At 60.3% G+C, this 57671-nt stretch carries 50 protein-coding genes and 1 riboswitch (1 of these 51 running past the window's edge); of the genes, 39 read left to right on the forward strand and 11 right to left on the reverse strand.

All coding sequences use genetic code 11. The features are described from left to right. Positions 1-42: 42 nt before the first annotated feature. From IDH44_RS11025 to IDH44_RS11050, 6 genes are all read left to right on the forward strand, one after another. Positions 43-1188: a sulfate ABC transporter substrate-binding protein gene (locus tag IDH44_RS11025; protein ID WP_190917570.1), complete on the forward strand. Its 1146-nt coding sequence runs from the start codon at positions 43-45 to the stop codon at positions 1186-1188. Between the two features lie 39 nt (positions 1189-1227). Next, on the forward strand, positions 1228-2061 hold the full coding sequence (gene cysT / locus IDH44_RS11030) for a sulfate ABC transporter permease subunit CysT (protein ID WP_190917572.1): 834 nt from the start codon (positions 1228-1230) through the stop codon (positions 2059-2061). Positions 2062-2073: 12 nt separating this feature from the next. Next, a complete protein-coding gene (gene cysW, locus IDH44_RS11035) occupies positions 2074-2997 on the forward strand; it encodes a sulfate ABC transporter permease subunit CysW (RefSeq protein WP_190917574.1) in 924 nt (307 codons plus the stop codon). Further along, the gene (locus IDH44_RS11040; protein ID WP_190917576.1) at positions 2987-4051 is read left to right on the forward strand and encodes an ABC transporter ATP-binding protein; all 1065 of its coding nucleotides are present in this window, start codon (positions 2987-2989) and stop codon (positions 4049-4051) included. The genes cysW and IDH44_RS11040 overlap by 11 nt, the downstream gene beginning before the upstream one ends. A gap of 75 nt (positions 4052-4126) precedes the next feature. Further along, the gene (locus IDH44_RS11045) at positions 4127-4303 is read left to right on the forward strand and encodes a YezD family protein (RefSeq protein WP_190917578.1); all 177 of its coding nucleotides are present in this window, start codon (positions 4127-4129) and stop codon (positions 4301-4303) included. 111 nt (positions 4304-4414) lie between these two features. Further along, entirely contained in the window at positions 4415-5281 is an 867-nt protein-coding gene (locus IDH44_RS11050) for a dienelactone hydrolase family protein (RefSeq protein WP_190917580.1), read from the forward strand. A gap of 82 nt (positions 5282-5363) precedes the next feature. Here IDH44_RS11050 and cysK read toward each other — a convergent pair whose 3' ends face one another. Further along, positions 5364-6308 carry a cysteine synthase A gene (gene cysK / locus IDH44_RS11055; RefSeq protein ID WP_190917583.1) on the reverse strand — a complete coding sequence of 315 codons (945 nt, stop codon included), beginning with the start codon at positions 6306-6308 and terminating at the stop codon, positions 5364-5366. A 123-nt stretch (positions 6309-6431) separates the two neighbouring features. Between cysK and IDH44_RS11060 the strand changes: the two genes are divergently transcribed. The 3 genes from IDH44_RS11060 (at position 6432) to IDH44_RS11070 (ending at position 10523) form a co-directional block, all read left to right on the forward strand. Further along, the gene (locus tag IDH44_RS11060) at positions 6432-7796 is read left to right on the forward strand and encodes a serpin family protein (protein ID WP_190917584.1); all 1365 of its coding nucleotides are present in this window, start codon (positions 6432-6434) and stop codon (positions 7794-7796) included. Positions 7797-7900: 104 nt separating this feature from the next. Continuing rightward, positions 7901-8677: a PadR family transcriptional regulator gene (locus tag IDH44_RS11065; protein ID WP_223869575.1), complete on the forward strand. Its 777-nt coding sequence runs from the start codon at positions 7901-7903 to the stop codon at positions 8675-8677. Between the two features lies 1 nt (position 8678). Then, the gene (locus IDH44_RS11070; RefSeq protein WP_223869576.1) at positions 8679-10523 is read left to right on the forward strand and encodes an ABC transporter ATP-binding protein; all 1845 of its coding nucleotides are present in this window, start codon (positions 8679-8681) and stop codon (positions 10521-10523) included. Between the two features lie 450 nt (positions 10524-10973). Here IDH44_RS11070 and IDH44_RS11075 read toward each other — a convergent pair whose 3' ends face one another. Together IDH44_RS11075 and IDH44_RS11080 are read right to left on the reverse strand one after the other, a co-directional pair. Continuing rightward, positions 10974-11417, reverse strand: a complete 444-nt coding sequence (locus IDH44_RS11075; RefSeq protein WP_190917588.1) for a hypothetical protein — start codon at positions 11415-11417, stop codon at positions 10974-10976. Between the two features lie 120 nt (positions 11418-11537). Continuing rightward, positions 11538-11684 carry a YqzM family protein gene (locus tag IDH44_RS11080; protein ID WP_190917590.1) on the reverse strand — a complete coding sequence of 49 codons (147 nt, stop codon included), beginning with the start codon at positions 11682-11684 and terminating at the stop codon, positions 11538-11540. Between the two features lie 239 nt (positions 11685-11923). On the opposite strand from IDH44_RS11080, the gene uvrC reads away from it, so the two are divergent. Further along, positions 11924-14128, forward strand: coding sequence for an excinuclease ABC subunit UvrC (uvrC, locus tag IDH44_RS11085; protein WP_190917592.1), 2205 nt, complete (start codon positions 11924-11926; stop codon positions 14126-14128). A 1260-nt stretch (positions 14129-15388) separates the two neighbouring features. On the opposite strand, the gene IDH44_RS11090 is transcribed toward uvrC, so the two are convergent. Both IDH44_RS11090 and IDH44_RS11095 read right to left on the reverse strand, forming a co-directional pair. Continuing rightward, the gene (locus IDH44_RS11090; protein ID WP_190917594.1) at positions 15389-17062 is read right to left on the reverse strand and encodes a CPBP family intramembrane glutamic endopeptidase; all 1674 of its coding nucleotides are present in this window, start codon (positions 17060-17062) and stop codon (positions 15389-15391) included. Further along, positions 17059-17991, reverse strand: a complete 933-nt coding sequence (locus tag IDH44_RS11095) for a LysR family transcriptional regulator (protein WP_190917596.1) — start codon at positions 17989-17991, stop codon at positions 17059-17061. Before IDH44_RS11095 ends, IDH44_RS11090 begins: the two co-directional genes overlap by 4 nt. 284 nt (positions 17992-18275) lie before the next feature. On the opposite strand from IDH44_RS11095, the gene IDH44_RS11100 reads away from it, so the two are divergent. From IDH44_RS11100 to sdhB, 3 genes are read left to right on the forward strand one after another with little or no spacing between them, the layout of a single operon-like run. Further along, positions 18276-18944: a succinate dehydrogenase cytochrome b558 subunit gene (locus IDH44_RS11100; protein WP_190917598.1), complete on the forward strand. Its 669-nt coding sequence runs from the start codon at positions 18276-18278 to the stop codon at positions 18942-18944. Between the two features lie 25 nt (positions 18945-18969). After that, positions 18970-20739, forward strand: a complete 1770-nt coding sequence (gene sdhA, locus IDH44_RS11105; RefSeq protein ID WP_190917599.1) for a succinate dehydrogenase flavoprotein subunit — start codon at positions 18970-18972, stop codon at positions 20737-20739. A gap of 15 nt (positions 20740-20754) precedes the next feature. Further along, positions 20755-21519: a succinate dehydrogenase iron-sulfur subunit gene (sdhB, locus tag IDH44_RS11110; protein ID WP_190917601.1), complete on the forward strand. Its 765-nt coding sequence runs from the start codon at positions 20755-20757 to the stop codon at positions 21517-21519. Between the two features lie 215 nt (positions 21520-21734). On the opposite strand, the gene IDH44_RS11115 is transcribed toward sdhB, so the two are convergent. After that, positions 21735-22043, reverse strand: coding sequence for a winged helix-turn-helix transcriptional regulator (locus tag IDH44_RS11115; RefSeq protein ID WP_317890161.1), 309 nt, complete (start codon positions 22041-22043; stop codon positions 21735-21737). A 205-nt stretch (positions 22044-22248) separates the two neighbouring features. Here IDH44_RS11115 and IDH44_RS11120 point away from each other — a divergent pair, with 205 nt between their 5' ends. After that, positions 22249-23085, forward strand: a complete 837-nt coding sequence (locus IDH44_RS11120; RefSeq protein ID WP_190917603.1) for a DUF695 domain-containing protein — start codon at positions 22249-22251, stop codon at positions 23083-23085. A gap of 175 nt (positions 23086-23260) precedes the next feature. Here the strand turns inward: IDH44_RS11120 and IDH44_RS11125 are convergent, their stop codons facing one another. The 3 genes from IDH44_RS11125 to corA all read right to left on the reverse strand — a co-directional run bounded on the left by IDH44_RS11125 (position 23261) and on the right by corA (position 26071). Next, entirely contained in the window at positions 23261-24088 is an 828-nt protein-coding gene (locus tag IDH44_RS11125; RefSeq protein WP_190917605.1) for a histidinol-phosphatase, read from the reverse strand. Positions 24089-24116: 28 nt separating this feature from the next. Next, positions 24117-25019, reverse strand: a complete 903-nt coding sequence (locus IDH44_RS11130; RefSeq protein WP_190917607.1) for a LysR family transcriptional regulator — start codon at positions 25017-25019, stop codon at positions 24117-24119. 110 nt (positions 25020-25129) lie between these two features. Continuing rightward, positions 25130-26071, reverse strand: coding sequence for a magnesium/cobalt transporter CorA (corA, locus tag IDH44_RS11135; protein ID WP_190917609.1), 942 nt, complete (start codon positions 26069-26071; stop codon positions 25130-25132). Between the two features lie 405 nt (positions 26072-26476). Beyond that, a riboswitch (SAM riboswitch) is annotated at positions 26477-26581 on the forward strand. A 100-nt stretch (positions 26582-26681) separates the two neighbouring features. Between corA and metA the strand changes: the two genes are divergently transcribed. The 18 genes from metA to serC all read left to right on the forward strand — a co-directional run bounded on the left by metA (position 26682) and on the right by serC (position 48407). Beyond that, entirely contained in the window at positions 26682-27599 is a 918-nt protein-coding gene (gene metA / locus IDH44_RS11140; protein ID WP_190917610.1) for a homoserine O-acetyltransferase MetA, read from the forward strand. A gap of 19 nt (positions 27600-27618) precedes the next feature. Further along, a complete protein-coding gene (locus tag IDH44_RS11145; protein WP_190917612.1) occupies positions 27619-28782 on the forward strand; it encodes a PLP-dependent transferase in 1164 nt (387 codons plus the stop codon). Between the two features lie 5 nt (positions 28783-28787). After that, positions 28788-29972, forward strand: a complete 1185-nt coding sequence (locus IDH44_RS11150) for a MalY/PatB family protein (RefSeq protein WP_190917614.1) — start codon at positions 28788-28790, stop codon at positions 29970-29972. Positions 29973-30115: 143 nt separating this feature from the next. Then, positions 30116-31252 (forward strand): cyclic dehypoxanthinyl futalosine synthase, encoded by a 1137-nt coding sequence (gene mqnC, locus IDH44_RS11155; RefSeq protein WP_190917616.1) that lies wholly within the window; start codon positions 30116-30118, stop codon positions 31250-31252. Between the two features lie 73 nt (positions 31253-31325). Beyond that, positions 31326-32279 (forward strand): putative sporulation protein YtxC, encoded by a 954-nt coding sequence (gene ytxC / locus IDH44_RS11160; RefSeq protein WP_190917617.1) that lies wholly within the window; start codon positions 31326-31328, stop codon positions 32277-32279. Positions 32280-32680: 401 nt separating this feature from the next. Beyond that, positions 32681-34618, forward strand: a complete 1938-nt coding sequence (gene thrS / locus IDH44_RS11165; RefSeq protein WP_190917619.1) for a threonine--tRNA ligase — start codon at positions 32681-32683, stop codon at positions 34616-34618. 128 nt (positions 34619-34746) lie between these two features. Beyond that, positions 34747-35280: an RNA polymerase sigma factor gene (locus IDH44_RS11170; RefSeq protein WP_190917621.1), complete on the forward strand. Its 534-nt coding sequence runs from the start codon at positions 34747-34749 to the stop codon at positions 35278-35280. Between the two features lie 238 nt (positions 35281-35518). Beyond that, complete coding sequence (liaF, locus tag IDH44_RS11175) at positions 35519-36514, forward strand: cell wall-active antibiotics response protein LiaF (protein ID WP_190917623.1); 996 nt, start codon at positions 35519-35521, stop codon at positions 36512-36514. Positions 36515-36521: 7 nt separating this feature from the next. Then, positions 36522-37595 (forward strand): sensor histidine kinase, encoded by a 1074-nt coding sequence (locus tag IDH44_RS11180; RefSeq protein ID WP_190917625.1) that lies wholly within the window; start codon positions 36522-36524, stop codon positions 37593-37595. After that, complete coding sequence (locus IDH44_RS11185; protein WP_190917627.1) at positions 37555-38211, forward strand: response regulator; 657 nt, start codon at positions 37555-37557, stop codon at positions 38209-38211. The genes IDH44_RS11180 and IDH44_RS11185 overlap by 41 nt, the downstream gene beginning before the upstream one ends. A gap of 51 nt (positions 38212-38262) precedes the next feature. Beyond that, entirely contained in the window at positions 38263-38685 is a 423-nt protein-coding gene (locus IDH44_RS11190; RefSeq protein ID WP_190917629.1) for a YugN family protein, read from the forward strand. 174 nt (positions 38686-38859) lie between these two features. Further along, the gene (locus tag IDH44_RS11195; RefSeq protein WP_190917631.1) at positions 38860-40500 is read left to right on the forward strand and encodes a S1C family serine protease; all 1641 of its coding nucleotides are present in this window, start codon (positions 38860-38862) and stop codon (positions 40498-40500) included. Between the two features lie 121 nt (positions 40501-40621). Further along, the gene (locus tag IDH44_RS11200; RefSeq protein WP_190917633.1) at positions 40622-41314 is read left to right on the forward strand and encodes a response regulator transcription factor; all 693 of its coding nucleotides are present in this window, start codon (positions 40622-40624) and stop codon (positions 41312-41314) included. Between the two features lie 2 nt (positions 41315-41316). Continuing rightward, entirely contained in the window at positions 41317-42816 is a 1500-nt protein-coding gene (locus IDH44_RS11205; protein WP_190917635.1) for a sensor histidine kinase, read from the forward strand. A 32-nt stretch (positions 42817-42848) separates the two neighbouring features. Continuing rightward, positions 42849-43799, forward strand: a complete 951-nt coding sequence (locus IDH44_RS11210) for a 4-hydroxy-3-methylbut-2-enyl diphosphate reductase (protein WP_190917637.1) — start codon at positions 42849-42851, stop codon at positions 43797-43799. A gap of 550 nt (positions 43800-44349) precedes the next feature. After that, positions 44350-45411: a 3-deoxy-7-phosphoheptulonate synthase gene (aroF, locus tag IDH44_RS11215; RefSeq protein WP_190917639.1), complete on the forward strand. Its 1062-nt coding sequence runs from the start codon at positions 44350-44352 to the stop codon at positions 45409-45411. Positions 45412-45742: 331 nt separating this feature from the next. Continuing rightward, positions 45743-47167, forward strand: coding sequence for a type I glutamate--ammonia ligase (gene glnA, locus IDH44_RS11220; protein ID WP_190917641.1), 1425 nt, complete (start codon positions 45743-45745; stop codon positions 47165-47167). Between the two features lie 148 nt (positions 47168-47315). Beyond that, a complete protein-coding gene (gene serC / locus IDH44_RS11225) occupies positions 47316-48407 on the forward strand; it encodes a 3-phosphoserine/phosphohydroxythreonine transaminase (RefSeq protein WP_190917643.1) in 1092 nt (363 codons plus the stop codon). A 145-nt stretch (positions 48408-48552) separates the two neighbouring features. On the opposite strand, the gene IDH44_RS11230 is transcribed toward serC, so the two are convergent. Continuing rightward, positions 48553-49269, reverse strand: coding sequence for a response regulator transcription factor (locus IDH44_RS11230; protein WP_190917645.1), 717 nt, complete (start codon positions 49267-49269; stop codon positions 48553-48555). A gap of 121 nt (positions 49270-49390) precedes the next feature. On the opposite strand from IDH44_RS11230, the gene trmL reads away from it, so the two are divergent. The 3 genes from trmL to IDH44_RS11245 all read left to right on the forward strand — a co-directional run bounded on the left by trmL (position 49391) and on the right by IDH44_RS11245 (position 52229). After that, on the forward strand, positions 49391-49855 hold the full coding sequence (gene trmL, locus IDH44_RS11235; protein WP_190917647.1) for a tRNA (uridine(34)/cytosine(34)/5-carboxymethylaminomethyluridine(34)-2'-O)-methyltransferase TrmL: 465 nt from the start codon (positions 49391-49393) through the stop codon (positions 49853-49855). Positions 49856-50008: 153 nt separating this feature from the next. Beyond that, entirely contained in the window at positions 50009-50257 is a 249-nt protein-coding gene (locus IDH44_RS11240; RefSeq protein ID WP_190917649.1) for an AbrB/MazE/SpoVT family DNA-binding domain-containing protein, read from the forward strand. A 775-nt stretch (positions 50258-51032) separates the two neighbouring features. Next, positions 51033-52229, forward strand: a complete 1197-nt coding sequence (locus tag IDH44_RS11245) for an aminotransferase-like domain-containing protein (protein WP_190917651.1) — start codon at positions 51033-51035, stop codon at positions 52227-52229. Here IDH44_RS11245 and IDH44_RS11250 read toward each other — a convergent pair. After that, complete coding sequence (locus IDH44_RS11250; protein WP_190917652.1) at positions 52226-52954, reverse strand: DUF2161 domain-containing phosphodiesterase; 729 nt, start codon at positions 52952-52954, stop codon at positions 52226-52228. The two genes, IDH44_RS11245 and IDH44_RS11250, sit on opposite strands and share 4 nt — an antisense overlap. Before the next feature lie 198 nt (positions 52955-53152). On the opposite strand from IDH44_RS11250, the gene IDH44_RS11255 reads away from it, so the two are divergent. The 4 genes from IDH44_RS11255 to IDH44_RS11270 all read left to right on the forward strand — a co-directional run. Then, positions 53153-55048: a PrkA family serine protein kinase gene (locus tag IDH44_RS11255; RefSeq protein ID WP_190917654.1), complete on the forward strand. Its 1896-nt coding sequence runs from the start codon at positions 53153-53155 to the stop codon at positions 55046-55048. A 45-nt stretch (positions 55049-55093) separates the two neighbouring features. After that, positions 55094-55510 carry a LytTR family transcriptional regulator DNA-binding domain-containing protein gene (locus IDH44_RS11260; RefSeq protein WP_190917656.1) on the forward strand — a complete coding sequence of 139 codons (417 nt, stop codon included), beginning with the start codon at positions 55094-55096 and terminating at the stop codon, positions 55508-55510. Between the two features lie 211 nt (positions 55511-55721). Beyond that, positions 55722-57179: a circularly permuted type 2 ATP-grasp protein gene (locus IDH44_RS11265; protein ID WP_190917658.1), complete on the forward strand. Its 1458-nt coding sequence runs from the start codon at positions 55722-55724 to the stop codon at positions 57177-57179. Between the two features lie 62 nt (positions 57180-57241). Continuing rightward, positions 57242-57671, forward strand: the 5' portion of a protein-coding gene (locus tag IDH44_RS11270) for an alpha-E domain-containing protein (RefSeq protein ID WP_190917660.1). 554 nt of this gene lie beyond the right edge of the window; 430 of the gene's 984 nt are visible here — the first part of the coding sequence; the start codon lies at positions 57242-57244; its stop codon lies off the right edge, out of view.

Here is a 57671-nt window from a genome sequence, read left to right on the forward strand (position 1 = left end):
GCGGCGAGATGAACCACCTAACACGCAAAGGGGTGCAGTTTCATGAAATCGTCCAATCGGGTTCGTCTGTTTGTCGTGCTTGTCACATTGTCGCTCATGCTGGCCGTCGCTGCCTGCGGATCAGGAAGCAACGGGAATTCCTCGTCATCAGGCAACACAGGGGGCGCGCCGGACAACGACGGCGTCGAGGCTGCAGGGTCAAATACGGGCGCACAAAACGAGGAGGTCGCCGACACCAAGGAGCCGAAGCCGCCGGTCCAATTGCTCAATGTCTCCTACGATCCGACGCGCGAGCTTTACGCCGAGTTCAATGTCGCCTTCGCCAAGCATTGGAAGGAAGAAACGGGTCAGGAGGTGACGATCGACCAGTCGCACGGCGGCTCCGGCTCGCAAGGCCGCTCCGTCATCGACGGCATCAAGGCCGATGTGGTCACCTTGGCGCTCGGCTACGATATCGAAGCGATCGCCGACGCAGGCATTATCGATAAGGGCTGGCAGGAGGAATTCGAACGCAACAGCGCGCCGTATACCTCGACCATTGTGTTCCTGGTGCGCGATGGCAACCCGAAAAACATTCAGGACTGGGACGATCTGATCAAGGAGGATGTCGAGGTCATCACGCCTAATCCGAAGACCTCTGGCGGTGCGCGCTGGAATTACCTCGCCGCCTGGGGCTACGCGCTCAAGCAAAACGGCAACGACGAGGAAAAGGCAAAGGAATTTGTCGGCAAGCTGTTCCAAAACGTGCCGGTGCTCGATTCCGGAGCGCGCGGGTCGACAACGACCTTCGTCGAGCGCGAAATCGGCGACGTCCTGCTCGCCTGGGAAAATGAGGCGCTGCTCTCGCTCGAGGAATTCGGCGAAGGCAAGTTCGAAATCGTGACGCCTTCGGTCAGCATCCTGGCGGAGCCGCCGGTCGCGATCGTCGACAAAAGCGTCGAGAGCCGCGGCACGCGCGAGGTGGCGGAGGCGTACCTGGAATACCTGTACTCGGAGGAAGGCCAGGATATTGCAGGCCGCAATTTTTACCGCCCGACGTTGCCGGAGGTAGCCGAAAAATACAAGGACCAGTATCAGGACATCGAGATGTTTGAAATCAACCGCGATTTTGGCGGCTGGGTCAAGGCGCAGGAAAAACACTTTAACGACGGCGGCATCTTTGATCAGATTTATGTGCCGGGGGCTTGAGGGGGCGCGGCAAATGAAGGGTAGGAGGACTGACCTCACATGAAAGGGTCCAAATCCAGACGCGTATTGCCCGGGTTCGGCTTGTCGATGGGCGTCGTCATTTTTTATCTCGGTCTTGTCGTCCTGCTTCCGATTGCAGGAGTCTTCATCAAAACGGCGGGCATGAGCTTGTCCGACTTCTGGGCGGCAGTCTCCAACCCGCGCGTGCTCGCGTCATACCGCATCAGCTTTTTGACCGCGTTCGTCGCGGCTGCGGTGAATCTGATCTTCGGTCCGCTCATTGCCTGGGTGCTGGTGCGCTACCGGTTCCCCGGCAAAAAGGTGATCGACAGTCTCGTCGACCTGCCGTTCGCGCTGCCGACGGCGGTCGCCGGCATCGCACTGACCTCGATCTACGCGCCATCGGGCTGGATCGGCCAGTGGCTGGCGCCGCTCGGGATCAAAGTCGCCTATACGCCGCTCGGCATTATGATTGCGCTGATCTTCATCGGACTTCCCTTCATCGTCCGCACGGTCCAACCGGTCATTCAGGAGCTGGAGCGGGAGACCGAGGAGGCTGCTGTCATGCTGGGCGCCTACCGGCTGCGGACGCTGCGCCGGGTCGTCGTGCCGGAGCTGGTGCCGGCGATGCTGACCGGGTTCGCCATGGCGTTCGCACGGGGAATCGGCGAATACGGCTCGGTCGTCTTTATTTCCGGCAATATGCCGATGCGGACCGAGATTGCGCCGCTGCTGATTCGTACCAAGCTGGAGCAATACGACTACGCCGGCGCGACGGCGATCGCCATGGTCATGCTGATCATTTCGTTCGCCATGCTGCTGGCGATCAATTACTTGCAGTGGCGGGCCAGTCGCCGCGTCGTGATGGAATAGGGGGAGGCACGTATGGCAGGCATGATTACCGCGCATTTGTCTCCCGAGGGCTCCGCGCGCCCGCGACATATTGACGAGTCGCCGCTGGCGCGACGGCTATTGATCGGGCTGGCGTTGCTGTTTCTGGCTCTGGTGGTCTTCATCCCACTCGTCTCGATTTTTATCGAAGCCTTTCGCAAAGGGCTCGCGCTCTACGGCGCCGCGATTACGGAACCTTACGCGCTGTCGGCCTTGCGGCTGACGCTGCTGACCGCGGCGATCGCCGTGCCGCTCAATACGCTGTTCGGCTTGGCGGCCGCATGGGCGATTACCAAGTTTCGCTTTCGCGGCAAGAATGTGCTAATTACGCTGATCGATTTGCCGTTCGCCGTGTCGCCGATCATCTCCGGTCTTATCTTCGTGCTGTTGTTTGGCGCACAGGGCTTTTTCGGGCCTTGGCTCGACGAACGCGGCATCCAGATTATATTTGCCCTGCCCGGCATCGTACTGGCGACCGTGTTCGTGACCTTCCCGTTCGTGGCGCGCGAGCTCATTCCGCTCATGCAGTCGCAGGGCAGTCAGGAGGAGGAAGCGGCGGCGACGCTCGGCGCGAGCGGCTGGCAGATGTTCCGCCGGGTGACGCTGCCCAACATCAAGTGGGGCCTGTTTTACGGCATGATCCTGTGCAACGCGCGGGCGACGGGCGAATTCGGCGCGGTGTCGGTCGTCTCCGGCCATATTCGCGGGCAGACGAATACGCTGCCGCTGCACATCGAAATTTTGTATAACGAATATCAATTCTCGGCTTCGTTCGCGGTCGCCTCGCTGCTGGTGCTGCTGGCGCTTGTCACGTTGCTGGCCAAGTCGGCGGTCGAGTGGCGCACGTCCAGAGCCATGGCCGCGACACAGCAGCCCGACCCGTTAGCACGAGAAGGGGGAGCGAACCATGCACATTGAAGTGAAGCGGCTGAACAAGACGTTCGGCGCGGGCACGCCGGCTGTCGACGACGTCAGCTTCGGCATCGCGCGCGGCCGGCTGATCGGACTGCTTGGACCGAGCGGCGGCGGCAAGTCGACGCTGCTGCGCATGCTGGCCGGACTGGAATACCCCGACAGCGGCGAGATCCGGATCAACGGGCAGCGGGTCAACGAGCTGGCGCCGCAGCAGCGCGGCATCGGCTTCGTCTTCCAGCATTACGCGCTGTTCCGACATATGAATGTGTACGATAACATCGCCTTCGGCCTGACCATCAAGAAGGAGAAGAAGACGGTCATTGCAGCGCGCGTGCGCGAGCTGCTGGCGCTGACGGGACTGAGCGGGCTGGAGAAGCGCTATCCGAATCAGCTCTCCGGCGGCCAGCGCCAACGCGTCGCCTTCGCCCGCGCGCTCGCCCCGCGGCCGGAGCTGCTGCTGCTCGACGAGCCGTTCGCGGCGATCGACGCCAAGGTGCGCAAGGAGCTGCGCACCTGGCTGAAGCAGCTCATCAGCCAGCTTGGCATCACCTCGATCTTCGTCACGCACGACCAGGACGAGGCGGTCGAGGTGGCGGACGAGATGCTCATTTTGCAGCGCGGGCGGCTGGAGCAGCAGGGCGCGCCGCAGACGGTCTACGAGCGTCCGCAGACGCCGTTTGTGGCGAGCTTCATCGGGCATTCCCGCACGCTGGAGGCGCCGCAGCGCTTGCGCGGCTTTGACGGCGCGGTGACAGCGGGCGGCAGCGCAATCGTTCGGCCGGAGTTCGTGGAGGCCGGGCTGGAGGGCGAGCTGTCCCATCCCTCGGCGAGCGAGCCGGGGACGGTCCGGCACTTGTTTTTTCGCGGCACGCATCTGGAGGTGGAGGTCGAGCTGGACGGCAATCGGTTGCTCGCCAATCGGCCGCTCGACCGCCCTCCCCTCCAGGTGGGCGACTGCGTGCAGGTGCTCGTCCACAGGCTGTATGTGGTAGAGGGCGAGACGGTGCGGCTGTTGGACAATCCGCTCAAGCACGATCCCTTTCCCGTGCATATCTAGACAGACGGGCGCGCGCTGCGGACGGCGAGATTACTTGAATACGACGAGATCACTTGAATATGGAGGAGAGAGCGTATGGCAAAGCCGCTGGTTGTCGACGATTTTTGGCGCAAGGCAATTCTGAAGCAAGTGGACGGCCTCGAGTACGGCTCGGTGCTGATCACGGTGCACGACGGTCGCATCGTACAGATTGACCGCACCGAGCGCAAGCGGTTCGATCCAGCCGCGGAGACCGGAGACACGGGCAAATAGCGGAGACACGGGCAAATAGCGGCCATGGCCGCCTCTTCGAACGAAGACCCGGCTTGTGACGATCCGGACGAAAGTGCTAAACTGAACCATACGCGCAGAGGAGGAATGGAAATGGGACTGCAAGCGGAATGGATTCAGTACGGACAAGGGCAAAGCGGCTATCTGGTCCGACCCGAGGGGGAGGAGCTGCAAGCGCCGGGCGTGGTCGTGCTGCAGGAAATCTGGGGCGTGGATGCGCATATTCGGGATGTGACCGCACGGCTCGCGGGTGCGGGCTATGTCGCGCTCGCGCCGGATCTGTATGCGGATGGCGGCGTGCGGCCGGCGGAGCTGGAGGAGCCGCGTCTGGAGGCGGCCAAGCGCTTCCTGAACGGCCTGCCCCAGTCCGCTTGGCGCGATGCGGCGGCGCGTACGGAGGCGCTGACCGCATTGCCGGAGCGGCAGCGCGCCGAGGTCGAGACGACGGTGGGTAGCCTGTTCGATCTTGGCGGCCTGCGCGCCGAATTCGCGGACAAGGCCGCGGCGGCAGCTGCCTATTTGCGAGAGGTCCAACCTCAGAGTAGCGGCTGCGGCGTAGCGGCGCTCGGCTTTTGCCTCGGCGGCGCCTTGTCCGCCGGATTGGCGGCGCGCGACTCCGCGCTCAAGGGGGCCGTTATCTTTTACGGCGCGCCGCCCGAAGCGGACGCGATTGCCTCGATCGAAGCGCCGCTGCTCGGCTTCTACGGCGCCCTCGATCCACGAATCACGGAGGCGGTGCCGGCTTTTGCGCAGCAGCTGGAGGAGGCGGGCAAGTCGTTCACCTACCATGTCTACGAGGACGCGCCGCATGCCTTCTTCAATGACACGCGCCCGTCCTATCGTATTGACGCCGCGCGCGATTCGTACGCGCATACGCTCGCTTTCCTGCAGCGGGTATTGGCGCCGGAAGCGGCTCCCAAGCGGTCGGGCGGCAGCGGTCCGGCGGCCGGACTGGCTTGACATCATCCAATCATCGACAACGTTGAATAGCACAAAGCGACTGCGCCGGAATAAACGGCGCAGTCGCTTTGTTGTGGTGCGTCTATCCTTGCTCGTCGACGACGTCATACAAGCCGGGCATGCTGAGGTAGCGCTCGCCAGTGTCCGGCGCGATGCACAGCACCCGCTTGCCGGGGCCGAGCCGCCGGGCGAGCTGCAGCGCCGCCCAGACCGAGGCGCCGGAGGACGGCCCGACGAGCAGGCCCTCGCGGCGGGCGAGCGCCCGCGCGGTGCGCAGCGCGTCGTCGTCGCGCACCTGCACGATCTCGTCGTACACCGTGGTATTGAGGATCGGCGGCACGAAGCCGGGGCTCGTCCCGACGAGCTTGTGCGGGCCAGGCTGACCCCCGGACAGCACGGGCGAGCCCTGCGGCTCGACGACGGCGATATGCAGGTCGGGCAGATGCGCGCGCAGCGTCTCTCCGGTGCCGGTGATCGTGCCGCCGGTGCCGGAGGTGGCGACGAAGGCGTCGAGTCGGCCGCCGGTCTGCTCGAGAATCTCCAGCGCCGTGCTCCCGCGGTGGGCGTCGGGGTTCGCAGCATTCTCGAATTGCTGCGGCACGAAGCTGCCCGGCATGTTGTGGTGCAGCTCCATCGCCTTGGCGATCGCGCCCGGCATGCGCGCGGCCGCCGGCGTGAGCACGACCTCGGCGCCGTACGCGCGCAGCAGCTTGATGCGTTCGGGGGTCATGTTGTCGGGCATGACGAGGATGGCGCGGTACCCCTTGGCGGCGGCGTTCATCGCCAGGCCGATGCCGGTGTTGCCGCTCGTCGGCTCGATGATCGTCGCGCCGGGGCGCAGCTTGCCCTGGCGCTCGGCCTCGGCGATCAGATTGGCGGCGGCGCGGTCCTTGACGCTTCCGCTCGGATTCATGCATTCCAGCTTGACCAGCACCTCGGCGCGCGGCCCCGGCTCGAGGCGGCGCAGCGCGACGGCCGGCGTATCGCCGATCAATGCAGCGACAGATCGTACTATGCGGGGAGGCAAGGTCGGTCAGCTCCTTTTCGAAAAATTCCAAGTATACAGCTCGATTATCCAGATTGTACTACAACTGCCCGCAACCTTTCCAGTTTGCGGGCCGTCCGTAGTGGCAGAGGGGGGGATTGGAGCATGCACAAAAAAATCGGATGGCGGATGCGTCAGCCGCTCATTGCAGGCCTGGTGCTGGCGATGCTGGTGACCGGCTGCGGCGGGCCGCAGGGCAATGCGCCGCTCAAGGACGAACAACCCGAGGAGGACCGATCTGTGGAACCGAAGCAGACATCATCCTATACGGCAGCCGATCTGGATCCGCGCATCGCCGAGGCGCATACGGCCTTTGGCTTGGCGCTGCTGCGCCAGCTCGAGGATGAACGTGTCGCGGCGGGCGAAGCAGAGGCAGATGGAGGAACGGGTAAAGCGGCGAACGAAGCGAGCGCTTCACCTGCCAATCGGCTGATCTCGCCGACCAGCATCGCGACGATTTTTGCGCTGGTGGCCAATGGAGCCCGAGGTGCGACCCGCGATCAGATGCTGGAGACGCTAGGGATGCACCAGCTGTCGCCGGAGGTCATCAACGAAGGGCATCTGGTGCTGGCCGATCTGCTGGAGCATATGAAGGGCGAGGTGGAGCTGAAGTTGGCCAACTCGATATGGGCCCGGGAGGGCGTCGCGCTCCGCGAGCCCTTTGCGGCGATCGGCCGGCAGAGCTATGGCGCGGAAGCCGTCGAAGTCGACTTCGAGGCGCCGGAGACGGCGCAGCGCATCAACGAATGGGTGAGCGCGCATACTGCGGCGCGCATCGATCGGATCGTCTCGCCCGAGCTGATCAAGGATCAGCAGCTGCTGCTGATCAATGCGCTCGCCTTCGAAGGCAACTGGAGTGCGCCGTTCGACGAGGCGCAGACGCGTCCTGCACCGTTCTATGCGGCTGACGGCACGAGCGTCCAGGCGGAGACGATGCACGCCAAGGGCTGGTACGGCTATCAAGAAGGCGAAGGCTACCAGGCGATTCGATTGCCGTATCGCGGCAGCGACGCGGCCCTGCATCTCGTGCTGCCCGCACCGGGCGCAGAGCTCGGCACGTGGGTGCAGGAGCTGACGCTGGAGTGCTGGTCCGAGCTGCTGGACGGCTATGCGTACAGACAAGTAGAGCTTGCCCTGCCCAAATTTGCGCTGGAAGATGAGATTTTGCTCAACGAAGCCCTCGAGTCGCTCGGCATGAACGAGCCATTCGACGCCGCCAAGGCCGACTTCGGCGCGCTGGCCGAGCAAGACTTGTATGTTGATGCAGTCAAGCACAAGACGCGGCTGGAAGTGGACGAGCAGGGCACCGTCGCCGCTGCGGTGACCTCCGTCGGCATGGCCGCCTCGGCGCCGCCGGAGCAAGCCCCGGCCGTTATGAGGGTGGATCGGCCGTTCTTTTTGGCGCTGGTCGCGGAGGAATACAGCGAGCTGTTGTTCGCTGGGACGGTCCGGCGGTTGGCTGAATCCTAGCGCAATCCGGGCGCGATTGCTCATTCGCGATTGGCCCATTGCGGTTTAACGATATATCGCTTATGCTGGAGATAAGCGATATATCGTTAACGGGAGGGGCTAAGATGAAAGCGCTACAGCCGCACGAACGATTGTTTTTGCATCACAAAGGACTGGACGCGGTCTCCGGCGAGGGGCGGCGTTTTTTTGGACGCGGCCGCCTCAAGCCGGCGCTGCTGGAGCTGCTGCGCATCGAACCGATGCATGGCTACCAGATGATCAAGGCGCTGGAGGCGCGCTTCGAGGGCTTGTACGCGCCCAGTCCGGGCTCGGTCTATCCGCAGCTGCAGCAGCTCGAGGACGACGGGTATGTGCAGGCGGAGGAGCGGGGCGGGCGCAAGGTGTACACCATGACCGAGGCGGGAGAAGCGCATCTGGCGGCCGAGCGCGAGCGGCGCGGTATAGAGCGCGATGCCGCCGGTAAGGACGGGACGGACGAATCGCCGGGTATGGATGCCGCCCGCTGCGGCACGGTCGGCTGCGCGTCTGGCGAAGTCGCGCAGCATTCCGAAGCAGGGGAGCGCGGCGTCGAGTCGGGCGCTTCGAATCCGGCCGAGGTGCCCGCGACCGAGACGCAGCGGCCGCGCCGCCTGACGCCAGCAGGCCGGGAGCTGCTGCTCTTGCTCAAGGCGGCGGAGCGCGCGGCGCTGGAGGAGCCGGCTAAGGCGCAGCAGCTACGGCGTGTGCTGGGCGGGCTGCGCGTCGAATTGCAGACGCTGATCGGTCCGGGCGAAGCGGAGCTGCAAGCGGGAGCGGGGCCCCATGCGCTGAACGAACTGCCAGCAGCGGCGCCGGAGCAGGCGCAGCGCGCAGCACCGGGGCGCTCCCGGGAGGAGGAATAGCATGGCACAATCTCGTCCGGGCGCAGGCGGCATGGGGCCCGGCTACGGCATGCGGCGCTTCGGCACCGGGGAGAAGGCGCCGCCCGGCAGCATCCGCAGCATGTTCCGCCGCGTGCTCCAGCATGCGCGCGGCCAGTGGCGCATCCTGGCCGTCGCCTTCGTCTGCGTCATCGCGATCTCGCTGCTCGAATTCATCGTGCCGCAGCTGACGCGCTACACGATCGATCACATCATCCCGGAGCGGCGCTTCGGCCTGCTGCTGCCGCTCGGCGGCGCGGTGCTCGGCGCAGCCGCGCTGCTGGGCGGCCTGCGCTACGTCAGCGCGGCCTCGATGGCGGCGGTCGGGCAGCGCGTCATCCACCGGCTGCGTGGCGATCTGTATCGCCACCTGCACCGGCTCGATGTCGGCTTTTACGACCGCCGCCGCACCGGCGATCTGATGTCGCGCGTGACGAGCGACGTCAGCATCCTGCAGCAGCTCATCTCCTCGAGCATGATGCAGCTGCTGACCGACGGGTTCACGTTCACGGCGATCGCCCTCTACATGCTGTGGATTGATTGGCAGCTCACCTTGCTGCTGCTGGCGACCTTTCCCTTCATGCTGCTCACGACGCGGCTGTTTGGCCGCCGCATGCGGGCCTCGTTCCGCACGGTGCAGGAGTCGGTGGCCGACGTCAGCGATCATCTGCACAATACGCTCACCGGCATCCGGCTCATCAAGTCGTTCACCGCCGAGGCGCACGAGATCGACCGCTTCGGCGCGCGCAGTCGCCGCAATATGGAGGCCAATGTCCGGGTCGTGCGCCTGCGCGCCGCCTATGAGCCGATCATCGACTGGCTCAATTACCTCGGCCTCGCCATCGTGCTCGTATTCGGGGCGTGGCTGGCGATGCGCGAGGCGCTGACGGTCGGCACGATCGTCGCCTTCATCGCCTACTTGCGCTTGCTGCAAAATCCGATCCGCCACTTCAGCCGGATCATCAACACGATCCAGCAGTCGGCCGCCGCCTACGAGCGGATCGCCGAAATTCTGAACACCGAGCCCCAGGTGGCGGACGCCCCCGGCGCGGCGGAGCTGCATCTGCGCGGCGGCGAGGTGGTGTTCGCGGGCGTCGGCTTCGCCTACAAGACGGGCGAGCCGGTGCTGCGCGACTTCGACCTGACGCTGCCGGCCGGGCAGGTGACCGCGCTCGTCGGCTCGTCGGGCTCGGGCAAGACGACGGTGGCGAATCTGATCAGCCGCTTCTACGACCCGCAGGCCGGACAGATCGTCATCGACGGGCAGCCGCTGCGGGAGGTGACGCTCGCCTCGCTGCGCGGGCAGATCGGCTTCGTGTCGCAGGAGGTCGTGCTGCTCGACGGCACGATCCGCGACAACCTGCTGTACGGCAAGCCGGACGCCGCCGATGCGGAGCTGGAGTCGGCGGCGCGCGCCGCGCATGCCGACGCCTTCATCGCCGCCTTCGCAGACGGCTACGACACGCAGATCGGCGAGCGCGGCATCAAGCTGTCCGGCGGGCAAAAGCAGCGGCTCTCGATCGCCAGGACGATCCTCAAGGATCCGCGAATCGTCATCCTCGACGAGGCGACAGCGGCGCTCGACACCGAGTCCGAGCAGCTCATCCAGGAGGCGCTGGCCCGTCTGCTGCGCGGCCGCACCTGCCTCGTCATCGCGCACCGGCTCTCCACGATCCGGCAGGCCGACCGCATTCACGTGCTGGAGCATGGCCGCATCGTCGAGAGCGGCAATCACGACGAGCTGCTGACGCGCGGCGGACGCTACCGGCAGCTCCATGACCTGCAATTTCCGCAGGAGGAGCCGGCAGAGGAACGGCCGATGTCCTGATCTGCCTTGAGCCTTCACGATCGCGCACATCGGCCCTGATTTCACTCAGGTCCCGGCCCGATCTAATTTGCGCACCCGCGATCGCACACGTCGATCCTGCCGTCCCGTCCCGCTCTTGGGCGACCTATGCGGCCTCTACGCAAATTTCCGCCTCTACGCAAATTGCGGCCTCTACGCAAATTGCGGCCTATACGCGGCCTGCGGCATCCAGCGCGCTTCTCTCTGCGGGAAGCCGCGGGGCGCCGCAAGCCGCTTCGTCATGCATCCGGATGACCTCCAGCAGCGATCTGGCTGGCCGGAGGTGTCGGCGTCGACCGAGCTGTTCTTCAATTCCGAGGCGATGACGCTCGCCCGCTACCCGAACACCGGCTACGTGACGATCGCCGACGTAATCGACGAAGGCTCGTATCCGCGCGGCGGAGACAACTCCAACCGCGGGCCGATCTTCGTCTACGACGGCACCCGTCCGGAGCGCTGGTCCGAGGCGGACGATATCTGGATGTATGGATTCTGGTGGTACGACTGGGCCGATTCCAACATGCAGATCGAGTCGATCGACACCGTTACGCGCTCGCCTTCGGCGTCGGTATAGGCGATGAAGATCGAGCCTTCGCCGCGCAGCGTCAGCTGGGGCCGCCAGACAGTGCGTTCGCCCGTCGCTATCGGCTCGTCATAAGCATCCTGCAGCCGGCTTCCCTGCAGCCCGCTCACTACGCCGGCCTGCAGGTCGGCGATCGACGCGCTCGTGTCGTTGTGCAGCATCACCGTGAACGGGCGGGTCATATTATAGAACGCACTGTCGCGCCAGGCCTCCAGGCCGAGCCAGAGCAGCGCGGCGAGCGCCGCCGTCGCGACCAACGTGGCCGCAATGCCGATCGCCACAGGTTTTCGCATCTCGTTCGGCGCCTCCTTAGGGATTTTTTTCTATTCATAATAGACGAAGGCCGCGGGACCGAGGTTAAAAAAAGAGACCGCCCCAAGGAGGACGGTCTCTGGCATGCATCGTCGAAAGCGCTAGCTGATCAAAAACTTGATGATGACCGCGACCGCGAAAATGACGGTCATAAATCCGGCCATCGCGGCAAAGCCCACGACGAGGTCGTTGAAATCGTGGCGCTTTTCTTCGTTGACGTGGTTGCGCGGATCCTGTACATTGTCCATCGTATCGGCGTCCTCCTCGAACTCGAACCCTTCGGCTCACGAATGCAATATGTCCTTAGTATACCCAATTAGCCGATTCCATGTAAAGGGCAAGCTCGTGACAATTGTGGGGCGAAGGCTGCGCTTGAGGTCTCGCCTCCTGGGGCCTCGAACGGGTTGCCGCAAGGAGATACGGGTATGGTACAATGGAGAGGAACATTCATTCGCGCCGGAGCGCGCAGGACAGGGAGGGGAGCGTCATGGAAGAGCAGCCTAAGCCGCGCACGCGCGCAGGCCGGACGGCAGGCGGCGTCTCGGAGCTCATCCGCGGCAAGCTGGCGCTGCTGCCCGATCAGCCGGGCTGTTATTTGATGAAAAACGAGACCGGCACGATCATCTACGTCGGCAAGGCCAAGGTGCTCAAAAATCGGGTGCGTTCGTATTTCAACGGCAGCCACGACGGCAAAACGCAGCGGCTCGTCTCGGAGATCCGGGACTTCGAATATATCGTCACCTCCAGCAACATGGAAGCGCTCATCCTGGAGTGTAATCTCATCAAGCAGCATCATCCGCGCTACAACGTGCTGCTCAAGGACGACAAGTCGTTCCCTTACATTAAAATTACGAGCGAGAAGCATCCCAAGCTCGAGGTTACGCGCCGCGTCGTCAAGGACAAGGGCAAATACTTCGGTCCTTATCCAAACGCCTACGCGGCGCAGCAGACCAAGAAGCTGCTGGACCGTCTTTATCCGCTGCGCAAGTGCAAGACGCTGCCGGACAAGGTGTGTCTCTACTATCATATGGGGCAGTGTGTCGCGCCGTGCGAATTTGAGGTCGAGCAGCAGACCTACGATCAGATGGTGCAGGACATTGCGCGCTTTTTGGGCGGCGGCCAGGCGGATGTGCGCAAGGAGCTGCAGCGCAAGATGGAGGAAGCGGCGGAGGCGCTCGAGTTCGAGCGTGCGCGCGAGTATCGCGATCAGGTGGCGGCGATCGACGCGGTCATGGAGAAGCAGAAGATCACGCTCCCCGATACGCTCGACCGCGACGTATTCGGCTACGCAGTGGACAAGGGCTGGATGTGCGTTCAGATCCTATATATGCGGCAAGGCAAGCTGATCGAACGTCATGCGACGACATTCCCGTTCTACGGCACGGCCTACGAGGACTTCATGTCTTTCGTCACGCAATATTACAGCGACAATCCGGCCCTCCCCAGGGAGGTGCTGCTGCCGCTCGAGCAGGACGCCGGCGAAGCGGCGGGAGCAGAGCCGGACGAATCGGATGCGCAGGGTACGGAGCCGACAGCCGAATCGGACGGCGTTCTGTACGCGGACGGTGCGGAGCTGGTGGGCGAGTCGGGCGGGCTGAATGCGAACGCCGGCGAAGCACTAGGATCGAAGACGGCTGACTCGGAGTCGGACGGCACGAATCCCGTGAGCGAATCGGGCGAAGCAGATGGTGCAGGAGCAGAGCCGGTGGCGGAGTCGGGTGAAGCATGTGCTGCAGGAGTCGAGTCGGTGGCGGAGTCGGGCGAGACATATGCTGCAGGAGTCGAGTCGGAGGCGGAGTCGGGTGAAGCATGCGCGGACGGCACGGAGCTTGAGCAGCGGGAGTCCGATGTGACAGCCGAGCTGGCGAGCTGGCTCAAGGTCAAGGTGGCTGTGCCGCAGCGCGGCCGAAAGAAGGATGTCGTCGCCATGGCGATGGACAACGCGCGCAGGTCGCTGGACGAGAAGTTCCGGCTGATCGAGCGCGACGAGGAGCGCAGCGTCAAGGCCGCCGAATCGCTGGCCGGCTGGCTCGGACTCGGACAAGCGCGCCGCATCGAAGCTTTCGACAACTCCAATATTCAGGGCACCGATCCGGTATCGGCGATGGTCGTCTTCACCGACGGCAAGCCGGACCGCAAGCAGTACCGCAAGTACAAGGTGCGGACCGTGACCGGGCCGGACGATTACGAGACGATGCGCGAGGTGATCCGGCGGCGCTACGAGCGCGTGCTCAAGGAAGGGCTCGAGCTCCCGGACGTCATCGTCGTGGACGGCGGCAAAGGGCAGATCTCGGCCGCCATCGACGTGCTGACAAGCGAGCTCGGCTTGCACATTGCCGTATGCGGGCTGGTCAAGGACGCCCGCCATCGCACGGCGCAGCTGATGACCGGCGACCCGCCGCAGATCGTGCCGCTGCCGCGCGACAGCCAAGAGTTCTACTTACTCCAGCGCATCCAGGACGAGGTCCATCGCTTCGCGATTACCTTCCATCGCGAGACGCGGGCCAAGTCGATGGTCGCCTCGCAGCTCGATGCGATTCCGGGCATCGGCGAGAAGCGGCGCAAGCAGCTGCTGCGGCATTTCGGTTCGCTCAAAAAAATCAAGACCGCCTCCATCGAGGACTTCCGCCCGCTGGCGCTCGGCGACAAGCTGGCGGCCAAGGTGCTGGACGCATTAAGGGACGAACCGTAGCCACGGTTCGTCCCTTCTTTTGAATGCATGCGATTTAGGCACAATTTTGGCGCGTATGCTTGAATCGTCGAGGTCGACCGTGGCCCGCCGTCCCTACAATGGCGTTAATTTAACGATATCGGTCTAAGCAAAGCCTGTGTCCCGCCAATAGCGTTAATTTTTAACGTTATTGATCTATGCAAAGGTAGTGTCCCGCCAATAGCGTTAATTTTTAACGTTATTGATCTATGCAAAGGTAGTGTCCTGCCAATAGCGTTAATTTTTAACGTTATTGGTCTATGCAAAGGTAGTGTCCCGCCAATAGCGTTACTTTTTAACGTTATTGATCTATGCAAAGGTAGTGTCCTGCCAATAGCGTTACTTTTTAACGTTATTGATCTATGCAGAGCCTGTGTCCCGCCAATAGCGTTATTTTTTAACGTTATCGGTCTATGCAAAGGTGGTGTCCCGCCAATAGCGTTACTTTTTAACGTTATCGGTCTAAGCAAAGGCTGTGTCCCGCAATAGCGTTATTTTTTAACGCTATTGGTCTATGCAGAGCCTGCCGTCCGCCAATAGCGTTACTTTTTAACGTTATTGGTCACTGCGTGGCCGCCCGGATCCCGCGCAACTGACCCGCGTCCCGCGCAGTTGGCCCGGATTCCGCGTGGCCGTTCCGCATCCCGCACGACTGAGGCGCATCCCGGGAAAATGGATAGCATCCGGGGCACTTCCGCCCGCGCCCGGCGCAGCTGAAAGGCACCTGGGCACTCCTGCCCAGCGCCCTTGCCCGCCGCGCCCTTGCCCGCCGCGCCCTTGCTCGCCGCGCCCTTGCCCGCCGCGCCCTTGCCTATGCGGCCTGTGTCGCGCATAACCAGCTGCGTCGGGCTGAGCCTTGCCCCAAGGTCGCCGGGGCGTTTTGGGGCCGCACTCAGTAGGCCATATGAGTGCGCTCTATCCGTACGCTCTATCCGTACGCTCTATCCGTACGCTCTATCCGTACGCTCTATCCGTACGCTCTATCCGTGCGCTCTATCCGTGCGCCCTATCCGTACGCTCTATCCGTACGCTCTATCCGTGCGCCCTATCCGTGCGCTCTATCCGTACGCTCTATCCGTACGCTCTGTCCGTGCGCCCTATCCGTGCGCTCTATCCGTACGCTCTATCCGTGCGCCCTATCCGTGCGCCCTATCCGTGCGCCCTGTCCGTGCGCCCTATCCGTGCGCCCTATCCGTGCGCCCTATCCGTGCGCCATATCAGTGGCGCACGGACTGCCAGCACTCAGAGCGGGCCGGCGGGCTCGGGCGGAGCCGGGCGGCCCAGCGGTTCGCGCCCCGCCCGCCGCCGGCTCCACTCGCGCAGCAACCAGGCGATCGGCACCGGCAGGAGGAGATAGAGGATGCCGGCCAGCACATTGATCGGCGTCCCGAGCAGGATCAGCATCGCCGCCATCATGACCGTGTTGACGATGGCGTGGGTGAAGACGGCGGTGATGAAGCCGAAGCGCAAGAAGATGAAGCTGAACAGCAGGCCGACGATCGTCAGCTCGATCAGACGCGTCGTCGCCGGATAGATCGGATACGTGACGTGGCCGAGCGCCCAGATGATCGTCGGAATGAGCGAGGCGACGAACAGATTCTTGAACCACTTGCGCAGCAGTCCGATACCGAACAGCCGGTACACCGCTTCCTCCGAGATCGCCGCGCACCAGGCGAGCACGGGGAACAGCCACGGCGCGCCGAAGTTGTACGGCGACTGCGTCACATCGCTGGTCGCCCAGGCGCCGATGCCCTCCTGCAGGAGCAACAGGATCAGCGTCTGAATGCCCAGCATGGCGAAGGCCAGCAAATACGAGAGCTTCATGCTGCGCCACACATGCTCGCCGTAGCCGCTCTCTCCGAAGCGCGGCCAGAGCCGCCGTCCTGCCGAGCGCCACAGGCCGTCGCCCGCGACGAGCGCGAAATAGACGGAGGCGGCCATCGCGACGACGATAAATACGTTGATGATCAGCCCGATCGAGACGAAGCTGTCGGCATCGGGCGTCTCGCCGATGCCCGCCCGCAAGCCGTCGGCCATGTTGTAATTGTTCGCGACATACAGCGCAAAGAAAATGACCGTGAGCGCGATGCCGCGCAAAAACGACGTGTGCCGGCGATAGACTGCCGCATATATGATAGACAAAATGAACAGCACCGCCGTTAGCCCGAAATACCCGCCAAGCGAAAGGGCGGCGCCGAGCTGATCCTGCTGCTTCACGTAGTCGCGGTAGGGCTGCGGCACGTCGAACTCCGGCTTGTAGGCGACCGTCCGAATCGTCCCGTCCTCGGCGCGGGCGGAGCGAATGTGCAATTGCAGCTCGGCCTCGTCCAAGGTGCTGCCAACGACACGCAGCACGACCGTGCCGGTGTCGGCGATGCCCGGCAGCGCCGTCAATTCCTCCGTGCGGAAGCCGCGCGCAGCGGCGACTGTCTTGGCCGCCTCCACGGCCGGCTCGTAATCGATCAGCGGCTGCTCGCTCGGCAGCGGGTTGCCGAGCCGGTTCCAGGAGACGACCTCGCCCGTTTCCATATGCAGATATACATAATACAGCGACTCGCCCCCGGCGCTGTTGATGCGCGGCGTGCGCACCTCGACCTGGTACGTATCCACCGGAAAACGCGCGTCATAGCGCTGCTCGTAGGTCGCCATGCTCTCGGTCTTGGCGAGGTAGCCGCTGAGCAGCCGGTCGGACTGATGAATCGCATGCGTCGACGTCGGCTCGGCGCCGAAGCGCTCGCGCACGAAGTCGGCGGCGATTTCTTGCGCTTCGTCTTTTTCCATGACCGTGATCGTATTGCCGGTAAAGAAGCTGTCCGAGGTCGCAGGCATAATTTGCAGCAGCAGATAGATCAATGCGCCGATCGCGCCGAGCCAAAGGTACGTTTTCCAAGGCGGATCGTGATGAAGCAGGTTCATTTCAGCACCTCTGTATGGGATTTTTGGACCTTGTGCTTGCCGCCGGAATAGATGCTGATGCTGTCGATCAACAGCCGCAGCGTAGAGCCCGGCGGGGCGGCGGAGTCGCTGTAGATGAGCGAGGTCGTGCGCTTCGTCTGGGCCAGCTCGTCGACCTTGACAATCGTCAGCTCGTTGTCCTCGAGTTGCTGCATGCGCAGATACGAGCGGGGCAGCAGGGCGGCGGCGCGGCACGTGTGCAGCAGCCGCAGGATCGCTTCGAACGAATCGATCTCCATCCGCACATCGGGCGACACATGGTAGCTGTGCAGCAACTCGTCGATCAGCGTGCGGTACCACGTCCCCTCGGAGAACAGGATCATTGGCAGGCCGTCCAGCGCACGGATGCCGGGCATGCCCTTGTCCAGGACGAGATGGTTTTTCGGCACGACCAGTTCCAGCCGATCGTCGAATAACGGGATGCACTTGAGGGCGGGCTCGCTGATCAGCGAAGCGACGAGCCCCAGCTCGGCCTTGTGGTCGCGGACGAGCGTGACGATCTCGTGCGTTTTGCCGGTGACGGCCTTGATGTCCAGCTCGGGATGGGAAGCGGTGAGCCCCTGGATCAGATCGGGCAGCGTCGTCTGCAGCGTCGTCAGACTGGCCCCGATCGTGAGCGGGACGCGGCCGGCCGTTTTGAAGGCCTGCAGCTTTTGCAAGTAGCGCAGCCTGAGCTGCCGCAGCTCCAAGGCGAATTCGTAGGTGAGCTGGCCGCTGCGGGTGAGCTCCAGCCGCTTGCCGACGCGGCGGAACAGCTCCACGCCCAGCTCTTCCTCGAGCTTGACGACCCGGCGCGAGAGCGCGGGCTGCGACAGGTTGAGCACTGCGGACGCCCGGTTCAGGCTGGACTGCTCCACGACGGTAGCGAACATGTGCATGTCTTCGAGCACACGCGGGTCCTCCTTCTTCCTCATTGGTGATAGCTTACGCTTCCTTGGCGCAGGATAGAAGCAAGCGGATGCCGCTTCACTCTTCTTTACTAATGTCTTATCGTTATAACTTATTATACAATATAAGCAATTCCATTATAAGAGGAAAAGGAGTACCATTAAGAAGTGTGAACAATATGTGTCATGATGTGTGATGGAATCGTGATTGACGCTCCAAGAGGCGGGAGTTACAATGAAATGTGGTTCACCATGCACGTCCAGTCTGAAAGGAGAACGCTAACGTCATGAAGGGAAATTCGTACTATTCGCGCAAGCTGCACTCGCTGCTGGGGGTGATTCCGCTCAGTTTGTTCATCCTCAGCCATGCGCTCACGAACTTTTCTGCCGCAGAGGGGGGGCCTCAAGGCTTTAAAGACGCCGTGGCATTTATCAACGGATTGCCGATCGTATCGGTCCTGGAGCTGGTCGGCATATTCCTGCCACTGCTGTTCCACGGGGTGTACGGGCTGTATCTCGCGTACCAGTCCAATAACAATCTGGGGCAGTTCTCGTACGGCCGCAACTGGGCCTTCACGCTGCAGCGGGTATCGGGCGTCATCACGTTCATCTTCGTGTTCTGGCATGTGTACCAGACGCGCTTTCAGGTGTTCGTGGGCAATATCTCGCACGACGATCTTGGCTCGACGATGAACGAAATCGCCACCAATCCTTTTTTCTTTGCACTGTATGTGATCGGCGTCGTAGCGGCCGTCTTCCACTTTGCCAACGGCATGTGGGCATTCCTCGTCAGCTGGGGTATCACGGTCGGACCGCGCGCCCAGCGGATCTCTTCCTATGTATGGATGGTCGTCTTCGTGATCGTGACCGGCCTGTTCATGGCCTCGCTGATCTCGTTCCGCGGCGACGAATTCCAGGAGGCGTCGGCTGCGCTGGAGCTGATCCGCGGTGTGTAATACGTATCGATAGGAGCGAATGCAAATGGCTAAAAATAAAGTTATCGTAGTAGGCGGCGGCCTCGCCGGCCTGATGGCGACCATCAAGGCCGCGGAAGCGGGCATGACGGTCGACCTGTTCTCGCTGGTCCCGGTCAAGCGCTCGCACTCGGTGTGCGCGCAGGGCGGCATCAACGGCGCGGTCAATACCAAGGGCGAGGGCGATTCGACGTGGGAGCACTTTGACGATACGATCTACGGCGGCGACTTCCTGGCGAATCAACCGCCGGTCAAGGCGATGTGCGACGCGGCGCCGGGTATCATCCATCTGATGGACCGGATGGGCGTCATGTTCAATCGTACGCCCGAGGGCTTGCTGGATTTCCGCCGCTTCGGCGGCACGAAATACCACCGTACCGCATTTGCCGGCGCGACGACCGGTCAGCAATTGCTATATGCGCTGGATGAGCAGGTACGCCGCTGGGAGACCGCAGGTCTGGTCAACAAGTTCGAGCACTGGGAATTCCTCGGCGCCGTACTGGACGACGACGGCGTGTGCCGGGGCGTCAGCGCGCAGGACCTGCGCTCGATGGAGGTGCACACGGTCCGCGCGGACGCGGTCATTCTGGCCACGGGCGGCCCCGGCATCATCTTCGGCAAGTCGACCAACTCGGTCATCAATACCGGGACGGCGGCCAGCGCCGTGTACCAGCAGGGCGTCCATTATGCCAATGGCGAATTCATCCAGATCCACCCGACAGCGATCCCCGGCGACGACAAGCTGCGCCTGATGTCCGAGTCGGCGCGCGGCGAGGGCGGACGCATCTGGACGTACAAGGACGGCAAGCCTTGGTACTTCCTCGAGGAGAAATATCCGGCGTACGGCAACCTCGTGCCCCGCGATATCGCGACGCGCGAGATCTTCAACGTCTGCGTCGATCAGAAGCTCGGCATCAACGGCGAGAACATGGTGTATCTCGACCTGTCGCACAAGGATCCGAAGGAGCTGGACATCAAGCTCGGCGGCATCATCGAGATCTACGAGAAGTTCATGGGCGACGACCCGCGCAAAATCCCGATGAAGATCTTCCCGGCCGTGCATTACTCGATGGGCGGCATGTGGGTCGACTTCAACCAGATGACCAATATCCCCGGCCTGTTCGCCGCAGGGGAGTGCGAATATCAGTACCACGGCGCGAACCGGCTCGGTGCCAACTCGCTCGTCTCGGCGATCTACGGCGGCATGGTGGCCGGACCGAAGGCGGTCGAATACATCCGCGGCCTGGACAAGGCGGCCGAGGACGTGGCGTCCTCCGTCTTTGATCGCGAGAAGCAGCGCCAGCAAGAGAAGCATCAGCGCATCCTGGGCATGAACGGTACCGAGAATGCCTACGTGCTGCACCGCGAGCTCGGCGAATGGATGACCAACAACATGACGGTCGTGCGCTACAACGAGAAGCTGGAAGAGACGATCGCCAAAATCAAAGAACTGAAGGCGCGCTACGCCAACATCAATATCAACGACACCAATGGCTGGAATAACGCCGGTCTGGCCTTCACCCGTCAGCTGTGGAACATGCTGGAGCTGTCCGAGGCGATGACGCTCGGCGCGCTCTTGCGCAACGAGAGCCGGGGCGCCCACTTCAAGCCGGAATTCCCCGAGCGCGACGATACGAACTACATGAAGACGACCAAGGCAGCCTGGTCGGCCGACGGTCCGCAGATCTCGTACGAGGACATCGACGTGTCGCTGATCCCGCCGCGCAAGCGCGACTATACGACCGACAAGAAAAAAGACAAAGCGGCCAGCAAGTAGAAAGGAGCATGCCAGATGGCGGTAACCGAAGCACCAACCAAGACGATCAAGCTGGTGATCACCCGGCAGGACAAGCCGGATAGCAAGCCGTATACGGAAACGTTCGAAATTCCGTATCGTCCCAACATGAACGTCATTAGCGCACTGATGGAAATTCAGCGCAATCCCGTCCAGAACGACGGCCAGTCCACCTCGCCGGTCTGTTGGGATTCCAACTGCCTCGAGGAGGTGTGCGGGGCCTGCTCGATGAACATCAACGGCAAGCCGCGTCAAGCCTGTACGGCGCTGGTCGACAAGCTGGAGCAGCCGATCCGGCTCGAGCCGATGAAGACATTCCCGGTCGTGCGCGACCTCGTCGTCAACCGCGAGCGCATGTTTGGCGCGCTGAAGCGCGTCAAGGCGTGGATTCCGATCGACGGCACCTATGATCTCGGACCCGGTCCGCGGATGGCGGAGACGAAGCGGCAGTGGGCCTACGAGCTCTCCAAGTGCATGACCTGCGGCGTCTGCCTCGAGGCCTGCCCGAACGTCAACGAGAAGACGAGCTTCATCGGGCCGGCGGCGATCTCCCAGGTGCGGCTGTTCAATGCCCATCCGACAGGCGAGATGAACAAGGACGAGCGCCTGGAGACGCTCATGGAGGACGGCGGCATCGAGGGCTGCGGCAATTCGCAGAACTGTGTGCGCGCTTGTCCAAAGGGCATTCCGCTCACGACGTCGATCGCTGCAATCAACAAGGATACGACCAAGCAGCTGTTCAAAAAATGGCTCGGTATGTAACAAGCCTGAGCTAACGATCAGACAGCCGGTCCCTGCGGCAGCGGGACCGGCTGTCTGCCGTCTGCAGCCCCAAGTTTACCTGATTTGCTTTGCTTCTTTGCTTCTATGATTGAAAATGATTCTCATTATTGACTAATATACAATGAAGCGCCGCGCCTGTCAATCGGCAGGCAAACCTAAAAACAGCCGGCCTCCAGGGCCGGCTGTTACAAAGGTTACATCCATTCTTCTCCCCAATCCTGAATCGAGAGAATGACAGGCTCGAGCCCCTGTCCTTTGGAGGTTAGTTCATATTCAATCCGGACCGGCATCTCAGGATACACCGTCCGCTTGACCACGTTCATCGTTTCGAGCTCCTTCATCCGGTCGGTGAGCATTTTATCGCTCATCTCCGGAATCTGTTCCTTGATTTCCTTGAAGCGCTTCGGTCCTCCGAGCAGCACGCGGATAATCAGTCCTGTCCACTTTTTGCCGAGCAGCTCGGCAGCCGCCTCGTATTTCGGGCACATTTTTGAATAATCCACAGGTATCACCCCACCTTATGGCTCTATTGTACCACGCTCATGCACAAAAAGTAAGTGAATTGTGAAAGAATCGAAATAAAATAAAAAATTGCTATCAACTTCATAAAAGTTAGTTCAAAAAAACGTAGAAACGAGGCTTCATCAACGGTATAATGGGCTGTATGGAAAGAACCCAAGACAGCGCAAGTTCCCGGGGAGTGGTAGCATGACTGAGCAATGGGGATTTTTCGAGCGGAAAACAAAGGACGAGCAAATGCGGATATTGGTCGATTCGAGCTGGGAGACACGCAGTCCGTCCGAGTCGTATACGGAGCTGCTATCGGTCACGATTAATCTATTGCATATGACAAGCGTACATCCGGCCAGGCGCGAGCTGGTGCACATGCTGGAGCGAATCGAGCGCAGGCTGGAGCAATCGATTGCGGCAGGCGGCCATGCGGTGTACGTGGGGCGAATCAATACGCCGCGTCGATTGGAGCTGTATTATTATGCCGACGCCGAGCGATTCGATCGGGAGGTGCTACGCCGGCTGGAGCAGGAGCTAAAGCCATATCGCATCCTCACCTACAGCCGACCCGATCCGCAGTGGGAGCGGTACAGCTTCATGCTGCCCAGCGAGCTGGAGAAAGCGCTCATTCACAATGCCCAGATGGTCTACGCGCTCATTCACAGAGGCGATCACATCGATCGTCCGCGCAATGTGTATCACTGGCTGATGTTCAAGCGACCGGATGACTGCAGCGCCATGAAGGAGACGGCCGAGCAGCTCGGCTACCGCATCGAGGACGCGCGCACGCCGCCCGTCGACCGGCCGGAGTTCCCGTACGCGCTCGTCATCAGCCGCTGGGACAATGTGCGGCTGGAGACGGTCAATGCCCAGGTGCGGGAGCTGCTGCCACTGGCGGATGAGCTGGGCGGCACCTATGACGGCTGGGGCTCGATGATGCGCCAATCGTTCCTGCGCAAGGGCTATCTCGGCATTCAGCGGATGCTGCGAAGCGTGGGGCTGGTACGGCGCAGGGAGACGAACAGAGAGATGTAGGGACGGCGAATTGCGGTTGCGCTTCCTGTGGCGATCACCGCGCATAATTTGTTACACAATTGAAATGTTCCTGTTACCGTCCTTTCATATCCGGGGGCTATTATAATAAACAAGACCCCCTTTTTTAATATATACACTTTGGACCTGCTCCCCCGAGCAGGTCCCCTTTTTTTCTTCATACCATTCGCCCGCCGAGCGGCACGACCACAGGCCGGAGGGCGCGGTAGAACACCCAGTGCTTGAAGCCGAGCTCGATCAGCCGCAGGCGCACCTGCTCCCAGTCTTCGCCCACGCGCTCCGGCTTGTGCGCATCCGAGCCGAACGATACGTTGACGCCGTAGTGGCAAGCCCGCTCCAGAATCGCGTCGGACGGGTACCAGCCGCCCACATCCTTGGTCGAGCCCGAGGTGTTGATCTCGATCGCGATGTCGCACGCGGCGATCTCCTGCAGCGTCTCATCGATTGCCGCTGCGGCCTCGATCTCCGAGAAGGCCGGATAGTAGCCCTTCATCGCATCGATATGGCCCAGGATCTGAAAAAGCCCGGCCCGCGCCGACTGGCGAATCAGCGCGTAATAATGCGCCTTCTCGTCGCGCCGGGCGTCCTCGGACAAGCCCTTCCAACGGTTGCGGTTAAAGATGCTCACGCCGCGCGACTGATGCACCGAGCCGATCAGGTAATCAAACGGATGGCGGGCATATGCGCGCCGATACGTCTCGATATGCTCCGGAAAAAAATCCGACTCCATGCCGAGCAGCACCTCGATTTTGTCCGCATACTTGCGCTTGAGCCGCAACACTTCGCCGATGTAGGCCTCCAGCTCGCTGCGCCGCATGGCGATATACGGATACGGCTGATCGTCTGGCTCGGCAAAATAAGGCGAATGATCGGATATGCCGATGACGCTCAGGCCGGCGGCGATGCCGGCTTTTACGTAATCCTCGATTGTGCCGAGCGCATGACCGCAGCGCTCATGATGGGTGTGCAGATCGAACTTGGTCATATAGGCTGATTCCTCCTCGTATGAACGGCTATTCGCTGCCGATGAACTGGTCCTCGGGCATGCCCTTGAGATCGCTCAAAAACTGGTGCATGGCCGAATTCAAATAACGTCCGGACTTGTAGACTACGCCGACCGGGTGGCTGAGCTCCAACTCGTTGACGCTGATCATCTTGAGCGTGCCGAGGCGCAGCTCGCTGGCCACGGACAGCTTGGAGATGATCGATACGCCCAGATTCAGCTCGACCATGCGCTTGACCTCCTCGCTGCTGGACAGCTCCATCACGATGTTCGGCTGAATGCCGTACTGCCGGAACATGCGGTCGATGAAGCGGCGGCCAAGCGTCTCCTGCGAGAGCATGATGAACGGGATGTCCTTGAGCTTGTCCACCGTGGTGTGCTTGAACCCGCTGATTGGATGATCCGGTGCGGCGACGAGCTCGTAGGTGTCGTAATACAGGATCGAGCTCTCCACGCTCGGACTGCGTTCGCTCAAGTATGTAAGGCCGATATCGACGGCTCCGCTCTCCACGGCGGGCACGACCTGAGAGGAGGGCATCGATTGGATTGTCGTTTTGATCAGCGGGTATTGATTCTGAAAATACGACAGCACGCGCGGTAAAATTTGCATCGCAATCGAGGTCGTCGTGCCGAGCAAAATATGGCCCTGCGGCGTGTCGTTCAGGTCCGACAGCTTTTGCTTGAGCTCTTCGACGACGCCGAGGATGCGCAGCGCGTGGTCCAGAAATACCTGGCCGCGATCCGTGAGCGTGACCGGCTGGTTGCGGTCGATCAGCACCGTTTTGAATTCGTCCTCGAGGCTTTTGATCTGCGCCGATACGGCCGGCTGCGTCAGATTGAGCAGCTCGCCGGCCTTGCGGAAGCTCATCGTCTTCGAGATCGTGAGCAGCGTTTCCAATTGACTGATGTTCATGGCATTCCCCCCTTTGCCGGATGTCTCTTGTAGGTCTATTATAGGCCATTCCCCGGCCCGCGGCAAAACGAAAGGCGGCTCGCCCGAGCCGCCTTTCGTTGAAATTATAGTTAAAGCCAATCTTTTTTGCGGAACAAATAAAACATGCCGAGCGCAACGAGCAGCATGATGCCTAGCAGGATGTAAGAAGCGCCCTCGATGTGCAGACCCGGGATGGTGTCGAAGTTCATGCCGTATATGCCGGTGATGAAGGTCAGCGGCATGAATATCGTCGTCAGCGCGGTAAAGACGCGCATGATTTCGTTGGCGCGGGCGGCCAGGCTCGACTGATACGCTTCGCGCAGATTGCCCATCAGGTCGCGGTACGTTTCGAAGGTTTCCGCGACCTTGACCGCATTCTCGTAAATGTCACCGAAATACTTTTGCAGCTGATTGTCGATCAGCTTCAGCTCGCGCTTGTGCAGGGAGGCAATCAGCTCGCGCTGCGGTCCGAGCACCTTGCGCAGCCACAGGATTTCGCTGCGCAGGCCGATAATTTCGTTCAGATGCGACTTGCGGGTATGCATCAGGATGTCTTCCTCGAGCTTTTCGATCTGGGCTTCGATTCGATCGCCGACGAGAAAATAATTGTCCACGACCAGATCGACGAGGTGGTAGAGCATCCGGTCGGGCTGACTGATCTCCTGCTCCCAGAGCACGGGCTTGACCGCGCGCAGCTCGTTGATTTTTTGCTTGGTCACCGTAATGATATAATGACGGCCGAGAAAAATATTGAGCTCGCGCAAAAAAATTTCCTCGTCATCGAAGCGAATGCTGTTGATCACGAGGAAGTAATGGTGCTCGTAAATCTCCAGCTTGGGGCGCTGCTCGTCCTCGCTGATGCAGTCCTCGACGGCGAGGTCGTGCATCGAAAAAAGCGGCTGCAGCACCGCCAGATCGTCGGTATTGGCGTCGATCCAGTAAAAGCCTTCGGCCGGAGCCGTCAGCGTGCGTTCCAGCTCGCCTTCGTCCAAGGGGGTAAAAACCCCGCTCGTGACATGCCGGATTTTCATGGGCGTCTCACTCCTTTGCAGGTTCATCGGCACCCGCGGCAAGGAGGCGTGCTGCCTCTATAGGCGGGGCGCCCGCGCTGGGGCGCCGGCCTCGCCGCCTGGCGGGTCCTCGTGTGTCGTTGTGTCGTCCGATTTTCTGTCGTTTTGCTGCGGCCTCGGTCCGTCGCCGTCCATGCGCGTTCCCCCCTTTGGCATCCTGAGAATTGTCCCTTGCGTCTTGCAATGGTCTCGCCCTAGTATACGCCCGGCAGGGAGGGGCATACAAGCATCGGTTTACTGGCAGCGCTTGCTTTTTCGGGCCTTGACGCGCATAGGCAGATGCGTTAAAGTGAACAGTAAGAACAGCATACGCTCGCACTGGCGCCAGTGTGACGCGTCTCATTTACGGACAATTGAATACGAGCTTTCTTATCAAGAGCAGGCGGAGGGACTGGCCCGATGAAGCCCGGCAACCGGCATGATGCACGGTGCTAATTCTTGCGGAGACGATTCGTTTCTGACAGATGAGAGAGGAGTTCGACCAGCGGACAACTATGCGCCCCTCTCGCAATGCGGAGGGGCTTTTGCGTTGTATACCGTCCCCCCAAACAAGCAGCAAGGAGTTGATGACATGCCAATCAAAATTCCGGACAGCCTGCCGGCCAAAGAAGTGCTGACGCGTGAAAATATATTCGTCATGGATGAAAGCGTCGCGTACAAGCAGGACATCCGTCCGCTGCATATCGCGATCCTGAATCTGATGCCGACCAAGGAAACGACCGAAACGCAGCTGATGCGTCTGCTCGGCAATACGCCGCTGCAGGTGGAGGTGGCGCTGCTGCATCCGCGCACCCACACCTCCAAAAACACGCCGATCGAGCACCTGGAGACGTTCTACAAAACGTTCGACGATATCGCGCATCACCGCTACGACGGCTTGATTATTACCGGAGCGCCGGTGGAGCGTCTGCCCTTCGAGGATGTCACGTACTGGGAGGAGCTACAGACGATCATGGACTGGAGCGCCCGCAACGTCACGTCCACCCTGCACATCTGCTGGGGCGCGCAGGCCGGTCTGTATCATCATTACGGCATTCCCAAGCATGATCTGGACGAAAAAATATTCGGCGTTTTCCCGCACACGATCAACAAGCAAAACGTCAAGCTGCTGCGCGGCTTCGACGAGCTGTTCTACGTGCCGCAGTCGCGCCATACGGAGGTGCGGCGGGAAGCGATCGAGCAGGTGCCGGATCTCGAGGTGCTCTCCGAATCGGAGGAGGCGGGCGTCTACATCGCCGCCTCGCGCAACGGCCGCCAGATTTTTGTCACCGGACATTCGGAATACGATCCGCTCACGCTCAAGTGGGAATACGACCGCGATGTCGCCAAAGGGCTGCGCGTCGGACTGCCCAAAAATTATTATCCGGGCGACGACCCGACCAAGCTGCCGATGTCCTCTTGGCGCGCGCACGCCAATCTGCTGTTCTCGAACTGGCTGAACTATTATGTGTACCAGGAGACGCCCTACGAGCTCGGCGCCAACATCTAAAAAAAGGAGCAGTGCCTGCATGAAAATTGAAAGCCGATTGGCCCAGATCGGTTCCGTCAAGGAACCGGTCACCGGAGCGGTCAACTTCCCGATCTACCCGTCCACCGCCTTCCGCCACCCGCGCGTCGGTCAGAGCACCGGCTTCGACTATATTCGCACCAAGAGCCCGACCCGGGCAGTCCTGGAGGAAGCGGCGGCCGAGCTGGAAGCCGGGGATGCGGGCTTCGCCTGCAGCTCCGGGATGGCCGCCTTGCAGACGGTATTCGCCCTGTTCCGCCAAGGCGACCATCTGCTCGTCTCGCTCGATCTGTACGGCGGCACCTACCGGCTGCTGGAGCGGATCATGAATCGCTTCGGCGTGAGCGCCTCCTACGTCGATACCAACGATCTCGACGCCATGGCGTCCGCCGCAACGCCTGCCACCAAGGCCGTGCTGATCGAGACGCCGACCAACCCGCTCATGATGATCACCGATCTGGCGCGCGTCTGTGCGTGGGCGCGCGACCGCGGCATGCTCTCGATCGTCGACAATACGCTGCTGACGCCGTTCTTCCAGCGTCCGCTGGAGCTGGGCGCGGATATCGTCGTACACAGCGCGACGAAGTATCTGGGCGGACACAACGACGTGCTCGCCGGTCTGATCATCACCAAGGGTGCGGAGCTGTCGGAAGAGATGGCGATGCTGCACAATTCCATCGGCGCGGTGCTGGGACCGCAGGACTCGTGGCTGCTGATGCGCGGCATGAAGACGCTGGCGCTGCGCATGGAGCGCCACCAATACAATGCGACGCGGATCGCCGCTTTTCTGCAGACGCACGAAGCCATCGAGCAGGTGTATTATCCAGGGCTGCCCGATCATCCGGGTCATGACATTCAGCAGCGCCAGTCCTCGGGCAACACCGGCATCTTCTCCTTCCGGCTCAAGGATGCGCGCTATGTCGACCCGGTACTGCGCCATATCAAGCTGATTGCGTTCGCCGAAAGCCTCGGCGGGGTGGAGTCGCTGATGACGTATCCGGCAGTGCAGACCCATGCCGATATTCCCGAAGAAATTCGGCGCCGCATCGGCGTAGACGACCGGCTGCTGCGGTTCTCCGTAGGCATCGAGCATTGTGATGATCTGATTGACGATCTGGCGGGCGCGCTCGCCGAGGCGCAGCGCGAGCTGGCGAAGGGAGAGTGAGACCAGTGAGCTACGACTTTGATCAGGTCATCGAGCGCAGGGGCACGGCCTCCTACAAGTGGGATCAATCGGACAAGCTGTTCGGTCGCGCCGATCTGCTGCCGCTGTGGGTGGCGGATATGGACTTCTCGCCGCCGCGGGAGGTCGTGGACGCGATTGTCGAGCGGGCCAGGCAGGGCGTATACGGCTATACGATCCGCACGGACGACTACTACGACGCCGTGCGCGGCTGGCTCTCCCGCCGCCATGGCTGGGATGTGCAGCCGGGATGGATCTCGTCGAGCCCCGGCGTCGTGCCGGCGCTCAGCATGCTAGTGATGGCTTGCACGGAGCCGGGCGACGGCATCATCCTGCAGTCGCCGGTGTATTATCCGTTCTACGACGTCATCCGCATGAACGGCCGGGTCGTCGTCGACAATCCGCTCGTGCTGCGCGACGGCCAGTATCGGATGGACTTTGACCTGCTGGAGCAGCAGGCCAAGGACGGCGCCAAGCTGCTGCTGCTCTGCTCGCCGCACAATCCGGGCGGGCGCGTCTGGACGCGCGAGGAGCTGGCGCGGGTCGGCGAGATCTGCGAGCGCCACGGCGTGCTCGTCGTCGCCGACGAGATTCACCACGACCTCGTGCTGAAGCCGCACCGCCACACGCCTTACGCGTCGATCTCCAAGGCATGCGCCAATCATTCGATTACGTGCATCGCGCCGAGCAAGACGTTTAATCTGGCGGGGCTGCAAGCGGCCTCGGTCATTATACCCAATGAGCGGCTGCGCCGCGTATATACCCAGCAGCTCAAGAGGCTGTCCCTGCATATGGAGACGTATTTCGGCCTGAGCGCCGTGGTCAGCAGCTACACTTACGGTGATCAGTGGCTGGACGAGCTGCTGGCGTATCTGGCCGGCAGCGTCGATGCGCTGATCGCCTTTTGCGCAGAGCGGCTGCCGCAGGTCAGACCGATCCGGCCCGAGGGCACCTATATGGTGTGGCTGGACTGCCGCGCCGTGTCGGAGGACCCGGAGGAGCTGAAGCGGCTGATGTTCGAGGAGGCCGGCGTTGCATTCAGCGAGGGCTCGGTTTTTGGACGGCAAGGAGCGGGCTTTTTGCGCGTCAATCTCGCTTGTCCGCGCGCCTTGCTGATGGAGGCGCTGGAGCGTTTCGCCGCTGCGATTGAGGCGCGGGCGGCCAAGCGCTGAGCGGGTCTTATCGGTTGAGGAGCGCGCTATTGGGCGGCGGTCGCATTCGTGCGGGCGCCGCCCGAGTCTGTTATTGCGGGACCAAATATGATAGGCTTAGAACATAGACAGACAGCTTGCTTTTGAGGAGGAGACCCGTACGAATGAGTCAAGTCGACCGCATCTTGCAGACCGCCCTCAGCGGCGGCCGGGTAACCCTGGAGGATACAACGACCCTGTTCGAATCGGACGAGATCGAAAAAATGGGCGCCGCGGCGAACCAGCTGATGCTGAGGCGCCATCCCGAGCCCGTGACGACGTTTGTCGTGGGCCGCAATATTAACTACACCAATGTGTGCGATGTTTTTTGCCGTTTTTGCGCGTTTTACCGCAAGCCCGGCTCCGAGGAAGGCTATGTCCTGCCGGACGAGACGGTGCTGAGCAAAATCCAGGAAACGATCGACGTCGGCGGCACCGAAATTTTGATGCAGGGCGGGACGAACCCGAATCTGCCGTTTACGTATTACACGGATCTGCTGAAAAAAATCAAAGCCCATTTTCCCGGTATCACGATGCACTCGTTCTCGCCGGCGGAAATTCTGAAAATGAAAGACGTCTCGGAAGGCCTCACGCTGGAGGAAGTCGTGCGCGCGCTGCATGAGGCCGGACTGGACTCGCTGCCCGGCGGCGGCGCCGAGATTCTCGACGATCGCACGCGCCGCAAAATCAGCCGGCTGAAAGGCTCGTGGCGCGACTGGATGGACGTCATGCAGACCGCGCATCGCATCGGCATGAATACGACCGCCACGATGGTCATCGGCTTCGGCGAAGCGATGGAGGAGCGGGCGCTTCATCTGCATCGCTTGCGCGAGGCCCAGGATGCCTGTCTGGGCGGGAGCTCGGGCTCCAAGGGCTTTTTGGCCTTCATCCCGTGGACGTTCCAGCCCGACAACACGAACATGAAGCGGGAGAAGGCGACGCCGGAGGAGTATCTCAAGACGCTGGCAATCAGCCGCATCACGCTCGACAACGTCGACAATTTCCAATCCTCCTGGGTCACGATGGGACCGGATGTCGGCAAACAGTCGCTGTCGTACGGCTGCAATGACTTCGGCAGCACGATGATCGAGGAGAATGTCGTCTCCGCCGCCGGCACGACGCACAAGGTCAATATCGAGCTGATCCTGCAGCTCATCCGCGAGGCCGGCAAAATCCCGGCGCAGCGCAACACGCGCTATGAAATATTGAAAACCTACACCGACGCCGACACCGTCTCGAGGGATTTCATGATGCAGAACTAATGCCACAACCTTCATCGTATATCCGCCGCTTCCTGCCCATATACTGATTGTGTATGGAAAGGAGCATGCCATGATGGAGCTGTTCAGAGTGGCGCTGCGCTGCACCGAGGAGGCGACGATCTGGAAGCTGTCGCGTTACTTGAGCGAAGCGTATGCGGAGTGGGACGGGCCGGGAAGCGCCCCCGAGCTGCGCTGGGAGATCGAGCCCGGCGACGGCACGATCCGCTGCACGGCGGACCGGACGGCATGCCAGCCGGAGCAGCGTGCGGCGGTGCTGCGTCATGCGGCGGCCGGGCTCTCGGCCTACATTGTCGATCACTGGGAAGAAGCGCTCCTGGAAGGCTTGATTGCCAAGGAATCCGGCTACGAGGACGAGGAGGAGCGGCGGCGTATCGCTGTGCTGTCCAGGCGGCTGCTCGAAGGCACCCTTCATGCCGAAGCGCCCGATCCCCAGGCCGCAAGGCGCGAACGCGAGCTTCGCATCCGGCGGGTTAAGGACGAACTGCAGCCTTTTTTGCAGCGCCAGCGTCGGATCGACCTCGACGGCTTCGTTCGGTTCAGACTGTCCGCCTACCGTGCGGCGCTGCGCGAGGTGATGCAGCAGGCCGTCGACGAGTGGATTTTAGACAAGCAGTACCACGAATTTCTTGAATTGCTGCGGTATTTTGTCAGTACCCAGATTGCCAAGACCTCGGTGGTCCACGTGCTGCAGGAGGCGGACGGGCAATTCAGGCTCTGCAACTACGAGCTCCGGCCGCTCGACCCTCCGAGTGCGTCGGAGGCGCCGGCGAGCGACTTGCCGGGCGGGCAGGAACATTTCGAGCTGGACGTCGAGGATCGGATCGTCAGTTCGCTAATCACGGTCTCGCCGCGGCAGATTGTGATTCACACCGAGCGGCCGGAGCAGCAGGTCATTCGGACGATCCGGGCGATTTTTGGCGAGCGGGTGACGGTGTGCGGGAGCTGCCAGACTTGCCGTATGGCGGCGCATCGCCGCGATCCGCGCCGTGATCCGGTACCGACTTGACCGATTCGCCGTATCCGGCGTATAATGCATCTTAAGCAAAGCGGCGCAAGTACCGGCCAGTCATGGGCGGTGCGCGCAATCGCTACGCAACGGCAACGATAGAGCCACCGACTGCCCGGCTCGCGGTCCAGAGAGAGGAACCCCGGCTGCAAGTTCCTTCCGATCGACTTGGCAGCGCGACCCCTCTGGAGCCGATCGGCTGAACCCTTGCCCGCCAGGGCCAGGCAGTAGGACGTTCCGATTCATCCCCGTTACCGGATGCTTCAAGGATCGACGGGCGCCGAGCGGCGCGCGCAGATCGAATGAGGGTGGAACCACGAGGCTTATGCGCTCGTCCCTTTCGGGACGGGCGCTTTTTGCCGTTTTGGCGCTTTGAGCAAGAGAAGGGAGAATGAAGGAATATGGGCATTCAAGTGACGCTGCCGGATGGCGCGCGGCGCGAATACGAGGTCGGGGTCAGCATCGAGGAGATCGCCGGCTCGATCAGTTCGGGACTGCGCAAGCAAGCGATTGCCGGCAAGGTGAACGGCAAGGTCGTCGACGTATACGCCAAGCTGGACGAAGACGCGGCAATCGAAATCGTGACCGTCGACACGCCGGACGGGCTGGAGGTGTACCGGCACAGCACCGCGCATTTGATGGCGCAGGCGATCAAGCGCGTATTTGCCGATCGCCAGGTGAAATTGGGCATCGGACCGGTGATCGAGGACGGTTTTTATTACGATATCGATATGGAAGAATCGCTCACCCCGGAGGATCTGGAGAAGATCGAGCAGGAGATGCAGCGCATCGTCAAGGAGAACCTGGACATCCGGCGCCGCGAGGTGAGCCGGCAGGAGGCGCTCGAGACGTACGAGCGGCTAGGCGACAATCTCAAGCTGGAGCTGATTCGCGACCTGCCGGACGAGGCGGTCATCACGATGTACGATCAGGGCGAGTTTTTCGATCTGTGCCGCGGTCCGCATCTGCCGTCGACCGGCCGCATCAAGGCGTTTAAGCTGCTGAGCATTGCCGGCGCTTACTGGCGCGGCGATTCCAAGAACAAGATGCTGCAGCGCATCTACGGCACCGCCTTCCCGAAGAAGTCGCAGCTGGAGGAGCACCTGCACCTGCTCGAGGAAGCCAAGAAACGCGATCACCGCAAGCTCGGCCGCGAGCTCGGCATGTTCGCCTTCTCGCGCGAGGTCGGCCAAGGTCTGCCGCTGTGGCTGCCCAACGGCGCCAAGCTGCGCCGCACGATGGAGCGCTACATCGTCGATCTGGAGGAACGGCTCGGCTATCAGCATGTGTATACGCCGGTGCTGGCCAATGTGGAGCTGTACAAAATCTCCGGGCACTGGGAGCATTATTCGGAAGACATGTTCCCGAAAATGGTGCTGGACAACGAAGAAATGGTGCTGCGGCCGATGAACTGTCCGCACCACATGATGGTCTACAAGAGCGAGATGCACAGCTATCGCGATCTGCCGATCCGGGTGGCGGAGCTGGGCACGATGCATCGCTACGAGATGTCCGGCGCGCTGACCGGGCTGCACCGGGTGCGGGCGATGACGCTCAACGACGCGCATATCTTCTGCCGGCCCGATCAGATCAAGGAGGAATTCGCGCGGGTCATCGCGCTCATTCGCCAGGTGTACGAGGACTTCGGCATCAAGGACTATCGCTTCCGGCTGTCGTACCGCGATCCGCAGGATACGGAGAAGTACTTCCCGGACGACGCGATGTGGGAGATGTCGCAGCGCATGCTGCGCGAGGTGGTGGAGGAGCTGGAGCTGCCGTTCTACGAGGCGGAGGGCGAGGCGGCCTTCTATGGGCCGAAGCTCGACGTGCAGATCCGCACCGCGCTCGGCAAGGAGGAGACGCTCTCGACGGCGCAGCTCGATTTCCTGCTGCCGGACCGGTTCGAGCTGGAGTACGTCGGCGACGACGGCAAGAAGCACCGGCCGGTCGTCATCCATCGCGGCATCATCAGCACGATGGAGCGCATGACCGCCTTCCTGCTGGAAAACTACGCCGGCGCGCTGCCGCTCTGGCTCAGCCCGATTCAGGCCCGCATCATCCCGGTCTCGCTCGCCTACGAGGAGTACGCGCGCAAGCTGGAGACGCAGCTGCTGGCGGGGGGCGTCAAGGTCGAATGCGATCTGCGCAACGAGAAGATGGGCTACAAAATTCGCGAGGCGCAGCTTGAAAAAATTCCGTACATGCTGATTGTCGGAGACAACGAAGCGCAGGCGCAAAGCGCCTCCGTGCGCAAGCGCGGGGAGGGCGATCTCGGCGCCTTGCCGGCAGAGGAGCTGCTCGAAAAATTACAGCGCGAAATTGCCGATAAACAAAGCTGATCGAAATTTGTCGCCGGTCGCCGGATGGGGCAGGCGACAAATTTTCTTTTTTTTCTTAACAGAATATGCTAAAATAAAGCTATCTAAACAGAGCCTGTAAACGCTAACAATGTGGGGCGGGTATGAAAATGAAAAGCTGGTTGTCTCAAGAAAACGACCCGAGCGGAGTGGAGCTTGAGAAGCATGAGGCGTTGTTGCGCGATTTGTACAACCAGATGATCCGCGTGGCTTATTCCCGGGTGCGAAACAAATCCGACGCGCATGATGTCGTGCAGGAGGCTTGGGTCAACATGCTCGCCAAACGCGATTCGCTGCGCGAGCAGAGCAAGCTGGCGGCCTGGGCCAAGACCATCACGGCAAATGTCGCACACAATGTCAATCGCCGCTATGCGGGTGGACGGGCCCACTGCGCCTTGTCCGAGGAGCAGGAGGAGAGCGGTTCGCCTTCGCCTACCGAGGCGGAGCTGATGCTCGAGATTTCGGAGCTGCTCGGCGCGCTTGATCCGCGTTCGCGCACAATGATTTTGTACAAGTTCTATTATGGCTTCAAGGATCAGGAGATCGCCGATGCCATGAACATGCCGCTCGGCACGGTGAAGGCGCGCATTCACCGCAGCAAGCAGCGGCTCAAGCAATCGGCCACCGCCGCGAACGACGGTTAGGCGTTATGCGATGCTCATATAGAAGCGGCGGCAGCCTCAGGGCCCGGTCTAGCATTGCTAGGGCGGGCTTTTTTATGCGCCGAGTGGTTCAACGTTTTTCTTCGTGTGGAATAATGTGGTGATTATTTGCATTTAATCCCTGGTTCTCATGCTGGAGACCGAGATGCGGTTCAATCCGTCGCCCCTTTGAGCGCTTCGGCCGTTACGGTATACTTGAGAGCATAAGGGGGAAGAACCTATGAACACCAATGTGACGAAACGTTTGTTATGGGGATTGATTATAGTCGGGCTCGGACTGGCCATCCTGCTGCGGCAGTTGGACATTATAACGTTTGACCTCGGCGATGTCATTGCCACGTTTTGGCCGGTCATTCTGATCGTCATCGGCTTGAATGGCGTGCTCGGCAGCTCGTCGAGCGGAAGCTATGGCCAAGGCTCGGGCTGGTGGAACTGGTTCATGATGGGACTGGGCGTCTATTTTTTGTCCAGTACGCTCAATCTGCACCACTTCTCGATCGGCGACCTGATACCGTATGCGATTCCGGTTGTCTTGATCATCGTCGGCGTGCGCATGATGGTCAGCCGCGACAGCGGCAAGGGCCGGCAGGAGTCGGAGGAGTGGCAGGCCTACGAGATGTCGCCGCCGCCGCCTCCCCCGCCGCCGCTCCATCCCGATCCGACCCGCGACATGCGCGGCGCGCCGGGGGCCGAGTACGGACCGGAGCAAGCGCGGCAGCGTGATGACGACCGTCAACCCGGCGCCGGCGGCCGCTACGACACCGGCGCGTCCGGTTGGCAGGAGCGGTCTCGTCATGGTCACGCGGGCGGACGGCGCCGCCACGAGCGAGTGGAGTGGTGGAATTCCGATCCTTCCGTGCAGACGCGTTCCGGCTTTATCGGGGATATTCACATCGGACAGGATTACTGGGAACTGACGCCGATGAACATTTCGCATTTTATCGGCGACACCGTGCTGGACCTGACCAAGGCGCAGATTCCGTATGGTGAGACCAGGATTACGGTATCGTCCTTCATCGGCGACGTCAAGGTATTCGTACCGGTCGATCACGAGGTGGGGATCGAGGTGCATTCCAGCACGTTCATCGGCGATTGCAAAATACCGCCCGGCACGGGAGCGGGAGCACAGGCTTACGGGGACCATGAGAACGAGAAGCGAATCCGGTTGGTAATCAGCTCCTTTATCGGCGACATTCGCGTGACGAAGGTAGGGTGAGGCTGACATGATGGTCCGTATGCTGCGCGGTTCAAAATGGGAGCTGGTACTGTTCTTCCTGGCTTCCACCTCGGCCGCGCTGATTGCGCTCTATGCCGGGCATCGCTGGCTGGCGCAGATGGAGCCGCTTGAGCGCTGGCTGACGGTGGCGGCCGCCGTGATCGTCGTCAGCACGGCCTTTGGCTATTGGGCGGCGCAGCGCGTGCATCGGCGCATCGACGAGGTGCATCTGGCGCTCAAGCAGGCGACGAGCGGAAATCTCGCCGTCCGTCTGCCCGAAAGCGGCAGCGCCGGCTCCTTTTACCCGGTATATCGCGAATTCAACGTGATGGCGGGTGTGATGGAGCAGCGGATGGAGCTGCTGCAGAGCATCGGCGAGGAGCAGGTGATGCGGGAGGCCGCCTCCAACGAGGAGGCGGTCATGGAGGAGCGCAAGCGGCTGGGGCGCGATCTCCACGACACGGTCAGCCAGCAGCTGTTCGCGATTCACATGTCCAGCTCGACCTTGCCGAAGCTGCTGGATCTGGATCGCGCCAAGGCGGACGAGGTGCTGCGCCAGCTGATCGAGATGTCCTCTGCGGCCCAGAAGCAGATGCGGGGCTTGATCGCCAAGCTGCGGCCGCTCGAGCTCGAAGGGCGGTCGCTGGAGCAGGCGCTGGACAAGTGGTTCCCGGATTATTGCCGCCAGAACGATCTGCAGGGCACGCTCGATTGGCGGCTCGATGAGCAGCTCTCCGAGGGCAAGGAGCACCAGTTTTTCCTGATCATTCAGGAAGCGATGGCCAATATTGTCAAGCATGCCGAAGCGACGCATGTGACGCTGTCGCTCGTCGAGACGCCGCGTCAGCTCTTCCTGTCGCTGCAGGACGACGGCAAGGGCTTCCGCGCGGGACGGGTGCAGCGCGGCTCCTACGGGCTGTCGACGATGCGCGAGCGGGCGCAGCGGCTGGGCGGCGACGCGGAGATTATCAGCAAGCCGGGAGGCGGCACGCGGGTGCGGGTTGTCATTCCGAAATATAAAAAAAAGGAGCAGGCGGGCGATGGAAACGAAATGGCGGATCATGATCGTGGACGATCATGATATGGTGAGGGCAGGCTTGCGCACGTACTTGATGCTGGAACCGAGCTACGAGGTGGTGGCCGAAGCGTCAAGCGGCGAGGAAGCGCTGCGCATGCTGCGCGCGGGAATCGACGGCGGTCGGCCGGATATCATGCTGATGGATCTCATGATGAAGGGCATGGACGGCGTAGAGACGACGCGCGAGGTAATGGCGCTCGAACCAGCGATCAAGATTGTCATGCTCACGAGCTTCCTCGAAGACGAGAAGGTCGTCTCCGCGATCGAAGCGGGAGCCGTCAGCTACGTGCTCAAGACCGTGTCCTCCGAGGAGCTCATCTATGCGCTGGGCGGCGCGATGAAGGGGATGCCGGTCATGACCTCGGACGTATCGCAGGCGCTGACGCGCGGCTTGCGCAAGCGTACGGCGCAGGACGAAGGAGAGGATCTGACCGAGCGCGAGAAGGAAGTGCTGTACCTGGTCGCGGACGGCCAGAGCAACAAGGAGATTGCCGAGGAGCTGCATATCAGCATCAAGACGGTCAAAACGCATGTCAGCAATCTGCTGATGAAATGCGAGCTGGAGGACCGCACCCAGTTGGCCGTGCTGGCGCACCGCAAGGGATGGATCCGCGGCTGAACGGGCATAATGGAATACATCCGAATTCGCATCGACCAGGAGGTATGCGCCATGATCCCGTTGTCTTCAAAATTGGAATCGCGCGAACAGGAATTTAGCGAGGTGAAGCAGATGCTGGAGCGGCATCGCTTCGCCTTGGGCGGCAGCTGGGACTACAAGAACGGCTCGTTTGATCGGCCTTTGGACGAGGCCCAGAAGGTGTGGCTCAGATTGCCCTTTGCCGTGACAAACGGCAATCTGGACGGGGAAGCATCGGAAAACGACGCCAAAATTCAATTTTATCAGCCTTTTGTCCTGCGCCATTTGTACAATGAGGGCGTGGACGGCGAAGCGCAGCCGCGCGTGCTCGGCAGTCTGATCGATCAGTTCCAGTCGCCCGTCGACCCCGACGCGTCCGTCAGCGCGCACTGGGTCGCGCAGGCGGAGCAGACGCTGCGCGAGGTGGAGAATCTTTTTCCTGATCAGACACGATAAACAAGCGCCCGGCTACTGGGTAAGTACCAGCTTAATGGATTGCCGCAGCGCCGCTGCGGTTTGTTTTTTTTTATTTTCGTTTAAATTGTTTTTAAGATTGCTTTAAGGTCGGTTGTGCAAAATAGAAATCAGCAAAGGCAGTGGTGCAGATCGAAAAAAGGGAGGAAGCGAAACATGGACGATCAGAACAGAAGAAACGGATATGATGACTTTTTCCGTGAGGGGGACTCGGAGCGCAGGTCCGAAGAAGGGGATCCCAAAGCGCAGCGCGGGTACGAGCAGGAGCGCGAGCAGCACGAACAGGAGCAGCATGAGCGCGAGCGGCATGAGCAGGAGGGGCCCCAAGCGAATGCATCGGAGCGTCCGTCGCATTATTACACGTACGGCCCCTTCAAGACCGGGGGCGGTGCGCAAGGCGCCGGAACGGACGCGTATCCGCGAGCTGCATCCTCCGAACGCTTGACACGGCAAGAGGACGTACAGATTACGCCGCCGGCGCAGGAGCGCGGATTTGCCCCTGTGGGCAAATCCCAGCCGCGGCAGAGCGCCGGCTGGCAAGTACGGGAGAAGAGCCGGACGTCGTTCAAGGCGATTGCGATTTCGTTTTTGGCCGGCGTGCTGCTGGTCGGCGGACTGATGGCCGCGGCCGACTACCAGAACTGGTTCACCTCCGCCGGTCCGCTGGCACAGGAGACGGAGACTGCCTCCGCTGTAACGGCGGGCGGCAACTCGAGCGACGCATCGACCTCGCTGGCCAACGTCGTCATGGATCGGCCGGACAATATCGCGAATATTTTTGAGGCCTCCAGTCCGGCAGTTGTGAAAATCGAGACGTTCACGCGGTCGGGCACGGGTGCTAGCGGCAGCGATTCAATGGATTTCTTTCGGCAGTTTTTCGGCGATGAGTACACCACGCCAACGCCGAACGGGAATGGGAGCGGGCAAGGCGAGCTGACCCCGCTCGGATTGGGCTCCGGTTTTATCTTTGAGGATACCGGCTACATTCTGACCAATCAGCACGTCATCGGCGACGCCGAGCGCATCGAGGTGACGGTGCAGGACTACGCCAAAACATTTGAAGCAAAGCTGCTGGGTTCGAGCTACGAGCTGGATTTGGCGGTATTGAAAATCGAAGGCGACGAGCCGTTTCCGACCTTGCCGCTGGGCGACTCCGATTCAATCGAAATCGGCGACTGGGTCGTGGCGATCGGCAATCCGCACGGCTTCGATCATACCGTAACAGTCGGCGTGCTGAGCGCCAAGGAGCGACCGATCAGCATTCCGGATGAGCAGGGGACGCGCAATTACGAGCATCTGCTGCAGACCGACGCTTCGATTAATCCTGGCAACTCCGGCGGTCCGCTAATTAATACGAGCGGAGAGGTCATCGGAATCAATACCGCGGTCAGTTCGCAAGCGCAAGGGATCGGCTTCGCCATTCCGACCAGCACGATCAAGAGCGTGCTCGACAGCCTGAAAAACAACGAGGACATCCCGATTCCGTTCATCGGCGCTACGCTGCTCGACATGAACGAGCAATACGCCGAGCAACTCGGAATTGAAAATGCGGAAGGCGCGCTGGTCGAAGGCGTGCTGTACAACTCGCCGGCGTACCAGGGCGATCTGCGTCAGTTCGACGTCATCGTCGGCTTGAACGGCGAAGGCCACGCCACGGCAAGCGAGCTGGTGGAGGCGATCAAAACGCAGAAAGTTGGCGACACCGTCACGCTGAATGTCGTGCGCGGCGGCCGGGAGCTGGAGCTTGAAGTGGTCATCGGCGACCGCAACGATTTCGCATCGGCGCTGCAGCGTTAGTCGCATGTATGAGCCGGCACGGACAGGCGCAGCCTGTCCGTGCTTTTTTTTCCATGTAAGGCCCGGACCATGTTAGAATAGGCCGTAGGGATGAAGAATCGGACTGATGAAGGAGATGCCGATGAGACCGCAAATCATGGTCGTCGACGACGACGAAAAAATTATTTCTCTGCTGCGGCGAAGCCTCGCCTTTGAAGGCTACGAGGTGCTGACGGCGCCGAACGGTCTGGAGGGGCTGAAGCTGATGATGGATCACGATCCGGATCTGCTCATTCTCGACGTGATGATGCCTCAGGTGGACGGCTGGGAGGTGGCGCAGCGCGTGCGCGAGGGCGGCAGCGGCGTGCCGATCCTGATGCTCACGGCCAAGGACGATATTTCCGACCGGGTGCGCGGACTCGATCTCGGGGCCGACGATTATTTGGTCAAGCCTTTTGCGCTGGAGGAGCTGCTGGCGCGGGTACGGGCCCTGCTGCGGCGGCAAAAGGAGCAGCACGAGCATGCGGCCAGCAGGCTCGTCTACGACGATCTGGCGCTTGACCTCGATTCGCGGGAGGCGATTCGCGCCGGACGCAGCTTCGAGCTGACGTCCAAGGAATTTGACCTGCTGCACCTGTTCATGCAGAATCCGCGGCGCGTGCTGACACGCGAGACGATCATGGAGAAGATCTGGGGCTACGACTTCAGCGGAGAATCGAACGTGCTTGAAGTCTACATTGCGATGCTGCGCCAAAAAACCGAAGAAGGCGGCGGCAAGCGCTTGATCCAGACCGTCAGAGGCACGGGGTACGTGCTGAAGGGCGAAGGAGCGTAGCCATGTCCATTCGGCTTCGACTGACGCTCTGGTATTCGAGTCTGCTGGCCATCACCTTGCTTGCCTTCGGAATTGCGCTCTTTTTGTATGTCAACCACATGACCTACAATGACATGAAGTCGCGGCTGATGCAGGAGGCGAACCGTCTGGAGATCGAGGGCACGCGCATCAATTTGTTCCAGATCGATCTGCATCCGCGGATCACGAATCGGGATCTGATCATCCAACTGGTCAATTATACGAACGGGGATGTCAAGCGCTCCAACCAACTGATCGAGGAGCAGATCACGTTCCCCTATCCCGGTCCCGCGGGCGACGTGACACCGGGCTTCACCGAGATCCGGGTATCCGGGCTGAACTACCCGTTCATCCTGTATCAGCATCCGATTGTCGCCGATAATATCGTCATCGGGCTGCTGCAGGTGGCGAGCTACACGGAGAGCGAGGCCCGTTTTTTGGAGAATTTTCGCAATACGCTCGTGCTCTCGTCGCTGGCGGTCGTGCTGCTCGCCTTCACGATCGGCTTGTTCCTCGCGCGCAAGTCGCTGCAGCCGATCGAAAACGTCATTCGCGCGGCCAGCCAGATCGACAGCGGCTCGAATCTGAGCGTGCGCATCCCGTACGAAGGCCCGGCGGGCGACGAGCTCGGCAGGTTGACCGGCACGCTCAATGGCATGCTCGAGCGCCTGGAGAAGGCGTACAACGAGCTTGACGAAGCGTATAAGGCGCAGCGCCGGTTCGTCTCGGACGCATCGCACGAGCTGCGCACGCCGCTCACGACAATCCGGGGCAACATTGATCTCCTCGAAAAAATGTGGCGTCCGCGGCTGGGCAGCGGTGACGGACAAGCGACCCGCGACCTGGTGGTCGATCACGATCAGGCCCAGATGTCGATGGAGGCGATGCAGGATATCTCCGAGGAAGCGAGGCGGATGACTCGGCTGGTCGGGGATATGCTGTCACTGGCTCGTGCCGACGCTGGCTATATGATGCAGAAGACCGACGTCCAGTTGTTGCCGATCGTTCAGGAAGTGGCGCGCCGCGCGCATTTGCTGCCGCGCCGCGCCGAGTTTTGCGTCGGTGATCTGAGCGCGCTCTCCGGCGCCGTCATACGAGGCAGCGCGGATTACTTGCGCCAGCTGCTATTTATCTTCATTGAGAACGCGTTCAAGTACACCGAGCAAGGCGAGGTGGAGCTGCGGGCGATCGCCGTCAGCGGCCAGGCGGGTCTGATCGTGCGCGATACCGGAATCGGCATGGATGCCGAGGAAGTGCCGCATATTTTCGAGCGCTTCTACCGCGCCGACGTGTCGCGCGGCAAGACGGCGGGCACGGGACTCGGCCTCTCGATTGCGAAGTGGATCATCGACGAGCACGGCGGCTCGATCGAGGTCAAGACGCGTCAGGGCGAGGGCACCACATTTGTGATTTGGCTGCCGGTCGCCTTTTCGAGCCAGACGGATTCGGGTATAATGGATGAAGAAGGCGAGGAGCGCAGCTGACGCTTATTGCCGGAAAGGCGGTGAACGCAGAAATGGATGTACTGAAAATATCGCCGCGCGGGTACTGCTACGGCGTCGTGGACGCGATGGTGCTGGCGCTGCAGACGGCCAAAAACCTGGACCTGCCGCGCCCGATTCATATACTGGGCATGATTGTGCATAACAGTCACGTCACCGAGGCGTTCGACAAGGAAGGCATCATCACGCTCGACGGCGAGAACCGCTTGGAGATTCTCGAGAAAGTCGAGAAGGGAACCGTCATCTTCACAGCGCACGGCGTCTCTCCAGAAGTGCGAAGGCTTGCTCGCGACAAGGGGCTGACTGTCGTCGACGCGACCTGTCCCGATGTGACGCGTACGCATGATCTGATTCGTGAAAAGGCCGCTGAAGGCTATGCGATTGTCTACATTGGCAAAAAAGGCCATCCGGAGCCTGAGGGCGCCATCGGCATCGCGCCGGACCGGGTGCATCTGATCGAGCGCGAGGAGGAGATCGACCGGCTCGAGCTGGACGATGCCCGCGTCATCATTACCAATCAGACGACAATGTCGCAATGGGATATCCGCCATCTGATCAACAGACTGCTGGAGAAGTATCCATCCGCCGAGATTCACAATGAAATCTGTCTCGCGACCCAGGTGCGGCAGGAGGCTGTCGCCGAGCAAGCGAAGGACGCGGACCTGTGCATCGTCGTAGGCGATCCGCGCAGCAACAATTCCAACCGTCTGGCGCAGGTGTCGCACGAGATCGCCGGAGTGCCGGCGTATCGCATCGCCGACCTGGAGCAGCTGGAGCTGGGCTGGCTCGAAGGCGTGAACCGGGTAGCCGTCACCTCGGGCGCTTCGACGCCGACGCCGATCACGAAGGAAGTCATTGCCTTCCTCGAGCAATACGATCCGGCTGTGCCCGAGACGTGGGACAAGAAGCGCACGGTCAACAAAAACAAGCTGCTGCCGACGATTCGTCAAAAATCGAAGGCGTAGAGGCGTAGGTGAAGAGCCGAAACTACTCTGCTGATGGTCTAGGCTTAGTAGGCTAGGCGAACAGTCACCGGCCGCCGGGCACATGCCCGGCGGTTTTTTTATTCCGGCGGTGGAATAAGCGCAAAATGTGAGCTTACAGGGCGGAATCTGCATGAGCGGCGGGAATAAGCGCAAAATGTGAGGCTGCATGGCGGAAATGGCTCCGGCGGCAGAAATAAGCGCAAAATGTGAGGCTGCATGACGAAAATGGCTCTGGCGGCGGGAATAAGCGCAAAATGTGAGGTTACAGGGTGGAATCCGCTCCGGCGGCGGGAATTTGTTTGGCCGGGAATCCGGTTCAAGGCCAAGCGCTCGCCGGTTTTTAGCGTAAAACACTTGGGGAGCGAGCGTTCGTTGGCCTTTATGAGCTTTTAGGATAAAGGCGCTTGACGGTATGCTGTTCCGTCGGCTATAATTGCTTTAGCGATTAAAAGCATAACAGCATAACAGCATAACAGCATAACAGCTTAAAAGCGTATACGCGTTGAAGCGCAAAAAGGAGCGGGTATTTATGATCGTCATTACGAATCCGACTGTTACGGAAGAACGCATTGCGGAAATTGTCGCCCATATCGAGAAGGCCGGCGTGCAGGCCCATGTATCGCGGGGGACCGACCGCACGGTGATCGGCATTATCGGGCAGGCGGAGCCGACGCTCTCCGAGCACCTGCGACAAATGAAAGGCGTGGAAAACGTCATTAAAATTTCAAAGTCGTATAAGCTGGCGAGCCGCGATTTTCATCCCGACGATACGATTATCGACATCAAGGGCGTCAAGATCGGCGGCGACAACCTGGTCATCATGGGCGGCCCGTGCGCGGTGGAATCGCCGGAGCAGATCGATGAGATCGCACGTCTTGTCAAGGCCGCAGGCGGCCAAGTGCTGCGCGGCGGGGCCTTCAAGCCGCGGACCGGCCCGTACAGCTTCCAGGGCGTCGGAGTCGAAGGCCTCAAGATGATGGCCGAGGCCGGGCGCAAGCACGGGCTGCTCACGATCACCGAGGTCATGACACCGGAATACGTTGACGTCTGTGCGGAGTACGCCGACATTTTGCAGGTCGGCACACGCAACATGCAGAACTTCGATCTGCTGCGCAAGCTCGGCGAAGTCCGCACCCCGGTGCTGCTCAAGCGCGGCTTCAGCTCGACCTATGACGAATTCCTCAACGCCGCGGAATACATTCTGGCCGGCGGCAACAAGGACGTCATGCTGTGCGAACGGGGCATCCGCACCTTCGAGACCTACACGCGCAATACGCTCGATCTCGCCGCGATTCCGGTCCTGCAGGGGCTCAGTCATCTGCCTGTGATCTCCGATCCGAGCCATGGCACGGGTCGTCGCGAGCTCGTCGAGCCGATGGCCAAGGCCTCGGTGGCAGCCGGCGCCAACGGATTGATCGTCGAGATGCATACGGACCCGGACAATTCGATGACCGGCGACGGCGTGCAGTCGCTGTTCCCCGACCAATTCGCCGCGCTGCTCAAGGACTTGGAGCAGTTGGCCCCGCTCGTCGGCAAGCGGTTTAGCACCGAAAAAGCGCCGGCCGCAGCCTTTGCCACTTGGCAAAAGTAAGTCAAAATTTGAATAACAGAAAGAAAAGGACCTTTCCAGCGTACGAAACGCGGAACAGGTTCTTTTTTCATAGAACGACCCCAATGTCTCGTTTTTGAAGTGAAAACGCTTATCCAAATGCATGTGTCGAAAGGTGTCAATATACGGATTTAAATATTGTGTGAACTTATCGTCAAAAGTGTCAGAATACCTTACACCCCCTTAAAAAATACCTTACATAGCTATTGACGGTGATTAGAGGCCGTTTTATAATAGCGAAAGAGTTTAACGCAAAAATTGAACGATTGCAGTTCAAAACCATGCTAATGTTCGGGAATGGAGGAAATTGTAGATGTCTGTACAAAAAGTGTTGGACACGATCAACGAAAATAACATTCAGTTCGTCGATTTCCGCTTTGTGGATCTTTCCGGCCGCGCGCACCATATCACGCTGCCTGCCACCGAGGTGGAAGCCGAAACTTTTGAAAACGGGGTGGCCTTCGACGGCTCCTCGATCCCCGGTTTCCGCGGGATCGAAGAATCCGATATGGTCATGATGCCGGACACCGAGACAGCCTATATCGATCCGTTCACGGATCACCCGACGCTCAATATCATGTGCAACATTTTTACGCCGGATGGCGACCGTTATGATCGCGATCCGCGTAGCATCGCGCAAAAAGCGGAAGAATATCTGAAAAAAAGCGGTGTCGGAACTGCCGCATTTTTCGCGCCGGAATCCGAGTTTTTCGTATTCGACGACGTTCGCTACGAGAGCGGCATGAATACTTCGTCCTACAAAGTCGATTCCGAAGAAGCGGTATGGAACACGAACACCAAGGAAGAGGGCGGCAACCTCGGCTTCAAGGTAGGCGTCAAAGGCGGCTACGTGCCGGTGGCGCCGGTCGACAAGCAACAGGACATCCGCAGCGAAATGGTCCGTCTGATGCAAGAATCGGGCCTGCGCGTCGAGCGTCATCACCATGAGGTGGCGACAGCCGGCCAGGCGGAGATCAACTTCCGCTTCGACACGTTGACGAAGACGGCCGACAACCTGCTCAAGTACAAGTACATTGTACACAATGTAGCGCAGCAATACGGCAAGTCCGCTACGTTCATGCCGAAGCCGCTCTTTGGAGACAACGGCAGCGGGATGCACGTTCACCAATCGATCTTCAACGGTGATTCGCCGCTGTTCTACGAAAAAGGCGCTTATGCAAACCTGAGCGAAATGGCGCTGCATTATATCGGCGGCATCCTGTTCCACGCGCCTGCCCTGATCGCGCTCACGAATCCGAGCACGAACTCGTTCAAGCGCCTGGTGCCTGGCTACGAAGCGCCGGTTAACCTGGTCTTCTCCAAAGGCAACCGCTCCGCAGCTGTCCGTATTCCGGTCGCGGCGGTCACGCCGAAGGGCTGCCGCATCGAGTTCCGTACACCGGACTCCACGGCCAACCCGTATCTGGCGTTCGCAGCAATGCTACTGGCCGGACTCGACGGCATCCAGAAAAAAATCGATCCGCGCGAGCTTGGCTACGGCCCGTACGACAAGAACATTTACGAGCTGTCCGACGCGGAAAAGAGCGAAATTCGCAGCGTCCCGTCCTCGCTGGACGAAGCGCTTGACGCGCTCGAAGCCGATTCGGAATTCCTGACGGAAGGCGGCGTATTCTCCGCGGACTTCGTTGCGAACTACGTTTCCTTCAAGCGTCAAGAAACAAAGGACATTGCCATTCGTACGCACCCTCACGAATTCAGCCTTTACTTCGATTGCTAATTCGCGTTCGCGATTGCAGCAGGGCCTCCCAGCGGGAGGCCCTGCTTGCATGATCCGGCCTTGCGCCGCTTTTACTTGAAGGTTCCCGGCAAACTTGCTATCATAATCAATAGTAGAAATAGACGAAATAAGGACAGAGGTGGATCGGTTGAGCAATCGGGCGTACAATTTTAATGCCGGGCCGGCGGCGCTGCCGCTTGAGGTGCTGGAGCAGGCCCAGCAGCAATTTGTCGATTTTAACGGAGCGGGCATGTCGATTATGGAAATGTCCCATCGCAGCAAGCCGTATGAGCAGGTCAACGATCAGGCGCAGGCGCTGATGCGCAAGCTGTACGGCATTCCCGACGATTACGAGGTGATGTTTCTTCAAGGCGGCGCGAGCACACAGTTCGCCATGCTGCCGATGAACCTCCTGGTGCCGGATCGCCCGGCTGCTTATGTGCTGACCGGCTCCTGGGCCCAAAAGGCCGTCAAGGAGGCGCAACTGCTCGGCGAGACAGTCCTGGCCGGCAGCTCGGAAGCGGACAAGTTCAACCGGATTCCGAAAGGCGCCGAAATCAACGTGCCTGCGAATGCCGCTTATCTGCACGTGACCTCGAACGAAACGATTGAGGGCACGCAATACATGGACTATCCGGAGGTGCCTGCGGATGTGCCGCTGATCGCGGATATGTCCAGCGATATCATGTCGCGTCCGGTCGATATTTCCAAGTTTGGCGTTATCTATGCGGGAGCGCAAAAAAATCTCGGACCGTCCGGCGTGACAATCGTCATCATGCGCCGCGACTTGCTGGAGCGCTGCCCGAAGCAGGTGCCGACGATGCTGCGCTATGACACCCATGCCAAAAACGGTTCGCTCTACAATACGCCCCCTTCATTTTCGGTCTATATGGTGCAGCTTGTGCTGCAATGGATCGAGGCGCGGGGCGGCGTCGAGGCGATCGCGCGAATCAATCGCGACAAAACCAAACTGATCTACGACGCCATTGACGGCAGCGGCGGTTTTTATCGCGGGTTCGCTTCTCCGGAGAGCCGCTCGCAGATGAACATCACCTTCCGCATGCAGGACGAGGCGCTGGAGAAGCAATTCATAGCCGAGTCCGAAGCGCAGGGCTTCGTCGGGCTCAAAGGCCATCGCAGCGTCGGCGGGCTCCGGGCATCGACCTACAATGCGGTGCCGCACGAGAGCTGCAGCGCGTTGGCCGCATTCATGCTTGATTTTCAGCGTCGTCACGGCTGATCAGCACCGCAATGCAAAACCGCCTGTTTCCAATGAAAACAGGCGGTTTTGATGTGAAGAGGCGCATACACGTCGTAAGCGCACGGAGCAAGCAGGAGCGTGCAGGAGCGTGCAGGAGCTGCGAGCGGCTGGTAGAAGCCGTACGCTACTTGGCCAGCGCGCTGTCGGCGCCGGGATCGCTCAGCTTGTAGCCGACATTGCGTACAGTCATGATGTGCTCGGGCGAACGGGCGCTGGCTTCAATCTTGTCGCGCAGATGCGAAATGTGGACGTCCACGATCCGTGTGTCGCCGAGGAAGTGATAGTCCCATACCCCTTGGAGCAATTGCTGGCGGCTCAGCACTTTGCCGCGATGGCGACAGAGGAAGAGCAGCAATTCGAATTCCTTTGGCGTCAATTCGACGGGCCGTCCGTCTACGGTGACTTCTCTCTGAGCGGGATGCACCGTCAGTCGACCGAGCTCGTACGGGGCCTCCGCGGAGGCCCCGGGGAGCGACTGGACGCGACGGAGCACAGCCTGTATGCGTGAGATGAGCTCCTGCGGGCTAAACGGCTTGGTCATGTAATCATCGGCGCCATTGTCCAGACCGGCGATGCGGTCGGTCACATCCTGCAGCGCGGTGAGCATGACGATCGGCACTGCGTTTTGCTGCCGGCGCAATTCGCGGCACACTTCGATGCCGTCCATCTTGGGCAGCATCAGATCGAGCACGATCAGGTCGGGACGGAAGGACTGCAGCATGTCAAATACGGCTTCGCCATCCTGCACACACCGCACTTCGTAACCTGCCAGCTTAAGGTTGAATTCAATGAGCATCGAGATCGACGGTTCGTCATCGACGACCAGAATTTTTTTCGTCATGGTCTCGGCTTCTCCTTTGGCCAAATCTTAGTACCCATTATGCCAGCCAACTTTATGCTGCAGATTAAGCAAACGTAAAACGGGTGTTAATTTGCGCGAAAAAAAGAGGAGGGAATGCACAATGCCTTTCCATATTGTGCTCGTGGAGCCGGAAATCCCGGCCAACACTGGCAACATTGCCCGCACCTGCGCCGCGACCGGCACGCATTTGCATCTGGTGCGGCCGCTCGGCTTTCGTACCGACGACCGCACGCTCAAGCGCGCGGGACTGGATTACTGGCACGCGGTCCGCGTCCATTATTACGATAGTTTTGACGAGCTCGCGCAGCGTCACGACGAGGCTCGTTTTTTTATGGCCAGCACGCGGGCGCGCACTGTATACAGCGACTTTCAATTTCGCACTGGCGATTTTTTTGTGTTCGGCAAAGAAACGAAGGGCTTGCCTCAGCATATGCTGGACGCTTATCCGGACACGTGCATGCGCATGCCGATGGGCGAGGAGGTCCGGTCGCTGAATTTGTCGAATTCCGCAGCGATTGTCGTGTATGAGGCGCTTCGGCAAAATGGCTTCCCGGGTTTGAAATAATACGGATGCGCCGTTTCAAATTAAAGTCATATGTGTAATGAGATATACAGTTGCAGCTCTTAGATTGTTGTATTGCTGCCGACCCCTGTCGCGAACTGTTGCAGCATTACGTTCTCAAAGACTTGCAAAATGAGACACAGGAGGGGAATCACAGTGAAACCGGCTGGGGTAGTGCGAAAGGTTGACCAATTGGGTAGAATTGTATTGCCGAAATCGTTGCGGAAGCGGTATCAGATGAATGAGGGAGACCCTGTAGAAATACTGGTCCAAGGCGACCATATTATTTTAGAACGGTATCGCCCGCGCTGCGTTTTTTGCGGCTCGATGGAGGGCGTCAAGGATTTCAAGGATCGTTATCTATGCTCGGCTTGCATAGCCGAAATGACACAATTGCGCACCTGACGCACACGCGAACCTAGAACCTGAACGGCAAATGAACCGGCTGCTCGTCGCCGGTTCATTTGCCGTTTTTGATGTTGGCGGACATTTTAGTCCGTTAACAGAGGTCCGCCGTTGATCGTCGCTGACCGTTAGGACGGCTACGCGGCAATAGAGGGAGCCCCGGGCCCGAGCGTCCTTATGCTTTCAACGGGCTTTTGCCAAAACGAATGTGGCCCAAAGCCTGCCGCGCCGTTTCGCCTTGAATATATAGAATTTATAATTTTCACTCATATAAAAGGTCTTTATATTCTCGGAACGAAACTTGCGACGCCGCCAAAGGGCAGCGGCGCCGTTTCGCCTTGAAATCGAGCAAGTCATGCATTTCATCTGCAAGACTGGCTGCTCCATTTCGCGGAACGAAACTGACTCGACCGTGAAAGACGGTCGAGTCAGTTTTGCCTTGCATCTGGCGGCTACAAGCCTTTGGTTTTGTCCTCGTTATAGGATGAGGTAAACATAGCGGTCAGGAACAACAGCAGCACCACCATGATAATGATGAACGTCAAAGAAATCTCCATTTGTGCCCACCTCCGATAACTGCCTTTATTATACCCAATGCCGACCGAAAAGAAAACGAAAAAAGATGTGAACACATTGTTACAAGCGGAAAAAGGAAAGGGGCGACGAATTTCCCGGGAAATTGCTGGAATCTGGAGTCGGCCGGGCCATTGCTTGTTGCTCACGACGGCGAATAGGCGTAGTATAATGATAAGAGAATAAGGAGGCGCAAACGGGGATGGAATTTCGATTTTCGAAGAGTGTGGGAACGCTCACCTCTTCCGCAGTGCGGGATATTTTGAAGCTGACGCAAGGTCAGGAGATTATATCGTTTGCAGGGGGGCTGCCGGCAGAGGAGCTTTTTCCGCTTGAGGCGGTGCGAGCGGCGGCGGACCGCGTATTTGCTCTGGGGCACAAGACGCTGCAATACGGCGTGACGGAGGGCCATGTACCGCTGCGCGAGCAGCTCTGCGTAAGAATGGCCGCCAAATCGATGGATGTCCACCCCGAGCAGATGCTGCTGACGACCGGCTCGCAGCAAGCGATCGATCTCGTCGCACGCGTGCTGACCGAGCCTGGCGACGTGGTGCTCGTCGAAAGCCCGACGTACCTGGCCAGCCTGCAGGTATTCCGTATGTACGGGCTGCGTGTCGTATCGGTCGATAGCGACGCGCACGGCATGCTGATCGACGAGGCGGAGCGGCTCATGCAGACGCTCAATCCGCGGCTGGTCTATGTCGTGCCGACCTTCGGCAATCCGACCGGACGCACATGGAGCACCGAACGAAGAAAAGGGCTGGTGGCGCTCAGCCAACGCTACGGTGTGCCCGTCATCGAGGACGATCCTTACGGCGATATCCGTTTCGACGAGCAGCTCCAGGTTCCGACCTTAATGTCGATGCAGCCGACGGTGGATGGCGGTGGCGTCATTTATCTGGGGAGTTTCTCCAAGACGGTCGCGCCGGCCCTGCGGACCGGCTGGGCGATCGCGGACCGCGAGGTTGTGCGCATGATGGCCAAGGCCAAGCAGGCGGCGGATTTGCATTCCAGCATGCTCGACCAGCAAACGCTTGATCAATTGCTGCAAGTTTTCCCGCTTGACGATCATATTCGGCACGTGTCGTCGGCATACGCTTCGCGCATGCAGGCGATGCAGAAGGAGCTCGAATCGCGCGGTCGTGGCGACCTGTCCTGGCAGGAACCGCTCGGCGGCATGTTCCTGTGGCTGGAGCTGCCCGAAGCGCTTGATGCGCAGACGCTGCTCCGCGCGGCGGTGCTCAAGGGCGTCGCCTTTGTGCCAGGAACCTCGTTTTTTGCCGAAAAGCCAAAGCGCAATACCGCTCGCTTGAATTTTACCCATACAGGCGGAGAGCGGATGCGGCAAGGCATTGCGCGCCTGTTCGAGGCCATGGACGAATTTTTGGCGCGTTGTTAAATTCGTTCATGCTCCTGTGGCTTCGTCTCCATCGCCGCCACGACGGCGGCGTATTCGGCCAACGCGTCCAGGCCGGCCTGGCGCAGGCCGTAGACGCCGCGCTCGACGCGTTCGAACCAGCCGTAATAGTTGGCCCGCAGCATCGTGCCCGCCTGACGGCAGCCGGTCAGCTCCGCGATGCGGCGCGGCGGCAGCTGTCCGTGCTGACGGAGCGCTTGCGCGCAGCGCAGCGCCCGCTCGCGGTAGGCGGTGACGAGCTTGCGTCCGGTCGTGCCGCCGACATTGTAGTCGCCGCTGCGTTCGTTGAATTCTCGCACCATGCGCGCCTGGCGCGCGGGGCGGCCCCGGCGCAGCGGTTGTTCGTTCGGCTCGCACAGAATATCGAGCTGCGGGCGCTTGGTTTTGAAAAAGGTGACGGTCATCAGGCCCAGTCCGAGTCTGCGGCACAGCTCGCTCAAATCGCCGAAGCGCTGATTGTGCGCGCCGCGCTTCTGACGGTTGCGTTCGACCGCCAGCATGACGCGTTCGTTGATCCGTTGACGTTCCACGCCCTGCAGCAGCAGCGGCAGTGTGAACGTCTTTTTCATTTCCACGATGAGCAGCTCTCCGTCCGCAGCGCGCGCGACCAGGTCGCAGCCGTTGACCTCGCCCTTCACCTCGTAGCCCTGCGACTCGTAATAGGCCTTGATCGGGGCGTACAGATCGGCCTCCTGCTTTACGGCCACTTGCGCATTCCTCCTCTCCTACTGCAGCTTCTTTGTCCCATTATAACGAGAATTAAAATATGGGGCAATTTCGTCCGAGCAAATGCATACGTATGTATTATTCGGTCAACAGGGCAGACGCCTTGGGCAGGCGGCCCGGCGACAGGCTGAAGACAAGCGGCGACAGGGGACAACGGATGCGATTGGAGGAGGAACCGGATGGATATTTTCAGGCGGGTAACGGAACACCAGGCGGAGAATGAGAAGCTGGCATGGGCAGGCACGTTCAAAGCATACATCGATTTGCTGAAGCAAGACCCGACTCCGGCTATGACTGCCCACGCAAGGGTATACGAAATGATCAAGGCATTCGGCGTGGAGGAAGAAAGCGGAGGCAAGCGCTATAAGTTTTTTGAGCAGGAAATATTCGGCTTGGACCGAGCGGTGGAAAAACTGGTGGAGGAATACTTCCACTCCGCGGCGCGGCGGCTCGACGTGCGCAAACGAATCCTGCTGCTGATGGGGCCGGTAAGCGGCGGGAAGTCGACAATTGTCACTTTGCTCAAAAAAGGACTGGAGCGCTTCTCCCGCACCGAGCGCGGCGCGGTCTACGCCATCCAGGGCTGTCCGATGCACGAGGAACCGCTGCATCTCATTCCCAACGAGCTGCGCCCGGAGGTGGAGCGCGAGCTCGGGGTGCGGATCGAGGGCAATCTGTGTCCTTCCTGCCAGATGCGGCTGAAGACGGAATACGGCGGGCACATCGAGGAGGTGCCGGTCGAGCGCGTGCTCATCTCGGAGGACAACCGGGTCGGCATCGGCACATTCAGTCCGTCCGATCCCAAATCCCAGGACATTGCCGATCTCACCGGCAGCATCGACTTTTCGACGATTACCGAATTCGGCTCCGAGTCCGATCCGCGTGCGTACCGCTTCGACGGCGAGCTCAATAAGGCCAACCGCGGCCTGATGGAATTCCAGGAAATGCTCAAGTGCGACGAAAAGTTTTTGTGGAATCTACTCTCGCTGACGCAAGAAGGCAATTTCAAAGCGGGGCGGTTCGCGCTGATCTCCGCCGACGAGCTGATTGTGGCCCATACCAACGAATCGGAGTACAAATCGTTCATCGCCAATAAAAAAAACGAGGCGCTGCAGTCGCGTATGATCGTCATGCCGATTCCGTACAATCTGAAGGTGTCAGAAGAGGAGAAAATCTATGCCAAGCTGATCGGACAAAGCGATATGCGGCACGTGCACATCTCCCCGCATGCGTTGCATGCGGCGGCTGTTTTTTCGATCCTGACCCGGCTCAAGGAGACCAAGAAGCAAGGCATGGATCTGGTGAAAAAAATGCGCATGTACGACGGCCAGGAGGTCGAGGGCTTCAAGGAAGCCGATCTGAAGGAGATGCAGACCGAATTCAGCGAGGAGGGCATGAGCGGCATCGATCCCCGCTATGTCATCAATCGCATTTCCAGCGCGCTGATCAAGCAGGATCTGGAATGCATCAATGCGCTTGACGTGCTGCGGGCGATGAAGGAAGGACTGGACCAGCATCCTTCGATTACGAAGGAGGAACGCGAGAAATATTTGAATTTTATCTCGATTGCCCGCAAGGAATACGACGGAATGGCCAAAAAAGAGGTGCAAAAGGCATTCGTGTACTCCTTTGAAGAATCGGCGCGCACGCTGTTTGAGAATTATCTGGATAACATCGAAGCGTATTGCAACTGGACGAAAATGAAAGACCCGCTCACTGGCGAGGAGCTGGACCCCGACGAGCGCCTGATGCGTTCGATCGAGGAGCAGATCGGCATCTCCGAAAATGCCAAAAAAGCGTTTCGCGAGGAAATTCTGATACGCATCTCCTCCTATTCGCGCAAAGGACGAAAATTCGATTACGCCAGTCACGATCGGCTGCGGGAAGCGATCGAAAAGAAGCTGTTTAATGATCTGAAGGACATTGTCAAAATTACAACTTCGACCAAGACACCGGATGAAAATCAATTGAAGCGCATGAATGAGGTGACCAAGCGGCTGATCGACGACCACGGCTATTGCCCGGTATGCGCCAATGAGCTGCTCCGTTACGTGGGAAGCCTGCTCAATCGCTAAACTGAGGAGATATGAAATGCCGTCCGCATGCGGGCGGTTCTTTTCATGGGAACATATGTTTGGTATAATGGAGGCATTGACATAGCGGAAGGGCAGGAGATGGCGATGAACTGCTTTTTAATGGATGCCTCCGGCAAAGGGCGAACGGTGGCCTTGCACGACCTATTTTTCGTTCGGCCCGGCGGAAGAGGACCGGAATTCGTAACGGCGTACGGCGTATATCGACAGCCGCTCACGCTGGGAGAGCTGCGGACGGCGCTGGCGACATCTGGTTTTGAGCTGCTGGATCGCGACAGTCTCGTTAATTTGGCGCGTGTATCGCGCTACGAGCCGGAGAGCCGCAAGGTGTTTTTCGAAGGGACGGGTCCCGATATCTACGCTACTGTCGCCGGATCCAAGGTCGCCAAAATCCCGCCGCGCCTGCGCGAAGAGCGTGCGGTCTATTGCTGCAAAAGCGCGTAAACGCCAAAAGGGACGGGAAAAAATCGCCCGTCCCGGATCGGGAAACGGATACATGCCAAAAGGTTGATTTGTAAGCGTTAACTAAGTTGACATAAAAGGGGGATGAAAGTATGATTGGAGGTATATACCAGCCTGTCAACGCCAATTACGTCAGATAGATTAACATTTCAATCGCTTGGCGTTGCAGATGACTTGCATAGGGGGCGGTGGGATGTCGACAGCGCGGCAGTCGCAGCAACACTTTTATGATGCCATGTCTTATTTTGACGAAATGTTTGATCACGATCTGTCGGTGCGCCCGCATTACGAAGCCGTCAATCGGCTTTTTTCCAGACTGAAGCCGTCCGATCTGGCGCTGCGTCAGCACGCGCTGGAGCAGCGCATGATGGAAGAGGGCATCACCTTCACGCTGTATGCGCCGGATCAGCAGGACCCGCTCGAGCGCACCATTCCGTTCGATTACATTCCCCGCGTCATTCCACACCACGAATGGGAGATGATCGATCAAGGCATTCGCCAGCGCGTGAAGGCGCTCAATGCATTTACCTTCGATATTTACCACAGCCAGAATATCATCGCCTCGGGCATCATTCCGCGGCGCATGGTCGTAGGCAACCGCTATTACCGGCCGGAGATGGCCGGGCTGCAAGTCCCCTACAACGCCTATATGACGACGACCGGCATCGATTTGATCCGCGACGAGAAGGGCCGTTATTACGTATTGGAGGACAATTTGCGTTCGCCTTCGGGATTTTCGTATCTGTTCAAGGGCCGCACGCTGATGAGCGAGCTGTTCCACGATCTATACCTGTCCTGCTCCGTCCAGAACATCGAGCACAGCCTCAATGTGTTCCTCGGTTCGTTGCGCGCGCTCGCGCCGCACGGCAAGCGCGACCCGCTGATCGTGCTGCTGACGCCGGGCTCGTTCAATTCGGCTTACTATGAGCACACGTTCCTGGCGCAGCAGATGGGCTTGCATCTCGTGGAGGGCCGGGATCTGGTCTACAAGGATCACAAGATCTACCTGAAGGACTTGCGCGGCTTGCGCCAGGTCGATGTCATATACCGCCGCATCGACGACGAATACCTGGATCCGCTGGCCTTCCATCCGGATTCGCTGCTCGGCGTTCCCGGTCTGATGAACGCCTATCGCGCGGGCAATGTCGCGATTGCCAATGCGCCTGGCACCGGCGTCGCCGACGACAAGGCCATCTACGCCTACGTCCCCGATATGATCCGCTTCTACCTCGGGGAGGAACCGATCCTGCATAATGTGCCGACGTATATTTTGGCTCGAGAGGAGGACCGCGAGTATGCGCTGGCTCATCTCGACGAGCTCGTCGTCAAGGAGACGTCGTTGTCCGGCGGCTACGGCATGCTGATCGGTCCGACCGCGACCAGCCAGGAGCTGGAGCAGTTCGCCGCCGCGATCCGCGCCAATCCCGATCGCTACATCGCCCAGACGACGATGATGCTCTCGCGGGCGCCGGTCATGAAGGGCGACGCCATGACGCCGCGCCACATCGACCTGAGGGCCTTCTCGCTCATGGGCCAGGATCTGCATGTCATACCGGGCGGCTTGACCCGCGTCGCGATGAAGGAAGGTTCGCTGATCGTCAATTCCTCGCAGGGCGGAGGCGTGAAGGATACATGGGTGTTATGCCGCTAACCGGTGCGGCGCGGCGTAGTCAGGTCAGATTCAATTTCACGACACGAGGCGGAGGGATAGCGATGTTGAATCGCAATGCGGAGGCTTTGTTTTGGGTGGGTCGCTACATGGAGCGGGCGGAGAATCACGCGCGTCTGCTGGATGTGCATTATCACGTCCAGCAAGAGGGATTGGCGGAGGACGCCAAGGAGGTGCAGCAGGGGCGCAAGTGGGCACGTATCGTCGATGCGCTCGGCAGCCGGCAGGCGTACGAACAGCAGTATGGCGCCAGCTATACGGAAGCGGACGTGCTGCACTACGTCACACTGGACCGCGATCACCCCAATTCGCTGGTGTGCTGCGTGAACTATGCCCGCGGCAATCTGCGCACGCTGCGGGAGAAGGTACCCTCCGAGATGTGGGACGTGGTCAACGGCTTCTATTTATGGCTGCGCGAGCAACGCCAGGAGGAGCTGCAGCATGGTTCTCCGCATGAATTTTATCAGCGCATCA

The sequence above is a fragment of the Paenibacillus sabuli genome, assembly GCF_014705605.1.
GTDB classification, from domain to species: domain Bacteria; phylum Bacillota; class Bacilli; order Paenibacillales; family Paenibacillaceae; genus Paenibacillus_D; species Paenibacillus_D sabuli.

What these genes read in the sequence shown, in the direction of transcription:
- IDH44_RS11025 (WP_190917570.1), top strand. Translation starts at nt 43, where the DNA reads ATGAAATCGTCCAATCGGGTTCGTCTGTTTGTCGTGCTTGTCACATTG.
- cysT (WP_190917572.1), top strand. Translation starts at nt 1,228, where the DNA reads ATGAAAGGGTCCAAATCCAGACGCGTATTGCCCGGGTTCGGCTTGTCG.
- cysW (WP_190917574.1), top strand. Translation starts at nt 2,074, where the DNA reads ATGGCAGGCATGATTACCGCGCATTTGTCTCCCGAGGGCTCCGCGCGC.
- IDH44_RS11040 (WP_190917576.1), top strand. Translation starts at nt 2,987, where the DNA reads ATGCACATTGAAGTGAAGCGGCTGAACAAGACGTTCGGCGCGGGCACG.
- IDH44_RS11045 (WP_190917578.1), top strand. Translation starts at nt 4,127, where the DNA reads ATGGCAAAGCCGCTGGTTGTCGACGATTTTTGGCGCAAGGCAATTCTG.
- IDH44_RS11050 (WP_190917580.1), top strand. Translation starts at nt 4,415, where the DNA reads ATGGGACTGCAAGCGGAATGGATTCAGTACGGACAAGGGCAAAGCGGC.
- IDH44_RS11060 (WP_190917584.1), top strand. Translation starts at nt 6,432, where the DNA reads ATGCACAAAAAAATCGGATGGCGGATGCGTCAGCCGCTCATTGCAGGC.
- IDH44_RS11065 (WP_223869575.1), top strand. Translation starts at nt 7,901, where the DNA reads ATGAAAGCGCTACAGCCGCACGAACGATTGTTTTTGCATCACAAAGGA.
- IDH44_RS11070 (WP_223869576.1), top strand. Translation starts at nt 8,679, where the DNA reads ATGGCACAATCTCGTCCGGGCGCAGGCGGCATGGGGCCCGGCTACGGC.
- IDH44_RS11075 (WP_190917588.1), bottom strand. Translation starts at nt 11,417, where the DNA reads ATGCGAAAACCTGTGGCGATCGGCATTGCGGCCACGTTGGTCGCGACG.
- IDH44_RS11080 (WP_190917590.1), bottom strand. Translation starts at nt 11,684, where the DNA reads ATGGACAATGTACAGGATCCGCGCAACCACGTCAACGAAGAAAAGCGC.
- uvrC (WP_190917592.1), top strand. Translation starts at nt 11,924, where the DNA reads ATGGAAGAGCAGCCTAAGCCGCGCACGCGCGCAGGCCGGACGGCAGGC.
- IDH44_RS11090 (WP_190917594.1), bottom strand. Translation starts at nt 17,062, where the DNA reads ATGAACCTGCTTCATCACGATCCGCCTTGGAAAACGTACCTTTGGCTC.
- IDH44_RS11100 (WP_190917598.1), top strand. Translation starts at nt 18,276, where the DNA reads ATGAAGGGAAATTCGTACTATTCGCGCAAGCTGCACTCGCTGCTGGGG.
- sdhA (WP_190917599.1), top strand. Translation starts at nt 18,970, where the DNA reads ATGGCTAAAAATAAAGTTATCGTAGTAGGCGGCGGCCTCGCCGGCCTG.
- sdhB (WP_190917601.1), top strand. Translation starts at nt 20,755, where the DNA reads ATGGCGGTAACCGAAGCACCAACCAAGACGATCAAGCTGGTGATCACC.
- IDH44_RS11120 (WP_190917603.1), top strand. Translation starts at nt 22,249, where the DNA reads ATGACTGAGCAATGGGGATTTTTCGAGCGGAAAACAAAGGACGAGCAA.
- IDH44_RS11125 (WP_190917605.1), bottom strand. Translation starts at nt 24,088, where the DNA reads ATGACCAAGTTCGATCTGCACACCCATCATGAGCGCTGCGGTCATGCG.
- IDH44_RS11130 (WP_190917607.1), bottom strand. Translation starts at nt 25,019, where the DNA reads ATGAACATCAGTCAATTGGAAACGCTGCTCACGATCTCGAAGACGATG.
- corA (WP_190917609.1), bottom strand. Translation starts at nt 26,071, where the DNA reads ATGAAAATCCGGCATGTCACGAGCGGGGTTTTTACCCCCTTGGACGAA.
- metA (WP_190917610.1), top strand. Translation starts at nt 26,682, where the DNA reads ATGCCAATCAAAATTCCGGACAGCCTGCCGGCCAAAGAAGTGCTGACG.
- IDH44_RS11145 (WP_190917612.1), top strand. Translation starts at nt 27,619, where the DNA reads ATGAAAATTGAAAGCCGATTGGCCCAGATCGGTTCCGTCAAGGAACCG.
- mqnC (WP_190917616.1), top strand. Translation starts at nt 30,116, where the DNA reads ATGAGTCAAGTCGACCGCATCTTGCAGACCGCCCTCAGCGGCGGCCGG.
- ytxC (WP_190917617.1), top strand. Translation starts at nt 31,326, where the DNA reads ATGGAGCTGTTCAGAGTGGCGCTGCGCTGCACCGAGGAGGCGACGATC.
- thrS (WP_190917619.1), top strand. Translation starts at nt 32,681, where the DNA reads ATGGGCATTCAAGTGACGCTGCCGGATGGCGCGCGGCGCGAATACGAG.
- IDH44_RS11170 (WP_190917621.1), top strand. Translation starts at nt 34,747, where the DNA reads ATGAAAAGCTGGTTGTCTCAAGAAAACGACCCGAGCGGAGTGGAGCTT.
- liaF (WP_190917623.1), top strand. Translation starts at nt 35,519, where the DNA reads ATGAACACCAATGTGACGAAACGTTTGTTATGGGGATTGATTATAGTC.
- IDH44_RS11180 (WP_190917625.1), top strand. Translation starts at nt 36,522, where the DNA reads ATGATGGTCCGTATGCTGCGCGGTTCAAAATGGGAGCTGGTACTGTTC.
- IDH44_RS11185 (WP_190917627.1), top strand. Translation starts at nt 37,555, where the DNA reads ATGGAAACGAAATGGCGGATCATGATCGTGGACGATCATGATATGGTG.
- IDH44_RS11190 (WP_190917629.1), top strand. Translation starts at nt 38,263, where the DNA reads ATGATCCCGTTGTCTTCAAAATTGGAATCGCGCGAACAGGAATTTAGC.
- IDH44_RS11195 (WP_190917631.1), top strand. Translation starts at nt 38,860, where the DNA reads ATGGACGATCAGAACAGAAGAAACGGATATGATGACTTTTTCCGTGAG.
- IDH44_RS11200 (WP_190917633.1), top strand. Translation starts at nt 40,622, where the DNA reads ATGAGACCGCAAATCATGGTCGTCGACGACGACGAAAAAATTATTTCT.
- IDH44_RS11205 (WP_190917635.1), top strand. Translation starts at nt 41,317, where the DNA reads ATGTCCATTCGGCTTCGACTGACGCTCTGGTATTCGAGTCTGCTGGCC.
- IDH44_RS11210 (WP_190917637.1), top strand. Translation starts at nt 42,849, where the DNA reads ATGGATGTACTGAAAATATCGCCGCGCGGGTACTGCTACGGCGTCGTG.
- aroF (WP_190917639.1), top strand. Translation starts at nt 44,350, where the DNA reads ATGATCGTCATTACGAATCCGACTGTTACGGAAGAACGCATTGCGGAA.
- glnA (WP_190917641.1), top strand. Translation starts at nt 45,743, where the DNA reads ATGTCTGTACAAAAAGTGTTGGACACGATCAACGAAAATAACATTCAG.
- IDH44_RS11230 (WP_190917645.1), bottom strand. Translation starts at nt 49,269, where the DNA reads ATGACGAAAAAAATTCTGGTCGTCGATGACGAACCGTCGATCTCGATG.
- trmL (WP_190917647.1), top strand. Translation starts at nt 49,391, where the DNA reads ATGCCTTTCCATATTGTGCTCGTGGAGCCGGAAATCCCGGCCAACACT.
- IDH44_RS11245 (WP_190917651.1), top strand. Translation starts at nt 51,033, where the DNA reads ATGGAATTTCGATTTTCGAAGAGTGTGGGAACGCTCACCTCTTCCGCA.
- IDH44_RS11255 (WP_190917654.1), top strand. Translation starts at nt 53,153, where the DNA reads ATGGATATTTTCAGGCGGGTAACGGAACACCAGGCGGAGAATGAGAAG.
- IDH44_RS11260 (WP_190917656.1), top strand. Translation starts at nt 55,094, where the DNA reads ATGGGAACATATGTTTGGTATAATGGAGGCATTGACATAGCGGAAGGG.
- IDH44_RS11265 (WP_190917658.1), top strand. Translation starts at nt 55,722, where the DNA reads ATGTCGACAGCGCGGCAGTCGCAGCAACACTTTTATGATGCCATGTCT.